Consider the following 56,565-nt stretch of genomic DNA (forward strand, 5'->3'; position numbering starts at 1 on the left):
TCGTCGCGGTGGCGCCGTCCCTGGCGAAGGCGCGCCAAGCGGCCTACGACGCCGTCGCGGTCATCGAGCTCGAGGGGTCGCACCACCGCTCCGACATCGCGCTCCGCGCCGAACGAGGCGAGATCACGGTCGGCTGAGGCGAACCCTTCCGGCCGATCCGGACTCTCCTAGGCATGAGCACCACGACCGCGAGCCGAGGCGAGACGAGGGCCGTGCCGCCCTGGCGGCGGACGACCGCGTGCTGTGGTCGCGGCTGGCGGGGGCCGACGATGCGGCGCTGACAGAGCTGTACCGACGGCACTGCGACGCCGTCTACAACTTCGCGTTTCGGCGCACGGCGTCCTGGGCGGCCGCGGAGGACGTGGTGCAGGCGACGTTCACCGCGGTCTGGCGGCGGGCTCGCGCCGGCACCGTGGATGAGCTGCGGTCCGAGACGGCGCGGGCCGTGCTGCTCGTCATGGCGGGGCAGGAGTGCGCCAACGTCGCGCGTACGGCGCGGCGGCAGCGGCTGCTCCACGGGCGCATCGAGGCCGACTCCGGTGGCGCCGTCTCGCCCGACCACGCCGGATCGACGGCGGCGCGGGTCGACGACGAGCTGCAGATGAGCGAGGTGCACCGAGCCCTGGGGCTCATCCCGCAGGTCCAGCGCGAGGCGATCGAGCTCGTCGTCTGGTCGCACTGCTCCATCGCCGAGGCGGCCGTCGCGCTCGGTGTCTCGGAGGGGACCGTGAAGTCCCGTCTCCACCGGGCTCGTCAGAGCCTGTCCACCGTGATCGAGATCGATGCCCTCAAGGAGGCACTGTCGTGAACCTGCCCGTTCCCCCTGAGCGCACCCTGCCCGATCAGCTGGGCAGGTGGCAGGCTGTGCGCGTGACCGACCTACCGATCGACCTGCCCGGCTACGAGCACATCTACTCCGGCAAGGTGCGTGACCTCTATGCACCGGTCGGTGACGACGGCCAGGTGGTCGAGGACCAGCTGCTCCTCGTCGCCTCGAACCGGCTCTCGGCCTACGACTGGATGATGTCGCCCGAGATCCCGGACAAGGGCGCCGTGCTGACCCGGCTGTCGCTGTGGTGGTTCGACCAGCTCGCCGACCTCGTGCCCAACCACGTCATCTCGACCGACGTCCCGGACGCCGTCGCAGGACGCGCGGTGCTCGTGCGCCGGCTCGACATGCTCAAGGTCGAGGCCATCGCGCGGGCCTACCTGACGGGTGGGGGGCTCGAGGAGTACCGCGAGAAGGGATCCGTCTCCGGAGTCGTGCTGCCCGACGGGCTCGTCGACGGCTCGCAGCTGCCCGAGCCGGTCTTCACGCCGACGACCAAGGCGCCCGTCGGAGAGCACGACCTGCCGATGTCGCCCGACGAGGTCGAGGCCGAGCTCGGTGCCGAGGTCGCGGCCGAGGTGTCGCGCCTGACGCGCGCGATCCTGGCCCGGGGCAACGAGATCGCCGCCGAGCGCGGCATCCTCATCGCCGACACGAAGGTCGAGTTCGGGCTGTCGTCCGACGGCACGGGCGGGCTCGTGCTCGCCGACGAGGTGCTGACCCCGGACTCGTCGCGCTTCTGGCCGGCTGAGCGGTGGGAGCCCGGACACCCGCAGCCGTCCTACGACAAGCAGTTCGTCCGCGACTGGCTGACGTCGCCCGAGTCGGGCTGGGACCGCAAGGCGGGCGGCCCTCCGCCCGAGCTGCCCCAGCACGTCGTCGACCAGACGAGGGCGAAGTACGTCGAGGCCTACGAGCGGCTCACGGGAGAGACCTTCTGAGCAGCGAGGCCGGCACCGGTGCGTCGGTCGGACGACTGCGCGCTGCGACGGTGTCCGATCTCGACCGCCTGCTCTCGTTGTGGGCGATCGTCTACGACGGGGGCGAGGGCGGCGAGGGCGGCGAGGGCGAGGGTGCCGCCTGGCGGCGCCACGCGCAGGACTGGTTCGTACGCGTCGTCGACGAGGGCGCCGTCGCTCGCTTCCCGGTGGTCGAGATGGACGGCGCCATCGTCGCGACGGCGATCGGCACGCTGGAGCTCGGCGTCCCCAACCCACACTGCGCTCGCGGCCGCACGGTGCGGCTCGCCAACGTCGTCACCGTGCCGGAGCAGCGCGGGCACGGGTTCGGCACCCTCCTCGTCGGCGACGTGCTCGAGTGGGCGCGGTCGATCGGCGCCGACCGCGTGGATCTCAGCGCGACGCCCGCCGGGCGGCGGCTCTACGAACGGCTCGGCTTCGCCCTGACGAGTGCGCCGAGGATGAAGCTCGTGCTCTGACGGTGTCAGCCCGTGCTCGACCTCCAGGCCGGGGCGCCGGTAGAGCTCGAGCCGGACGACCTCGGCCCGTCCGTCAGCCCGTCCGTCAGCCCGTCCGTCAGCCCGTCCGTCAGCCCGTCCGTCAGGCGGCCGTCGGCCTGCTCGGGGCCACGCAGCTGCTGGTGGCGGCATCGGGAGCATCGGGGGAGCGGTCGAGCCGTAGCGGTGCCCGGTCGGCGTCGTGGTGCGCACGGTGTGCGGGCGAGCGACGGTGACGCCGAGTCCGTCGTGCAGGACCTCCGAGCACCAGCCCGGCTCCTCCTTGACGAGGTTGCAGCGGACGCAGAGACCCTGGCCGTTGGCCGCGCTCGTCTGGCCACCGTCGGCATGCGGCTCGACGTGGTCGGCGTGCGCGATCGGTGCGTCGCACCAGGGCGTCCGGCACGTGCCGTCGCGCGCGACGACGAAGCGGCGCAGGCCTGCCGGGAAGAGCCGACGGGCACTGTCCATCGCCACGAGCGTGCCCGTCGCAGGTTGCGTGAAGAGCCGCCGGATCCACGCCGTCGCACTCCCGCTACCAGGGCGGTCCTCCGGTCGGTCACCCGGAGCGCCGCCTGCTGCGGGGTCCGGAGTCCCGGCCTGACGGTCCGGGTCGAGCATCCGGCGGACCCAGCGGGCAGGGACGGGCCCGTAGCCGGGCACGTGGGCGGGAGTGTCGTCTCCCGCGAGCATCGCCCGGTCGGTGATGACGACCTGAACCTCGACCGGGACCTCGTCGGCCACGGACTGTCCGGTGACGAGCTCGACGAGCCGGTCGGCCATCTGCTGGCCCTTGCCGCGCTCGTCGCCGGCCGCCTTGCCGGACAGGGCCGCTCGCGTCAGGGCGGCATGCACCGCAACGGCCTGGGCGACGGGGAGCAGGGCAGTGACGAGGGCCATGGCGTCGGGGACCGGTCGGATCGTGACCCGACGCTCGCTCTCGGCGGTGCGGCACCGCTCGACCGCGGCTGCCGCGTCGAGGCGGTCGGCGCACGCGCGGAGGCGACGCTCGAGCTCGCGGTCTCCCCATGAACCGACGTCCCCCGGGGCCGTGGGGTCGGTGAGGTCGAGGTGCGCCCCGACGACCTCGCAGTCGACCTGCGTCCTGAGGTGTGGGTCGAGGTGGCTCGTGCAGCGCACGACGATCTCGGCGCGACGCTCGTTGAGGACGCCGGCGCTGAGCGCTTCCAGCGTGTGGGGCAGGTGCTGCACCAGGGCGACCGACGCGTTCGCGAGTCGAGCACCCCGGGACGGTGACTCCCGTCGGGCGAGGCCGACCTGCGCCGACACCCCGGTGCGCGACAGCGTCATCCGGCGTTCGGACCGCGACGGACCGCCGCGGCGGCCCGTCGTCCCGGACGGCAGTGGCTCGAGCTCCAGGGCGCACGCCCGGTCGCGGGCCGCCACCCAGTCGTCGAAGTCGCCGGCGTCGGAGCACGCCTGCGCCTCTGCCCGGAGACGTGTGGCGGCTCGAGCCTGCGACTCGACGAACTGTGCGGTCAGACGTGCCTGAGCCGCGGCGCACGCCGCCTTGGCCCGCTCGAGCCCGTCGATGGCCGAGATGAGGTCGGCGTCGTCGAGGTCTCCGCCGTCGATGCCCGCCACCCCGCGCAGCAGTGCGGACGTCCCGACGGCGGACGTGTCGACAGAGTCGCCGAGCGGGTGGGCTCTCCTCACGTCCGTGACGGCATCCGATTCGAACATGTGTTCCATTCTAGGTGGATGTCACGTGCCCCACAATGCTTGTCCACAGCGAATTCCTCTGTCTGCCAGCGAATCTCCGGCGTCGACCGCCCTGTCGGTGCTGACTGCGAGGATGGGCTCATGTCGTCGCTTCCCGTGGCCGTCCCGGCCGGAGCTGTCAGTGGCCGGCCCCAGCCGGTCATCGATGCAGGCACGGGGCTGAGCCTGCGCCCGTTCGTCGAGGCGGACGCCGACGTGCTCGTCCGGGCGTATGCCGACCCGGCCATCGAGCGGTGGCACCGTCGCACCCTGACGCGTGAGGAGGCCCTCGAGTGGGTCCGCGGGCGGGCGTGGCACCGCTGGCAGGCCGAGACAGGGGCCGAGTGGGCCGTCGTCGCAGCGGGTGTCGTCGTCGGGAGGGTCGGTCTCCCGGCCCTGCACCTGGACGAAGGGGTCGCCGAGGTCGGCTACTGGGTGCTGCCCGAGGGCCGCGGCCGCGGCGTGGCCGGGCGGGCGCTCACCGCCATGACCGACTGGCTCTTCGACCTCGGGCTCCATCGCGTCGAGCTCATGCACTCGGTCCTCAACGAGCCGTCGTGTCGGGTGGCCCTGAAGAACGGCTTCGACCTCGAGGGCACTCGCCGGTCAGCCCTGCTGCACCCCGACGGATGGCACGACATGCACCTCCACGCCCGGCTCGCTCCGGACTGACCACCCGGGCTGACGCCACGGGGTCACTGCTCGTCAGAGGCCGTGGACCCGAGGATGGCGCGGCTGGTGCGGGTGACGAAGGCGCTGACCTGCGCGAACCGGCCCTCCGCGCCGTCCGAGCCGCCCTCGTACCACCAGTCCCGCGCCCACTCGACGAGGTCGGCGTCCGAGGGTCGCTCCGCCATGAAGCGGTCGGCCGCGGCGCGTTTCGACAGCTGCTCGCCCTCGACGACCGCACACCAGGCCCGACAGATGGAGAGCACGGAGTACGCCTGTGCGCCAATGGTCTTCATGCTCTCGACCCACGTCGGCCAGTCGCGGACGTGGTCGAGCAGAGCATCGCGGACGGCATGGGCCGACACGGCGGGGAGCACCTCGGAGGCCTCCGGCCCCACGAGTCGGCGACCCGTCCGGCGTACCGCCGACCACGTGACGACCCGGTGCGACGTCGCCGGCAGCAGGTGCAGCTCCTCGCCGGGGCTGATCCGCATGATGGCGTCGGGGGGGCCGGCCTCGGACGTCTCCGGCGCCCCGGATGCGTACGACTCCACCGTGGAGCGCGCGACCGTCTCGACCTCGATCCGACCACGCCAGCCCGGGTGCCGCCCCTCCAGCGCGGCGAGCACCGGCGCGACGGCAGCCAGCATCGCGTCATCGGGCGGCCGCGCGACGACGGCGAGCACATCGAGGTCGCTGCGCGCGGGTGAGAAGTCGCCCACCACGAGCGAACCGTGGGCGTAGAGCCCCAGCAGGTCCCCGCCGAGGGTGGAGGCCAGGCCCACCGCGAGGTCGCCGAGCACGGCGGACGTCCCGACTCCGCGCACCATGACGATCCGTCGCCCGAGCCCGTCCAGACCCAGGTGTCGCTCCGTCTCGCGCAGCGCGCCCAGCCCCGGACCGAGGTCGGTGAGCTCGACGAACCCGCGACCCGCGTAGAACGGCGCGTTCCACGGCACGTCGGCGAACGTGCACAGCGTCATCACCTCGGAGCCGTCTCGCGCCGCCCAGACCGCGGCGGACTCGACCAACGCCGTCCCCAGCCCTTGGCGCATCTCCGCCGGTTGCACGGCCAGCTGCTCGAGGTGGGCCTGGCCGTCGACGTGCTCGATCCGGGCGAAGCCGACCGCGGGGTCGCCCACCACGAGCACGGCGGCAGCCCGGGCCAGCTCGTCCACGGTCGTGGCCGCCGGGGGCAGCGGCCCGATGCGCTGGGTCGCGAAGAGGGAGTCCGCCTCCGCCTCGAGCCCGGGCAGCCGGTCGAGGTCGCTGGAGAGGGCGGGGCGCACGACGTGGGACACGCAGCCACCCTGCCAGCCGGGAGAGTGGCTGTCGTATGCGTTTCGCGGACTCGGCGAGCGTCAGCATCTTCCCGAGCCGGACGGCATACGCACGCTGTCGCGCGGTGCCGCTGTGGGACGCTTGGCGCATGACCGAGCCCGTCGCCGACGCCACCTCCGACGCCCCCGCCGAGCGCTACCTGCTTCGCCAGAAGCTGACGATGATGGTCAACCGTTATGAGATCGTCCGTCAGGACGAGTTCGGCAAGGAGCTCGGGCTGCTGTGCTTCGCCGAGCAGAAGCGGATGGCCGCCAAGGAGCAGGTGACCTTCTACACCGACTCGGCCAAGACCCACCCGCTCTTCGGTTTCAAGGCCCGCAAGCGCATCGACCTCGGCTCCGGCTACGACGTCACCGACAGCCAGGGCCAGCCGATCGGCTGGTTCAAGAAGCAGTTCAAGGCCTCGCTCGTGAACTCGACCTGGACGCTCGGAGTCCCCGACGGACGCGAGTTCGTCGGCAGGGAGCGCAACGCCAAGATCGCCGTCGTGCGCCGCCTCTGGGACATCGTTCCCGTCGTCGGCGACATCCCCGTGCCGTTCCTCTTCCACTTCGACTTCGTCGCCGAGGACGGGTCGGTCGCGCTCACCTCGACGAAGAAGGCCGGCGTCAAGGACGTCTACCACGTGACCCTCCCGGCGCTCGCCGACGGCAAGCCCATCGACTGGCGCGTCGGCATGGCGATGGCCGTCGCGCTCGACGCCCTGCAGTCGCGCTGAGACGCTGTCGGGGGGCCCGCACGGCGCCCGATAGACTCTGGCCGTCCCTCGGGACGCCTCCATCCCCCATCCAGCGCAGGGAGAAGCACCACTGATGGGAAGCATCGTCGTCGACGTCATGCTCAAGCCCGAGATCCTCGACCCCCAGGGGCAGGCCGTCGGTGGCGCACTGCCGCGACTCGGGTTCAACGGTTTCACCGACGTCCGTCAGGGCAAGCGCTTCGTGCTCACCGTCGACGGTGACGTCACGGACGAGCACCTCGCCGCGGCCCGGGAGGCCGCCGAGACCCTGCTCTCCAACCCCGTCATCGAGGACGTCGTCTCGGTGCACGTGCTCGACGAGAGCGCTGCAGACGAGACCCCGGCGGACGAGGCCGACGCTCCTGCAGAGGACGCCGACGGCGAGCCCGACGACGCGGAGGACGGCGAGCAGTGAGGATCGGCGTCGTCACGTTCCCCGGCTCGCTCGACGACCGTGACGCGGCGCGCGCCGTCCGTGAGTGCGGTGGCGAGGCCGTCCCGCTCTGGCACGGCGACGCGGACCTCAAGGGCGTCGACGCGGTCATCCTGCCCGGCGGCTTCTCCTACGGCGACTACCTCCGGTGCGGCGCCATCGCCCGCTTCGCGCCGGTCATGGACGCCCTCGTGCCCGCGGCCCGGGGCGGTCTGCCCGTCCTCGGCATCTGCAACGGCTTCCAGGTGCTCACCGAGAGCCACCTGCTCCCCGGCGCGCTGATCCGCAACGACCACCGCAAGTTCAACTGCGTCGACCAGCGGCTCGTCGTCGAGAACACCTCCACCGACTGGACCTCAGACTTCGAGGCCGGCCAGGAGATCACGATCGTCCTCAAGAACGGCGAGGGCGGCTTCGTCGCCGACGAGAAGACGCTCGACACGCTCGAGGGCGAGGGCCGCGTCGTCTTCCGCTACGTCCCCGACGCCCAGGGCCGCAACCCCAACGGCTCGTACCGCCACATCGCCGGCATCACGAACGAGCGCGGCAACGTCGTCGGGCTCATGCCGCACCCGGAGCACGCGGTGGAGGAGGGCTACGGCCCGAGCCTCGACGGCCGCGGCTTCTTCACCTCGATCATCAAGCAGACCCTCGAGAGCGCAGCCACCGCATGAGCGACACCCAGACCGCGCCCCTCCTCGACACCGTCGAGCACGCCGCCGCCACGCCCGACGTCGAGCAGCCGTGGGCCGAGCTCGGCCTCAAGGTCGACGAGTACGCCAACATCCGCGAGATCATCGGGCGCCGTCCGACCATCGCCGAGCTCGCGATGTACTCCGTCATGTGGAGCGAGCACTGCTCCTACAAGTCGAGCAAGATCCACTTCTCCCTCTGGGGCGAGAACACCACCGACGAGATGCGCGAGAAGCTCCTCGTCGGCATCGGCGAGAACGCCGGCGTCGTCGACATCGGCGACGGCTGGGCGGTCACCTTCAAGGTCGAGTCGCACAACCACCCGTCCTACGTCGAGCCCTACCAGGGCGCCGCGACCGGCGTCGGCGGCATCATCCGCGACATCATGTCGATGGGTGCCCGCCCGATCGCCGTCATGGACCCGCTCCGCTTCGGCAACCTGCACCACCCCGACACCCAGCGCGTCCTGCCGGGCGTGGTCGCGGGCGTCGGCGGCTACGGCAACTGCATCGGCCTGCCCAACATCGGCGGCGAGGTCGTCTTCGACGACTGCTACCAGGGCAACCCGCTCGTCAACGCCCTCTGCGTCGGCGCCATGCGCATCGAGGACATCCACCTCGCCAAGGCGTCCGGTCCCGGCAACAAGGTCATCCTCTTCGGTGCCAAGACCGGCGGCGACGGCATCGGCGGCGTCTCGGTGCTCGCGTCCGAGACGTTCGACGAGGGCGGCCCGGCCAAGCGCCCCGCCGTCCAGGTCGGCGACCCCTTCGCCGAGAAGGTGCTCATCGAGTGCTGCCTCGACCTCTACGCGGCCGGCGTCGTCGACGGCATCCAGGACCTCGGCGGTGCCGGGCTCTCCTGTGCCACCAGCGAGCTCGCCTCCAACGGTGACGGCGGCATGCAGGTCGAGCTCTCGCTCGTCCCGCTGCGCGACGCGAGCCTGCAGCCGCAGGAGATCCTCATGTCGGAGTCGCAGGAGCGCATGATGGCGGTCGTCGAGCCGAAGCACCTCGACGAGTTCATGGCCATCACCGACAAGTGGGACGTCGAGGCCACCGTCATCGGCGAGGTCACCGACGGCGACCACCTCGTCATCACCTGGCACGGCGAGGTCATCGTCGACGTGCCGCCGCGCTCGGTCGCCCACGAGGGCCCGACGTACAACCGCCCGCTGGCCCGGCCGGCATACCTCGACGGACTCAACGCCGCGGGCACGGCCGAGCTGGCCAAGCCGCAGACGGGCGAGGAGATCCGGGCACAGCTGCTGACGCTGGTCGGCTCGCCCAACCTCTGCGACAAGTCGTGGATCACCGACCAGTACGACCGCTACGTGCTCGGCAACACCGCCCTCGCGCAGCCCGATGACTCGGGCGTCGTGCGCGTCGACGAGGCAACCGGCCGCGGCGTCGCCGTGTCGACCGACTGCAACGGCCGCTTCGCCAAGCTCGACCCGTACGCCGGTGCGCAGCTCGCGCTCGCCGAGGCCTACCGCAACGTCGCCACCGCCGGTGCCGCCCCGCTCGCCGTCACCGACTGCCTCAACTTCGGCTCGCCGGAGGACCCGGGCGTCATGTGGCAGTTCCGTGAGGCCATCCGTGGCATCGCCGAGGGGTGCCGCTTCCTCGGCATCCCCGTCACCGGCGGCAACGTGTCGTTCTACAACCAGACCGGCGACGTCGCGATCCACCCGACGCCCGTCATCGGCGTGCTCGGGGTCATGGACGACGTCTCCAAGCGCTCCGGCTCGGGTTTCCGCAGCGACGACGCGCACGTCTACCTCCTCGGCACGACGCGCGACGAGCTCGACGGGTCCGAGTGGGCGCACGTCATCCACAAGCACCTCGGCGGGCTCCCGCCGAAGGTCGACCTCGCGGCCGAGCAGGCCCTCGGTCGGGTCCTCGTCGAGGCGGCGCGCGCCGGCATCGTCGAAGCGGCCCACGACCTGTCGGAGGGTGGCCTCGCCATCGCCCTCGCCGAGGCGTGCATGCGCCACGGCGTCGGGGTCACCGTCGACGGACTCGACGCGATCGGTGCCGACGCCGAGGGCAACTCCCTCGACGCCTTCACGGCGCTCTTCTCCGAGTCGAGCGCCCGCGCGCTCGTTGCGGTGCCGGCCGGTCACGCGGCCGAGTTCGAGGCGATGCTCGGCGACGTGCCGCACGCGCGCATCGGCGCGACGGGTGGGCGCGACCTCGACGTCGTCGGCCACTTCTCCGTGTCGGTCGCCGAGCTCAAGTCGGCGCACGAGTTCACGCTCCCGGCGGTCTTCGGCTCCTGAGCCCCGGCCTCAGCTCGTCAACGCGCCCGCCATCTCCCGGCCTCGGGAGGTGGCGGGCTCTGCATTCCCTTGTCGTCAAAAGGTTTTGCGCCGGCGAGGAGCCGCGTCAGCGCTGCACCCTCACGCAACCCGGTCGGCAGGTTGGCTCGGGCCACCTCACGTCTCAGCGCCTCTGCCGGCAAGGGTGAGGCGCCGGCGACGAGCACCGAGTTGCCGAACCGCCGACCCTTGAGCACCTCGTGCGTCGCGATCACCGCGACGTGCGGCAGCGACGTGGCCACCGTCGCGACGACCCTGGCGACCCACCGCATCCCGGGCTCGTCGGCGAGGTTCCACAGGGCGATCCCCGTCGGTGACAGCACCCGCGCCACCTCGTGGGCGTATGCCGTCCCGACGAGCTCCGCAGGCACGCGCCCTCCCGCGTAGGCGTCCGTCACGACGACGTCGGCGGAGCCGTCCCTCAGGGCGCGCACGCCCGTCAGGCCGTCGACCGGGCGGACGCGGATGCGGTGGCGTCTGGGGAGGGGGACCTCGCGCCGGACCAGCTCGGTCAGGGACTCGTCCGGCTCGAGGACGATCTGGGGCGAGCCCGGGCGGGTGGCCTCGACCCAGCGCGGCAACGTCAGCCCGGCGCCCCCGACGTGCGTGACGCCGAGCGGGCCGGGCGGCATCGCGTCGATGGTGAGGGCGAGGTGCTGGACGTACTCGAAGACGAGCAGGGTCGGGTCGTCGGGCTGGACGTGCGACTGCGGTGAACCGTCCATGTGGACCGTGACGCCGCCCCGCTCGTCCCATTGGAGCGAGACGTGCTGTGCCGCAGGCGATCCCGCGCTCACGCGAGGTCCGCGGCGAGAGGTCGAGCAGCAGTCGGTCGCGCGGCGCACGACAGGGCCGCGGCGTCGGTTCCTCGGTCTGGTGTCACGCGACCAGCGTAGGTGGCCGCGGCGTCAGGACCCCATCGCGGTGGTGCCGTCGGACAGGACCGGCGAGATGAGGCCGAAGACGTTGCCGTCGGGGTCGTGGAGGTAGGCGAGGCGCCCGACGCCGGGCATGTCGGCCGGTGCCAGGGCCTCGGAGCCGCCCAGCTCGAGGCCCTGGGCGAAGAGGCCGTCGACGTCGTCGACGGCGATGACGAGGTTGGCGCCGTTGACGGCCCCGCCGATCTCGGGTCTCGGGCCCTGGCGCTGCGTCAGGCCGCCGTTGATGCCGTGGCCGACGCCTCCCTGGCTCGCCGCCTCCTCGCCGGTGTCGATGGCCCAGTAGGGCATCTCGCCGAACTGCTGGAAGGACCAGCCGAGCAGCCGGCCGTAGAAGTCGACGAGGCGCGCGGGGTCCGAGCCGTGGATCTCGAAGTGGACGACGAGATTGGACATGGCTGCTCCTTCGGCGGGTGCGTGTGGTCCTCTCCGACGCTACGACCCGGCACCGTCGGCGACAACGGTTTCTGGACTACCGTCGGGGGATGCGATTCGGTCTGGCGATCCTGCCCGAGCACCCGTGGTCCGAGGCCGAGGCGATGTGGCGCGCGGCCGAGCAGATGGGCTTCGACCACGCCTGGACCTTCGACCACGTGACCTGGGGAGGCCTGCCCGAGTCGCCGTGGTTCGCTGCGGTGCCCACCCTCGCCGCGGCCGCCGCCGTCACGGAGCGCATCGGTCTCGGCACGTTCGTGTCGTCGCCCAACAACCACCACCCGGTGCAGTTCATGCGCGAGGTGCTGGCCCTCGACGACATCTCCGGCGGCCGCTTCCTCCTCGGCATCGGGACGGGCGGCGACCTCGACTCGCGGATCATGGGTGAGGACCTCGCGCTGCGTGACCGGGTCGTCCGTTTCACCGAGTTCACCGGCCTGCTCGACCGCCTCCTGAGCGACGACCACGTCACCGTCGACGGCCGCTTCTACGCCGCCCGCGACGTGCGCACCCTCCCCGGGCCCGTCCGCGGCGGCGACACCGGCAACCGGGTGCCGCTCGTCATCGCGGCCAACGGCCCCAGGTCGATCGGCCTGGCGGTCGAGCGCGGTGACGGCTGGATGACCTACGGCGGCACCGCCGACACCGACGACGAGTGGTGGGGGCTCGTGGCCGGTCACAGCCGCCGGGTCGACGCCGCCCTCGAGGTCTCCGGCCGCGATGCCGGGGGCTTGCGCCGCTACCTCAACCTCGACTCGGCTCCGACCTTCTCGCTGTCGAGCGCCGCCGCGTTCGAGGACGCCGTCGGCCGCGCCGCGGCCCTCGGCTTCACCGACGTCATCACCCACTGGCCGCGCACGACGGAGCCCTTCCACACCACCCGCGAGGTCCTGGACGAGGTCGTCGCCGACGTCATCCCCCGCCTGCGCTGAGGGCGTGGGTCCGCCGTCGGCGGACGCCGCTAGCCTGCGAGGTATGCCGCCACGCCGTCGTACGCCCGTCGCCGAGGGACACGCCGCCCTCGTCGCCTGCCGTGAGGCCGGCTGGGAGGCCGACCGCCGCACCACGGCGACGGCGGTCCGCTACACGCTCGAGGAGCTCGCGACCGTCGCGCCCGGCCGCACCGTCGAGGTGCGCGTCCCCCCGCACGGTGCGGTGCAGTGCATCGAGGGCCCGGTCCACACCCGCGGCACACCGCCCAACGTCATCGAGACCGACGCGGCGACGTGGTTGCGCCTCGCCGTCGGCGACCTGGCCTGGGAGGCGGCCCTCGACGGGGCACGGGTCCGGGCCAGCGGTCAGCGGGCCCACCTCGACGGCCTGCTGCCGCTCACCTCGCTTAGGCTGGACTCGTGACCCAGCCCTCGCCGACCACCCGTCCTGAGCGTCCCCGCATCCCCAACTTCAAGCGCTTCCTCATCACGGGCGCCGTGCTGGGTTTCGTCGTGGGTGCTGTCATCTCGATCGTGGGTGACGAGGTGCAGGGCTACACCACGACCACCGGCGCGCTCTACATCGGCGCCCTCGGCGCCTTCATCGGCACCGGCCTGGCCGGCGTCCTCGGCATCCTCCTCGACCGGTCGGGTCGCGACCAGTCGTGACCGCGCCGGTCGGCGACGCCGAGGGCGATCCGGACGCGCAGGGCGCCACGCGCGCGCAGGGCGCCACGAGCGCGCGCCACGGGCCGCTCGCCGGTGTGCGGGTCGTCGAGCTCGCCGGCATCGGCCCCGCGCCCTTCGCGGCGATGCTGCTCGCCGACCTCGGTGCCGACGTCATCCGCGTCGACCGGCCCGGTGAGGGCTCCCTGCCCGTCCCGCTACCGCCCGAGTCCGACCTCCTGCGCCGCGGTCGCCCCTCGGTCGCCCTCGACCTCAAGCACCCCGACGGTCTCGCGACGACCCTCGCGCTCGTCGAGCAGGCCGACGTGCTCCTCGAGGGCTACCGGCCCGGCGTCGCCGAACGTCTCGGGCTCGGGCCCACCGAGTGCCTCGGTCGCAACCCCGGCCTCGTCTACGGTCGGATGACCGGGTGGGGGCAGGACGGCCCCCTCGCCCACGCTGCCGGGCACGACATCGGCTACGTCGCCGTCACCGGGGCGCTGCACGCCATCGGCCGCGCCGACGGGCCTCCGCAGGTCCCCGTCAACCTCGTCGGCGACTTCGGGGGAGGAGCCCTCTACCTCGTCGTCGGCGTGCTCGCCGCCCTGCTCGAGGCCCGCACGAGCGGCCGCGGACAGGTCGTCGACGCCGCGATCGTCGATGGCACCGCCCACCTGTCCTCGCTCGTCATGAGCCTCGTCGGGGCCGGCCTGTGGTCCGACCGCCGCGGCACCAACCTCCTCGACACCGGCGCCCCCTTCTACGACGTCTACGAGACGAGCGACGGCGGCTGGCTCGCGGTCGGCCCGCTCGAGCCCGCGTTCTACGCCGAGCTGCTGCGCCTGACCGGCCTCACCGACACCGCGCCGGACCGCCTCGACCCCCGCACGTGGCCCGCCCTCCGAGCCCTGCTCGCCGACACCTTCCGCAGCCGCACCCGCGACGACTGGACGGTCGTCTTCGAGGGCACCGACGCGTGCGTCGAGCCGGTCCTCAGCTACGCCGAGGCACCCGGCCACCCGCACCTCGCTGCGCGCGGCACCTACGTCGAGCACCACGGCCTCGTCCAGCCGGCCCCGGCGCCCCGCTTCTCCCGCACCCCGGCCGCGCTCGGCACGCCGCCGTCCACGCCCGGCGCCGACACCCGCGCCGCCCTCGCCGCGTGGGGCATCGACGACGTCGACGCGCTCATCGCCTCGGGCGCCGCGACCGCGCCATGAGGCTCTTCGTCGCCGTCGTCCCACCCGACGACGTGCTCGACGACCTCGAGGAGCACGTCGAACCGCGGCGCGAGGCGGGGCCGGAGATCCGCTGGACCGACCGCCACCAGTGGCACGTCACCCTCGCCTTCCTCGGCGCCGTCCCGGAGGCGCGCCTCGACGACCTCACCGAGGCTCTCGCCCGGTCCGCGGCGCGGCGCGATCCCCTCGTCCTGCAGCTCGCCGGGGCGGGCGCCTTCCCGAACCCCTATGCCGCGCGCGTGCTCTGGACGGGGGTCGACGTGGTGCGCGGTGACCTCGGGGCGGTGGCGGGCGGCATACGGCGCGCGTCGACGTCGGCGGGGGCGACGCCCGACGGGACGCGCTTCCACCCCCACCTGACACTCGGCCGCTTCCACCACCCCACCGAGGCGACCCGCTGGATCCGCTCGCTCGACGCCTGGGAGGGGCCGGCCTGGCGGGTCGACCACCTCGTGCTCGTCGAGTCCCACCTCGGCGAGGGGCGGGGGCGGCGGCCGCGCTACGAGGTGCTCGCCGAGCTGCCGCTGCGGGCCTGAACCGCGGACGAGTCGCCCGCCGGCGTGTGCGACACTGGCGCTGTGGCACGTGGCGACGGTCGTTTGAACCATGACCTCATCCCCGGCGAGAAAGGCCCGCAGGACGCCTGCGGGGTCTTCGGCGTCTGGGCTCCCGGAGAGGACGTCGCGAAGCTGACGTACTTCGGGCTCTATGCGTTGCAGCACCGCGGGCAGGAGTCGGCCGGCATCGCGACCGGTGACGGCGAGAAGATCCTCGTCTACAAGGACATGGGCCTCGTGTCCCAGGTCTTCGACGAGACCGCGCTCAGCTCGCTCCGCGGCCACATCGCCATCGGCCACACGCGCTACTCCACGACCGGCGGCTCGACGTGGGAGAACGCCCAGCCGACCCTCGGCGGCACCGGCCACAGCACGCTGGCCCTGGCCCACAACGGCAACCTCATCAACACGGTCGAGCTCAAGGCCCTCGTCGACGAGCACTTCGGCGGCGCCCGCATCACCGGCGAGCTCGCCCGCGGCAACACGTCCGACACCGCGCTCGTCACGACGCTGCTCGCGGCCGACGAGGACCGCACCCCCGAGCAGGCCGCCCTCGAGCTGCTGCCGAAGCTCAAGGGCGCGTTCTCCTTCGTCTTCATGGACGAGACGACGTTGTATGCCGCCCGCGACCCGTGGGGGGTGCGTCCCCTCGCGCTCGGCCGCCTCGAGCGCGGCTGGGTCGTCGCGTCCGAGACCGCGGCCCTGCAGACGATCGGCGCCGCCGTCATCCGTGAGGTCGAGCCCGGCGAGCTCATCGTCATCGACGAGGACGGCCTGCGCTCGCACCGGTTCGCCGAGCCGCAGCCCAAGGGCTGCGTCTTCGAGTACGTCTACCTCGCCCGTCCCGACGCCGTCATCCGCGGCCGCGTCGTGCACGAGGCCCGCGTCGAGATGGGGCGCGTCCTCGCGCGAGAGCACCCCGTAGACGCCGACCTCGTCATCGGTGTCCCGGAGTCGGGCGTGCCTGCGGCTGTGGGCTACTCGCAGGAGTCGGGGATCCCGTTCGGCCAGGGTTTCGTCAAGAACGCCTATGTCGGTCGCACCTTCATCCAGCCGTCGCAGACCCTGCGCCAGCTCGGCATCCGGCTCAAGCTCAACCCGCTCGAGCACACGATCCGCGGCAAGCGCCTCGTCGTCGTCGACGACTCGATCGTGCGCGGCAACACCCAGCGCGCCCAGATCCGCATGCTCCGCGAGGCGGGGGCGGCCGAGGTGCACGTGCGCATCAGCTCGCCGCCCGTGCAGTGGCCGTGCTTCTACGGCATCGACTTCGCGACGCGGGCCGAGCTCATCGCGACCGGCCTCAAGGTCGAGGAGATCCGCGCCTCGATCGGGGCCGACTCGCTCGGCTACATCTCCGAGGAGGGCATGATCGGCGCGACGAACCAGCCCGCCGACGAGCTGTGCTCCGCGTGCTTCACCGGGAAGTACCCCATCGAGCTGCCCGAGGACGGCCGCATCGGCAAGCACGTCCTCGAGACGCTGCCGCTGACGGTGCGCACCGGCCACGACCGCTCGGTCGACGTCGACGGCGTGACCCTCGGGGTCGGTCTCGGCGGCGAGAACGCGCTCCAGCACCCCTGACCGCGCACGTGCTGGCGGCGTCGACTGCTCCCGCCTGCATCGACTGCGCGCGGACCTCACGAGGGCTGTGGCATGCCCCGGCACTCGTGCGATGACCGGGCAGTCGGCGATCGAGCGGGCAGCCGTCCGGACGGCGGCGAGGGCGTCCCTCGCGCGCCGGTAGGCTGGGGTCCGTGAGCGACGCCCCCATCACCTATGCCTCGGCCGGAGTCGACGTCGAGGCGGGTGACAAGGCCGTCGAGCTGATGAAGGCATCGGTGCGGCGCGCCACCAGGCCGGAGGTCGTCGGTGGCCTCGGCGGCTTCGCCGGCATGTTCGACGCGAGCGCGATCGCCCGGATGACCCGCCCGATCCTCGCCACGAGCACCGACGGCGTCGGCACCAAGGTCGCCATCGCCCAGGCCCTCGACGTGCACGACACGATCGGCTTCGACCTCGTCGGCATGGTCGTCGACGACATCGTCGTGTGCGGGGCCGAGCCGCTCTTCATGACCGACTACATCGCGACCGGCAAGGTCGTGCCCGAGCGCATCGCCGCCATCGTCGGCGGCATCGCCCGCGCGTGCGAGGAGGCGGGGGTCGCCCTCGTCGGCGGCGAGACCGCCGAGCACCCGGGCCTGCTCGAGCCCGACGAGTACGACGTCGCCGGAGCCGCCACCGGCGTCGTGGAGTATGCAGCCGTGCTGGGTCCCCAGCGCGTCGCCGACGGAGACGTCGTGGTCGCGCTCGCGAGCAGTGGCCTGCACAGCAACGGCTACAGCCTCGTGCGCCGCGTCATCGCGAGTGCCGGCTGGCAGCTCGACCGGCACGTCGACGACTTCGGCCGCACCCTCGGCGAGGAGCTCCTCGAGCCGACCCGCATCTACACCAGGCCGCTGCTCGAGCTCATCGCCGCCGACGGCGTCGACGTGCACGCCCTGAGCCACGTCACCGGCGGCGGGCTCGCGGCGAACCTCGCCCGGGTGCTCCCGACCGGCACCTTCGCCCGCGTCGACCGCTCGACGTGGACGCCCCCGGCCGTCTTCCGCACGGTGCAGGACCTCGGCCACGTGCCGCAGGCCGACATCGAGCGCACGCTCAACCAGGGCATCGGCTTCGTCGCCGTGCTCCCCGAGGCCCACGCGGAGCGCGCCATCGAGCTGAGCGAGGCGCGTGGCATCCGCGCGTGGCGCCTCGGCGAGGTCGCCACCGAGGAGCGCGCGCACGCCGATGGCCTCGTCGCCGACGGTGCCGAGATCGTGCGCGGCGCCAAGGGCGTCGACGGCGGTGCCGTGCAGGTCGTCGGTCAGCACCCGACCGCCTGAGACCCCTCCGTCACCGGGACGTGCGCCGGTTCGCCGGCAGCGTGGGAGACCGGGCCACGGTGGAGACCGGGCCCTCGTCGCGAACCGATCGGTCCGCCGGCCCCGACCGTCCGGACGCGGCACGTGGCCGACTGGACGCGCGCATGACGAAGCCCGCAGCACCCCGGAGGGTGTGCGGGCATCGACACGTCACCTCGACGCTCTCGCCACGTGGACGCGAGCCTCAGGGGCCTCGAGGGCAGCACCGATCGCGCGCCGGGTGCGAACACCCGACGCACGAGGTGCAGACGGAAGAGGAAGGCAGGCTCAGCGCCCGCCCGAGGCCCACTTCCCGTATTCGTCGTACTCGTCGTCGTCGACGGATCGTGGCTGGTTGGACACGTCGCGTTGCGACGGCCCGTGCAGCTCACGCTCCAGCGCGCTCAAGTCCGTGTCAGGTGTGTAGTACTTGAGCTGCCGTGCGACCTTGGTCTGCTTGGCTTTGGCTCGGCCGCGCCCCATGGCGTGACCCCCTCGTGCGTCGTGCCGGGACGGCATCGCTCCTCGGAGAACCGGGTGGTTCTTCGATGTCCGCGTAGCGGCCCCGGGAATGTGTGTGTTCTCGTGGTGCTAACGCTACATGAGTGAGGCAAATCCTGCGCCCGCCCCACCCCCTGATCGGCGGCGCGTCGCGCCGCGTCGAACGGGGCGGACCGGCCCGAGGCCGCGCAGCGGTCGCCCGGGGGTCGATCGAGGCTCCTTCGGGGGTCGTTCGGGGGTCCGTTCGGGGGTCGTCCAGGGACCGTCGGGGCTCGACGGTACGCTTCCCGACGGCCGGCAGGGCGTATACACCTTGTGTCTCGGAAGCGGGACGATTTGACTCTTTTCAGTGTTTAACCGCCATAAGAGAGGCCGAGACTTTACCCTTGCTTTACTGAGCCCCGATTGGGGCGCATGCGTGTCGCTGCACCTAGCGACAGGGTGGTGGGGATATGACAATGACGACTCAGGATCGACACGAGACCGAGAAGCTACTGACTCCTGCCGAGGTTGCGGCCCTGTTCCGAGTGGACCCGAAGACGGTCACCCGGTGGGCCAAGGCAGGAAAGCTGACGTCCATCCGGACCCTTGGTGGGCACCGGAGGTATCGCGAGTCAGAGGTGCGCGACCTTCTGGGTGGCGGGCACTGATCTCGACGGCAAGTTGGGGGTAGACCGGTCAGATCGTCGGGGGAGGCACACCACGCGGTGTCCTCCCCCGACTGCTACCGGGGGAGCGTGCGCTCAGGCCCGACCGTGGGGGACGGGGTTGACGGTGCACACGAAGTACTTCACGACGCCGCCGTCGACGAGGGCTCCGGCGCCGATGGCGGCCTGCACCTCGTCCGCGGCGTCGAGCACGCCGTTGCCGTCGAGGTCGCCGGCCGTCAGCGCCGCTGCGTACGTGCCGGTCGGGGAGACGGCGTGCACCTGCCATCGTCCGCCGTTGTAACCGGGGTCGCCGGGGGCGGCGGTGGCGACGCTGCGCTGCACGGCGCCGAAGCTGTAGATCGTGTCCCACGACTGCGCGGGGGCGCCCGTGCCGCTCAGGTCGGTCGGGGTCGCGACCGTCCGGTAGAGCTGGTGGTCGACGTAGAACGCCGGCCCCGACACCCCGCCCGCCTGGGCGGAGGTGCCCGCCGCGAGGGCCGGGAGGGCGACCGTGGCGATGCAGAGAATCCGGATGGTCCTGCGAGTCAGCTTGTGAGACATGGCTTTTCACCTTTCGTCCGGTCACCCTGACCGGCTCGCCACCGAGTCAATCCCGTCCCGGTCGTGCGCTCCATGACGAGGTGGTTATCCGGTCCTTACGGCTCGGCGACGTCGGCGCTCCGTCCTATCGTGGCGGGATGACCAACCCACCCGAGATCACCGCCATCACCCTCGGCGTCCGCGACGTCGAGCGCTCCCGCGCGTTCTACGTCGACGGGCTCGGCTTCCGCTCCGTCCTGCACCTGCCGGAGATCACCTTCGTCCAGGGCGCCCCGGGCGTGCTCCTCGCCCTGTGGGACGTCGAGCAGATGCCGAGCGAATACGGCGACGTCGCGCACGGCTCGTCGGCGCCGCCCGTGTCGCTCGGCCACAACGTCACCGAGGTCGGACAGGTCGAGACGTTGTATGCCGCCGCGCTGGCGGCCGGAGCGACCTCCGTCTCCGCTCCGACCGAGCGCGAGTGGGGCGGCGTCAGTGCGTGCGTGGCCGACCCGGACGGCTTCCGGTGGGACCTCGTGCACAACCCGAACTTCCGGGTCGACACCGACGGCACGGTCCACCTGGGCGAGGCGCCTGCCTAGTTGATGCCCCGAACCGCGTCCAGGCGGGCCCGCCATGGATGGCCGGCCGGTTGGGCGTCGACGACGCGCCGGAGCACCGCCACCTGGGCGGGACCGAGCAGGGGGAGCGCTGCCTCGAGGTCGGCGTCGTCCTTGGGCCGGGGCGAGGCGGCCTTGTGGGCGAGGACGAGCTCGGGGCGCAGGTAGCGCACTCCGTCGCGCTCCCAGGTGGCGTCGTCCAGTGCCACCACGAGTGAGGGGTCCCGCTTGAACTGCCACCGTCCGTCGACGTCCGGGTTGAGCAGGATCTCCCCGCGCCACGGGGCCAGTGCGTGCTCGCGGACCCAGATCTGGCCGGAGTCCTCGGGTACCTCCCGTCCCGGCCGCAGGTGCAGCAGGCCCGACTCGCTGGCGGACCACAGGTGCCAGTGCGGCTCGAGATGGGCCCGGATCGCGCCGACGTCGCGACGGAGCACCGAGACGTCGATGTCCTCGTGGTCGCGGGCGATGCCGGTGAACGCCTCGACGGCCCATCCGCCGGCCACCCACCACGGCACGTCGAGCCCGGTGAGCAGGTCCCGGACCTCGACCGGGGTCCACGAGCGCTGCGGACCGTAGATGCGCTGGAACTCCTCCGGTCCGAGCCATTGCTGCTCGACGGTGGTCACCGCGTCGTCCTCGTCCACGACGCCACGCTAGCGCCGGTGGGCCGCCTCAGTGGCCGAGCGCGCGCAGCTGGAGTCGCAGGGCCAGGCGCGTCTCGGGGTCGTGCAGGTCGAGCTCGGCGACACCGGACAGGCGCTGCATCCGGTAGCGGAGCGTGTTGGGGTGCACGTGGACGCGCGCCGCGGCCGCCCGCGGGTCGCCGGGGTGGTCGAGCCACGCCGCGACCGTCTCGAGGTATGCCGTGTGGTGGGCCTCGTCGTGCTCGCGCAGGGCGGCGACCGGACCGAGCAGCTCCTCGGTCCAGATGCCGCCGAGGGCGCGGGCGTTGGTGACGGCCGCCCAGGCGTCCTCGACCGTCGCCGTCGTGCCCGCGACACGACCGACGTCGCGCAGGCGCTGCACCTCGGTGGCCTCGCGTCGCGAGCGGTCGAGGTCGACGGTGCGCGAGACCCGACCTCCGGCGCTCGCCGTGGCCGTGGGCGTGACACCCGCGACCTCCTCGACGACGCCGAGCAGCCACTCCCACGTGCCGGGGGACGCGTCGCCGGGCACGTCGCGCACGAGGGTCAGGGCGACGCCGTCGAAGATCGCGAGGAGCGGCTGGCGCCACGAGCGGCGCCGCGCGGCCGACTCCCACACGTCGAGCTCGTGCTCGGTGTCGCGGGGAGCGCCCTCACCGGTCGGGTCGGTGCGTGGCCGGTGTGCACCTGCGAGCACGACGACCCGCCACGGCGCCTCGGGCAGCCAGCCCTCGGCCTCGAGCGTGTCGCCGCTCAGCACGGCCCGGAGCCGGTCGGCCGAGACCCGTCGGGCGAGATCGGCCTGCGACCGCAGGCGCAGCAGGTGCAGGGCCACGACCGATGCCGTCTGGGCGAGCGAGCCCATGACCTGCTCGGGTGGCTCCTCGTCGACGACGGCCCAGATCGAGCCGAGCCACTCGGTGCCGGCTCGCACCGGCACGACGACGCGGGCCCGCAGGCCGCGCCCGGCCGGGACGAAGAAGGGCTCGTCGGAGCGCGCGAGCCGGCGGAAGACACCGCGCCCGCGGAGGTTGGCGATGACCTCGTCGGGCACCCGCCGGCCGACGATGGTCGAGACGCGTGCCGGGTCGGCGACGTCCTGGGTCGAGGAGTAGGCGAGCACCCGCGACTGGGTGTCCTCGATGGTGATGGGTGCCGCGACGAGGGCCGCGCACGCGTCGGCGAGCGCGAAGAGCTCGTCGAGCACCGGGCCCTCCGCGCGCACGGCCGGTCCGCTCGCGGCGCGGTCGAGGACACCGCGCAGCAGCCACACGACGTGCGCCCACGACGCGTGATCGGCGAGCTCGACGAGGCTGACGCGGAAGCGGGTGGCCGCGGCGCGGACCTGGTGGTTGCGGGCAGCCGCCCGCCGCAGCACGACGGCGCCGCAGTCGACCGCGGCCGCGCCCTCGAGCAGGGCTGCCGCCTCGGCCGGTCGCTCCACCCCGACGCCGAGGAGCAGGTCGCCCGCCTGGCCGAAGACGCCCGAGCCGGGCTCGGCGAGCGTGACGTCGTCGACCGTCGGACCGCCGACGTCGACGACCACCGTGAGCAGGCCCCCACCGAGCGTGCCGACGAGCTGCGCGATGGGCAGGCCCACCGGGGTCGTCGACGAGGTGCGGGTCGCGGACCGCCGGGAGGCGCGGGACGGGGCTGACGGCATACGACCATTGTGGCCCGCCATGGTGCGCGCGGCACAACGTACCAGGCAAACACTGGTGTTGCAGCACCACGAGACCGCTCGCGCATGGCCCCACCATGGAGGCAAGGCACCACCCCGAGCACCAGACCCAGGAGTCGATCGCATGGCCGCTGTGACCCCCGCCGGTACCCCCGTCCCCGAGCGCGTCGCCGTCGTCGGCGCCGGCATGGTCGGTCTCGCCACCGCCTGGTTCCTCCAGGAGCGTGGCGTCGAGGTCACCGTCATCGACCGCGACGGCGTGGCCGCCGGCGCCTCCTGGGGCAACGCGGGCTGGCTGACGCCCGGCATCGCGACGCCGCTGCCCGAGCCCGCCGTGCTCAAGTACGGCCTGCGCGCCGTCCTCAGCCCGAGCTCGCCCGTCTACGTGCCGCCGAGCGCGCGCCCGGACTTCCTCCGCTTCGTCACCGGGTTCACCCGGCACAGCACGATGACGGCCTGGAAGAAGGCCATGGGCGCCCTCGTGCCCGTCAACGACCTGTCGCTCCAGAGCTTCGACCTGCTCAAGGCCGGCGGCGTCGACGCCGACACCTATGAGGCCAAGTCGTTCACCGCCGCCTACCGCACCGCCGAGGAGCGCCAGACCCTGCTCGAGGAGATCGAGCACATCCACGCCTCGGGCGGCGACATCACCTTCGACGTCCTGAGCGGCGACGAGGCGCGCGCCATCGAGCCGGCCCTGTCCGACGAGATCGGCGCCGCGATCGTCCTGCACGGCCAGCGCTTCATCAACCCCGGCGCCTACGTCGCCGCGCTCGCCGACTCGGTCACCGCCCGCGGCGGCAAGATCGTCACCGGCAGCGCCGTCTCGCGCATCACCGACACGCCGACCGGCGTGCTCGTCACGAACGACTTCGGGCAGGCCGAGCACTACGACGCCGTCGTCGTCGCGACCGGCGCGTGGCTCGGCAAGCTCGCGCGGGACTTCGGCGTCAAGCGCGTCGTCCAGGCCGGCCGTGGCTACTCCTTCAGCGTCGCCGTCGACGACCTGCCCAACGGCCCCGTCTACTTCCCGGCCGCGCGCGTCGCCTGCACGCCCGTCGGCGACCGCCTCCGCGTCGCCGGCATGATGGAGTTCCGCCAGCCCGAGGCCGCGCTCGACCCGCGCCGCATCAAGGCCATCGTCGAGTCGGCCCGTCCGCTGCTCCAGGGCGCCGACCTCGACCACCGCCAGGACGAGTGGGTGGGCTCGCGTCCCTGCACCATCGACGGTCTCCCGCTCATCGGCGCCTCGAAGAACCCCAAGGTCTTCGTCGCCGGCGGCCACGGCATGTGGGGCATCACCCTCGGCCCCGTCACCGGGCGCCTGCTCGCCGAGCAGATGGTCACCGGCCGCGCGCCCGAGCAGCTCGCGCCCTTCAACCCGCTGCGCTGAGCGCTCACCGGCGCCGCCGGGAGCACACGGACAAGGCCCACCTGACGAACATCGTCAGGTGGGCCTCCGTGCGCGTCCCCCCGCGCATCGGCGGCGCGTCAGCGCCGCTCGAGACGGCTGCCGCCGGACCCCTCAGTGCGGCGGCAGCCGTCAACCGTGCTTCGGAGACGTCAGGCAGACCGGATTGGTGCCGACCCGAAGGCGACGTCGAAACGGTCGCACCAGATGACGACCGAGGTCAGGCCCGACAGGTCCGTGCCCGCCGGGACGGCGTAGTTCTGGTTGCCGTCGGTGCCCTTGAGGTGGCCGAGCGGCACGAACCGGCCGTCGTCGTAGCGGTGCCAGTCGTCGCCACCCGCCGGCTGGTCGGTCAGCCACACGACGACGTCCGGCCCGTCGCTCGTCGAGAAGCCCTCGAGCCGCAGGACCGTCGCGCCGTCGGCCAGCTCGAGCACCCGTGCCGTGCCGGAGGTGGCGTGCTCACCGTCGACGAAGCGGCCCTCACCGATGACGCGCGGAGCCGCTGACGCGACCGAGGGCGTGGGCCGTGTCGGGGCCGCGCCCTCGTCGGGCGTCGGGCCCGTGACGGTCGCGGCCGCGGCCGGGAGCGGCTCGTCGACGACGCTGCGGGTGAGCAGGCGCCACGGCTGGAAGAGCGCGAGGCCGACGACGAGCACGACGGAGGCAGTCACGACGGCGGCGGCGATCCAGCGGAGTCGGTTCATGGACCCAGTGGACCGGCCCCGCCGTCGCGGCGCCATGACGAGACCCTTACGACGTCGTGACGAGCCGTCCGGGACTCACGCGGGCGTGAGGACGACGAGGGTGTAGGCGCCCACCGAGACGGTGCCGGTCGCGGGCTGGTCGTCGAGCGGCTCGTCCACCGCGTCCACGTCGTGGGTCTCGTGACCCGCGAAGAGGGCGCTGTAGGTCGCTGCGTCGGAGTTGAAGCGGACCGCCCACGGGCCCGCGGACGGCATACCCGTCGTGATGTCGCGTGCCTCGGCGCTCGCGTTGACGACGACCACGGCGACGTCGTCGCCGGAGCGACGGGCCCAGGCGAGCGCCTTGGCCTCGTCGTCGAGGTGCAGCACCTCGAAGCCCTCGCCGCGCAGGCCGCGGGAGACGCCGTCGACGTCGCGGCGCAGGTGGATCAGGTCACGGCCGAGGCGCACGATGTCGCGGAACTGCTCGGCCCGCTCCCAGTCGAGCGGCACGTCGTCGCGGAACCACTCGTCCTCGAGGAACTCCTGGCCCTGGAAGAGCATCGGGATCCCGGGCGCCGTCAGGGCGATCGCGTAGCCGAGCGTCGCGCGCTTCTGCGCCGCCCAGCCGCTCGGGTCGCCGCCGTCGACCTCGTGGGGGACCCGGAGCTTGCCGTTGGCCACCTCGTCGTGGCTCTCGGTGTAGACGATCCGCCGGAACGGCTCGTCGTTGCCCCGCAGGGCGTCCGCGAGCCCGGTCATCGAGCGCTCCGCGTCGTCGACGGCCGTCAGCATCGCCCTCACCGGGTGGACGAAGCTCGTGTCCCACTGCGCGTGGAAACCGGCGCCGCCCTCGTCGGGGGAGGTGATCGCCGGGTCGGACTGGAGGTCCTCGGCGATGATGATCTTGTCGGGGTGCCGATCGCGGATCGTCGTCGTGATCGAGCGCATGAGGTCCCAGCCCTCGGGCAGGTCGCCGCTGCCGAGACCGTCGATGGTGCGCACGTAGAGGGTCGCGTCGAACCGGAGCCCGTCGAGGTGGAACTCCTCGAGCCACATCAGGGCGTTGTCGTGGAGGTAGGCGCGGACCTCCTCGCGGCCGTAGTCGGGCCGGGTGTCACCCCACGGGGTCGACGAGCGCTCGTCGTTGTAGAAGTAGATGCCGCCCTTGCCGTCCTCGCTCCAGCCGTCGAACTGCCAGAGGGAGAGATCGCTCGGGCCGTAGTGGTTGATGACGACGTCGAGGATGACGGCGATGCCGTGCCGGTGCGACTCCTTGACGAACGCCTTGAGAGCGTCGGCTCCGCCGTAGTTGCTCTCGACGGCGAACGGGTTCGACGGGTTGTAGCCCCACGAGTAGTCGCCGGCGAACTCGGCGACGGGCATGAGCTCGATGGCGTTGATGCCCAGCTCGGCGAGGTAGCCGAGCTTGCCGGCCAGGCCGCCGAGGTCACCGGCGTCGCCCTCGGTGGCGACGAACGAGCCGATGTGGGTCTCGTAGATGACGAGCTCGTCGTGCGGCGGGCAGCCGAACGTGTCGCCGCCCCAGTCGAAGGCGTCGCGGTCGTAGACCACGGCGTTGCCCGACGAGTTCGTGACGACGCGGGCGCGGGGGTCGATCCGCATGAGGCGCTGGTCGCCGTTCGTGATGACGAACTGGTACTCGTCACCCGGGTGGGCATCGCGGACATCGGCGTACCAGTGCCCGTTCCCCTCGGCGACCATCGCCTGGCCGTCGCCCGACCAGTCGGTGAAGCTGCCGGTCACCGCGACGGCGTCGGCGTGGGGCGCCCAGACGCGGAAGGCGGTCCCGTCGTCGTGTGGCATCGACCCGAGGCCGGGGCGGTGGGCGTCGTGCTCGGACATGCGGGCTCCAGTCGGCTCGTGAGGGGGCAGCCCGAGCGTAGACCTGGCGGCTCGGACCGACGGGTGACGTACCCGCTCTCCCCGTGTCAGCCGACGAGCAGGTATGCCGGGTGCTCGGGGACGCTGCCGGTGTCGCGCAGGTGCCGGGCCAGGTGCAGTGCACCGTCGAGCGCCCCTCCGAGGGCTGGTGAACGCCGGGCGCCGCCTCCGGCCGCGGCCAGACGGTCGTCCAGGGCGTCGGTGACCGGTCGGGCGCCGAGGAGGCCACCGGTCGCGGTGAGGATCGGGTCGGTCAGGCCCTCTGCTGCGCGAAGCAGCGAGTCGGCGAGGTCGACGCCGGAGCGGACGCAGAGGGCGCGGGCGACCTCGTCGTCGGCGGCGGCTGTCGTGACGAGCGGGGCGACGGCGGCGAGGCGCTCGGGGGCGTCGGGGCTCGTCATGACGAGTCGTGGCCAGCCCTCGGGAGGGCCGAGCAGGTCGGTGGCCGCGGCCAGCAGGGCGGACGACCCGTCGGGCAGCCCGTCGTGCGCGCGCAGGGCTGCGCGGAGTCCTGCCATGCCGAGGGTCGCCGCCGACCCCGCGTCGCCGAGCACGTGCCCCCACCCGTCGACCCGGCGCCACTGCTGCTCGAAGTCGGTGCCGAACGCGACCGCCCCGGTGCCCGCCGCGACGACCGCGCCCGGACCGATGCGGCCCGTCGCGCCGACGAGGTTGGCGACGGCGTCGCTGACGACGACGGTGCGCTCGGCGCCGAGGCCCTGCGCCACGGTGCGCAGCACCTCCGCCCGGTCGGCGAGGAAGAGCAGGCCGCGCATCGACCAGACGACGACCGCGGGAGCCGCGGTGCCACGGCCGCGCTCGTCGTCCGGACTCGCTCCCAGCAGGGCGCGGGCGTCAGATACGAGGGCTGCGACGTCGATGCCGCCCGCACCGACCCGCACGCCCGGTGCCGTGAGCACGGGACCGGGCGACGCGGCACACAACTGCAGTCGCAGGCCCGACCCGCCGACGTCGACGGCCACGACCCGCTGCTCGCTCACGCGAGCGAGCCGATCACTTCGCCATGCCGGCGGTCAAGCCCGCGACGATCTGCTTCGTGGCCACGAGGAAGAGCACGATGAGCGGGACCGTCGTGATGACGAGCCCGGCGAAGACGGCCGAGTAGTTCGTCGCGTTCTCGCCGAAGAAGCTCGTCAGGCCGACCGGGAGGGTGTACTTGTCCTCGCTACGCAGCAGCACGAGCGGGAAGAGGAAGTCGTTCCAGATCGGCACGAACCGGAAGACGGCCACGGTCGCGAGGGCCGGGCGCACGAGCGGGACCATGATCCGCCAGAAGGTCTGCCAGCTGCTCGCGCCGTCGAGCGCCGCCGCCTCCTCGAGCTCCTCCGGCAGCTGCCGGAAGAACGTCGTGAGGACGAAGATCGAGAACGGGATGCCGGACGCGGCGTACATGAGCATGAGGCCGAGCCGTGAGTCGATGAGCCCGAGCCCGTCGAAGAGGTAGAAGATCGGCAGGATCGCGAGGTGGATCGGCAGCATCAGGCCGGAGAGGAAGAGCGCCTCGAGCCACCGGAAGATCCGCGACCGGCCGCGGGCCAGCGCGTAGGCGGCCATCGTCGCGACGGCGGTCGAGATCGCGACCGCGCCCACGGTGACGAGGAGCGAGTTGCCGAAGTACGTCGCGAAGTTGCCGGTGGTCCACGCCTCGACGTAGCTCGCCGTCGTCGGGGGAGCGGGGAGGCCGAGCGGGTCGGTGATGAGGTCGGCGTTGGTGCGGAAGCTGTTGCTCACCATGAGCAGCAGCGGCACGAGCGCCAGGGCGGCATACCCCCAGAGGAGCACGCTGGCCCCCGCGCCGCCCACGGGACGGTTGACCCGCGGTGGGCGGCGGCTGCCCTGCGCAGGACGGGCGGCCACCTGCTCCTGAGGCGCCTCGGTGGTGACGACGGCCGTGGTCATGCGGTGATCCTCCGCTCGTGACGGCGCAGCACGGCCGTGGCGGCGTAGGCGCCACCGAAGATGATGAGAAAGAGCAGCGTGGCGAGCGCCGACGAGCTGCCGATGGCGTCGGTCGCTCCCGAGTCGAACGCCGTGCGGTAGAAGAGCAGTGACACGAAGTCCGTTGCGCCCGCGGGGTTTCCGGTGGAACCACCGAATGCGTAGGGCAGCGCGAAGGCCTCCATGGCGAAGATGAACGTCAGCACCGACACCGTGCCGATGGCGGGCACGAGCAGCGGCAAGGTGATCTTGAAGAACGCCTGCCGGTTGCTCGCGCCGTCGACGCGCGCCGCCTCGGTCAGCTCCTCCGGGACGCCACCCAGTGCGGCGCCGTAGAGCAGCACGGGAAAGCCGATCCACTGCCACACGCTGACGAGGATGACGACCCAGATCGCCGTCTTGGGGTCGCCAAGCCACGGGAGGGCCCAGGACTCGAGGCCGACCTTCGTCAGCAGCGTGTTGACCGGGCCGAACGTCGGCGACAGCAGCAGCGTCCAGAGGTAGCCGATGACGATCGGGCTCACGAGGTAGGGCATCGCGTAGAGCGTCTGCAGCATCCGGCGGCTGCGCGGGCGCGTGTAGAGCAGGTAGGCGATCGTCAGCCCGAAGGTGTTCTGGATGAGCATCGTGCCGACGAAGAAGAGCACGTTGTGCAGCAGCGCTCGCGGCAGGTCGGTCGTGAACGGGGCCCTGGTGAAGAGCGTCACGAAGTTCTCGACCCCCGCGAACGCTCCGCGGGTCGTGCCCTGCCACTGGAAGAAGGCGTAGGAGAACGCCGTCACCATCGGGTAGAGCACGAACACCGCGAAGAGCGCGAGCGCCGGAGCGACGAAGACCAGGCCGGTGCGGCGCTTCATGCAGGAACCGTCACGCGCTCGGCTTGAACCAGGTCTTGACGCCGGTCTCGAGGTCCTCGCTCACCGCGGCGGCGTCCTTGGAGCCGAGCAGCATCTCCTGCAGGCCCTTGCCGAGCAGGTCGGTGCCCGTGGGCGCGCCGTAGCGGAAGTCGGTGAGCAGCAGGTACGGCGAGCCGGACTTCGTGTAGTTCTCGCTCATCTGCTTGAGCAGCGGGTCGGTGGGCTCGACCCCCGGCACGGCCGAGAGCTGCTTGATGTCGTCGCTGACCATCTGGCCGAACTCCTTCGTGGTCATCCACTTCACGAGCTCCGTGGCCTCGGTCGGGTGCTTCGACTTGGCGGAGACGCCGAAGTTGCCATCGGCCCATCCTGCCGTCGTCGCCTCGGACCCGCTCGGCGAGCCGGGCGCCGGCGGCACCTGGAAGATGCCGATCTTCATGGCTGGGTTGGCCTTCTGGAAGACGGACAGGTCGAAGCTGCCGCCGGGGATCATCGCGGCCTTCTCGGCCGAGAAGAGCGTCTGGGCGTCGGTCTGGGCCACTCCGGTGGCGTTCTTGGGCATGTACTTCTCGAGGTCGCCGACGACCTTGACGGAGCCGACCCAGTCGGGGTCGGTGAACGTCTTCTGGCCCGAGAGCACCTGGGACTGGAACGCCTTGCCGCCGAAGCGCGCGCCGGCGAGGACCTCGTGGACGATCGGGAGCGTCCAGTCGTCCTTGGCGCCGATGGCGATCGGGGTCACGCCGGCGGCCATGAGCTTGTCGTTCGCGGCGATGAACTCGGCCCACGTCGTCGGGGCCGCGATGCCGTTCTTCTCGAAGAGGCCCTGGTTGTAGAACATCTGCACCGTCTGGCGGGCGAGCGGCACGGAGTAGGTCTTGCCGTCCTCCTTGCCCTTGGCGCTCGCGACGACGTTCTCGTCCCAGCCCGCGAGGTCGACCTTGCCGTCGAGCGGCAGCAGCGACTTGCTCGCGACGGTGCCCTGGAGCTGGCCGTAGGAGCGCACCTGGGGCACGTCGGGACCGCTCGAGCCGGCGAGGCCGGTCGCGAGGATCTTGTTGTACTCCGTCGCCTTGAACGCCTTGAAGTCGACGTTGACGTTCGGGTGCGCCTTCTCGTAGGCGTCGAAGATCTTGTTGTATGCGGCCTCGTCCTCCACGCGCCACGACCACACCGTCAGGGTGACCTTGCCGTCGTCGCCCGTGCTCGAGGAGCCGGAGGAGGACGGCGAGCAGGCGGTCACGACGAGCGCTCCGGAGAGCGCGGCGATCGTCAGGACCGTGCGGCGTGCGCGCCGCGACGAGCCGGGGAGGCGTGAGGCGAACGTCATGGTGGTGCTCCTGTCGGGTTCTGCTGGGTGCCTGGGGGTCGGCACGTGGGGTGGGAGGGTGGGTTCAGCGTTCGGGCACGGAAGCGGTCGGGGTGGCTGCGTGGCCGCCGAGGGACGTCAGCGCGTGGGCCACGGATCCGTCGTGGGCGGCGATGGCGTCGCGGGCCGTGGCCGCGTCGACGCCCGCGAGCATCGAGAGCAACGCGGGCTTGAGCTCGCCGTCTGCGTCGTCGAGAGCCTGGCGGGCCTGCTCGGCGTCGGCGCCGGTGGCCTCCTGGAGGATCCGGACGACGCGGCCGCGGAGCTTGGCGTTCGTCGCGACGACGTCGACCATGAGGTTGCTCCACGTGCGGCCGAGGCGGATCATCACGGCGGTCGAGAACGAGTTGAGGACGAGCTTCTGGGCGGTGCCGGCCTTGAGGCGCGTCGAGCCGGTCAACGCCTCGGGCCCGGTGCGCACGGCGAGCAGCAGGTCGGCGTGGACGGCGACCTCGGCGTCCGGGTTGGCGGTGACGAGGGCCGTGACGGCGCCGAGCTCGCGAGCCCGCGCGAGAGCGCCGGCCACGAACGGCGTACGCCCGGAGGCCGTGAGGCCGATGGCGATGTCGCCGGGACGCAGGGCCCCGGCCTCCTCGCGACCGAGGTCGACGTCGTCCTCGACGTTCTCGACGGCCTCGAGCAGCGCGCCGGGCCCGCCCGCGTGGTGGGCCACGACGAGGCCGGCCGGGGCGTTGAAGGTGGGGCGCAGCTCGGCGGCGTCGAGCACGGCGAGGCGTCCGGACGTGCCGGCGCCGAAGTAGTGGACGGCCCCGCCGGCGCGGAGCGACTCGACCGCGCGGTCGACGAGGAGGGCCAGCTCGGGGAGGACCTCGCCCACGGCACCGGCCACCGTCGCGTCCTCGGCGTTGAGTGCCCGGAGGATGTCGAGAGAGGTGTGCGTGTCGATGGACGTCGTCCCCGGATGGCGCTCCTCGGTGGGGGCGTCCACGGTCACCTCGCTGCTCACCCGTGCGAGGTTAGTTTCCTACGTCGTCAGCGTCAATGCCGTAAATGAGTAACATTCCCGTCACGGTCCCCCGACCCTCGAGTGAACGCTCCGTCCCACTCGAGTGAGCGCTCCGTCCCACGCGTTGCGTCCGGGGACCCTGCGCCTGGGGCTGGGCGCTCACTCGAGTGTGGTCGGGCGCTCACTCGAGGGTGGTCAGGCGCTCACTCGACTGTGGTCAGGCGCTCACTCGAGGGTGGCGGCTCGACGGGTCAGTCGGTGACGTGGTGGCCGGCGACGGCCTCACGGGTGTCGGCGACGGCCTTGCGGGCCTTGCGGAGGTTGCGCTGGGCGACGGCGATGTACAGGCAGTCGACGACGGTGAGGGCGGCGATGCGGCTCGCGGTGGCGCCGGAACGCAGGCTCGTCTCGCGGGCCGCCGTCGTCAGCAGGATGTCGACGCCGGAGGCGAGCCGGGACAGCGGGAAGTTCGTGATCGCGAGCGTCCGCGCACCCGTCGAGCGCGCCGCGGCCAGCGCCTCGATGGTCTCGGTCGTCGTGCCGGAGTGCGAGATGCCCACCGCGATGTCGCCGGGGCCGAGCAGCGTCGCGCTCGTCAGGGCGATGTGGGGGTCGTTCCACGCGAAGGCGACGATGCCGATGCGGTGCAGCTTCTGCTGGAGGTCGGTGCCGACGATCGAGCTCGCGCCGATGCCGTAGATGTCGACGCGACCGGCCCGGGCGATGGCCGCCGCCGCCGAGGCGAGGGCGTCGCGGTCGAGCTGCTGGGCCGTCTCCTCGACGGCGCTCGCGTCGCTGAAGGCCACCTTGGCGATGATGTCGTCGATGGTGTCGCTCGCGCTGATGTCGGTGCCGCCGCGGTTCATCGTGCGCGGGTGCGCCGACTCCTCGGCGAGCGCGAGACGCAGCTGCGGGTAGCCGGGCAGCCCGAGCCGTCGGCAGAAGCGCAGCACCGTCGTCTCGGACGTGCGTGCGGCCGTGGCCAGCTCGCTGATGGTCAGGCCGGCGGCTCGGCGCGCGTCGGCGAGGACGATGTCGGCGACACGGTCCTCGGCGGGCGACAGGGAGGGCTTGATCCCCCGCAGGCGGATGAGCAGCGACGCGCTCGCGGCACCTGCGGGGGACGAAGCCCCGTCCTCGGTCCTGGGCATGGGCCTACGCTACGGCGTCGCGGCCGGCGAGCCGCCAACCGTCCGCCGTGAAGGCGTCGGGTGTCTTCTCCCCGTCGAGCAGCACGCCACCGGGCCCCCGCACGACCACGTCGTCGACGGCGACGCCGCGACCGAGGTAGCCCCCGTCGGTCGTGTGCCGCCAGCGCAGCAGCTGCGACCCGGCCGGCAGGTCGGCCCGCACCTGCACCCAGCGCCTCGTGCCGGCGCCGGAGATGACGCCGTCGGCCGTCTCGGTCTGCCCACGGTCGACGACGTCGAACGGCAGAGCCGTCCACGTCGCACCACCGTCGGTGGAGCGCTCGAGGTGGAGCAGGTCGGTCTCCTCGGTGTCGAGGAAGAGGTCGAAGCCGAGGCGTGCGCCCCCCGGACCCACGGGGAGGGCGGGCGTCGTCAGGGTGGTGGTCGTCGCGTTGTCGGACCCCGTGAACCAGGCGGTGTCGCCATGGCGCGGGCGGATGCCCATCGACGCCGCGAGTCCGTGGGCCCACTCGCGACGGGCGAGGTTGATCGATCCCCAGTTGCGGGAGGGGTGCACGCGGTTGGTGAGCAGGATCGCGAACGACCGCGACGTGAAGTCGATGACGATCGATGTGCCCGTGTAGCCGGTGTGGCCCGCGGTGCGCGGCCCGGACAGCGCGTCCATGTACCACCGCTGGTCGAGCTCGAAGCCGAGACCGTGCGAGTCGCCGGGGAAGGCGCCGTTGAAGTTCGTGATGAGGGCCTCGACGCTCTTGCGGCTGAGGATGCGCTCGCCGCGGTAGGAGCCGCCGTTGAGCAGCGCCTGGGACAGGATCGCGAGGTCGTCGACGGTGGAGAAGACGCCGGCATGCCCGGCGACCCCGCCCAGCGACCAGGCGTTCTCGTCGTGGACCTCGCCTCGGACCATGCCGCGCGGCGGCGCCGTCTGGTACTCGGTCGCCGCCGTCCGGGCCTTTTCCGTGGGGTTGTAGCCGGTGTCCTTCATGCCGAGCGGCGCGGTGATCCGGTCGTGGACGACGGCGTCGAGCGGCTCGCCCCGCAGCTTCTCGACCATGACGCCGAGGGTGATGAGGTTGAGATCGCTGTAGAGGTAGGTCGTGCCCGGCGCGTTGGTCAGCGGCTGGTCCATGACGGCCTTGATGCGCGAGGCCTTGTCGGGCCACTTGCTCCAGAGCGGGAGCCAGGACGTGAAGCCGGACGTGTGCGTCAGCAGCTGGCGCACCGTGACGGCCCCTTTGCCGTTGGCGGCGAACTCCGGGAGGTAGGCCGCCACCGGGCTCTCGAGGGAGACGCGCCCCTCCTCGATGAGCTGGACGACGGCGATCGAGGTGAAGAGCTTGGAGACCGAGGCGAGGTCGAAGATCGTGTCGGTGCGCATCGGCTCCCACTGGTCGCGGGGGAGCTCGGTGCTCGCGTCGGCGTAGCGCAGCGCCCAGCCGCTCGCGTCGCGTTCGACGATGCGTCCCTCGTGTCCCATGATCCCGACGGCACCGGCGAAGAGCGGGTGGCCGCTCGCGTCGACCTGCTCGTGGGCGTGGATGCGGTCGACGGCCTCGGCGATCGGGGCCGGGTCGAGCCCGACCGACGCGGGGCTCGCGTCGGACAGCACGGTGTTGGGCGGCGCGAAACCGCGGTCGGGCTTGCTGAAGTCGTCGGCCGTCGCGGAGCCGACGGGTCCCGCGGTCACGAGACTGCCCGCGAGGGCGAGGCTGCCGAGGGCAGCGGGGACGAGGGTGCGCAGGCGCATGTCACTCCTAGATCGTGCAACAGGTCGTGCAGCGGGTGGTGAGCCGGTGGACAGGTCAGTTCGAGGGGCCGCGGTAGAGGAGGTACTGCTGGCGCCGCGCGTCGAAGGCTGCGAGCTCGTCGCGCCACGCGCCGACGACCTCGTCGGCGGAGGCACCGGCCGAGATCTGGGTGCGCAGCCGCTGCGAGCCGGTCAGCTTGTCGATCCAGTAGGGCCGAGCCGGGTCGTAGGAGTCGTAGCGCCAGGCGAAGTCGCTGTAGAGCGCCTTGGCAGCCACGAGCATCTCGACGGTCGAGCGGATCGGGTCGAAGGCCGACGGGTCGGTGACGTGCAGCTGGATGCCGCCGCACACGAGACCGGTGTGCTTGCTGAACGTGGGGGAGAAGTAGGCCTCGCGGAAGCCGACGCCCGGAAGGTCCAGCGCCGCAAGGCGTTCGGCCCACCTGTAGTCCACGTAGGGCGCGCCGATGAGCTCGAACGGCCGGGTCGTGCCGCGGCCCTCGGACAGGTTGGTCCCCTCGAACATCCCCGTGCCGGGATACACGAGCGCGGTGTCGGGGGTCGGCATGTTGGGACTCGGCATGACCCAGGGGAGCCCGGTGACGGCATACGGCACGTCCCTGCGCCAGCCCTTGACCTCGATGACGGACAGCTCGGCGAGCCGGCCACCGGCGTCGGCCGTGAGGAACTCGCCGTCGAAGTAGCGGGCGAGCTCGCCGACCGTCATGCCGTGGGCCTGGACGATCTCCTTGGCGCCGACACCGGAGGTCCACGGCGTCGTCATCATCGGACCGATCGCCTTGCCGCCGATGGGGTTCGGTCGGTCGAGCACGACGAAGCGGGCGCCGACGGCGACGGCCGCGCGCATGGCCGTGTACATCGTCCAGATGTAGGTGTAGAAGCGCGAGCCGACGTCCTGGATGTCGAAGACGACGGTCTCGACCCCGGCCGTGCGGAAGAGCGTCGTCATCTTGGCCGCGTTGGCGCCGTAGGCGTCGTAGACCATGAGCCCGGTGCGCGGGTCGGTGTGGTTGCCCTCGGAGTCGCCGGCCTGCGCCGTGCCGCGGAAGCCGTGCTCGGGCCCGAAGACGCCGACGATGTCGACGGCTCCGGACTCGTGCATCTCGTCGACGATCGTGCGCAGGTTGGTGAGGATGCCGGTCGGGTTGGTGATGACCCCGACCTTCTGGCCCGAGAGCGCCGACCAGCCGGCCGCGGCTGCGCTCTGCGCGCCCGTCGTGACGGGGTTGTTGGGGTAGTTGCCGGCGTATGCCGTCGGGCCGGCCTGTGCAGCAACGGATCCGGCCGCGGTGGCGGGGATGGCGACGGCGCCGAGTGCGCCGGCGGTGAGCAGCTGCCTGCGGTTGAGGTTGGTCATCTGGAGCTCTCCGATCCTTGGTCGAGCAGGACGGTCGCGGCGACGGCACGGTGGTCGCTCGCGCCGACGTGGGCGGGGTCGTTGGCGGTGCTGGCGTGCACGACGTCGATGCCGGGGGAGACGGCGACGAGGTCGATGCGCTTGGTGGGGTCGAGGGCCGGGTAGCTGAGGCCGGGCTCGCCGTCGCGATCCGGGGCCACGGCCCAGGCGTCGCGCAGCCGGGTCCAGAGGCCGGCCAGCTCGGGCGCCCTCGCGTCGGCGTTGAGGTCCCCGAGCAGCACCTGGTCGGCGCCGGGCGGGTCCTCGTCGAGGATCGCGAGCGTGTCGGCGACCTGGAGACGTCGGACGGTCGGGTCGCCGCGGTAGTCGAGATGGGTGACGTAGACGTGGGTGCGGGCCCCTCCGATCTGCACCGTGGCCTCGAGGAAGCCCGGTGCCGGGGCGGGCGACGGGTTCGGGTCCTGGGTCGAGAGTCGGGTCAGGTCGTGGTTCTCCACGGCGACGATCGGATGGCGCGAGAGCAGGGCGACGCCGAACTCGCGGCGCGGTGCGCCGGGTGCCGGAGGTTCGAGGCTGTAGATCGGGGCGAACGCGGTGCGCATCCCGAGCCGGCGCCCGAGCTCGGTGACGGTGTCGTCGAAGCGGCTGCGCTCGCCCCAGTGGACGTCGGCCTCCTCGAGGCCCACGACGTCGGCGTCGAGGGCCCGGATCGCCGCCGCGGTGCGGTCGAGGTCGTAGACGTCGTCGCTGCCTGCGCCCGCGTGGATGTTGTACGTCGCGACGACGGCCCGGACCGGCGGGACGGACGAGGTGACTGCCGGCACGCCGTGGGCGCTCGCAGGCACGAGCGCGGTGGCCGTGGCCGCGGCGGCGACGAGAGCCGCCGCGGCCACCCGGTGCAGGGCGCTCATGTCAGTAGGTCAGCCCGTGCCCGAACGGGTAGAGCACCGTGGCCGGGTCGCCGGCGACGGGGATGTCGACGGGCAGCGAGGCCGTCGGCGCGACGTCCCCGACGATGACGCGAGCGGCCGCCTCGATCGCAACCGGGCTGTAGGAGTACGTCGCGACGTAGGTCGGGGCGCTCGTGAAGTAGGCGATGTCGTAGGGGTCGCGCACGGCGACGACGACGACGGTCTTCCCGGTCGCGAGCAGCGCCTTGACGAGCTTCTGCTGACCGCCACGGGTGTCGGTGACGCTCGTGTCCCAGGCCTTCATCGTCGTGACGACGACGACGTCCTTGTCGGCGGCCGCGGCGACGGCGGAGGCCACTGCCGCGTCGGTGGGCGACGTGCCCGTCTGGACGGTCTGCACCGTCGCACCCTTGGCCGTCATCGCCGCCGCGAGCGTGGCCGTCGTCGAGACGCCGTAGCCGGTGACGAGGACCTTCTTGCCGGCCGGGGCGATCGGGAGGGCCTTGGCGTCGTTCTTGACGAGCGTCGTCGTGCGGTCGGTGACGGAGCTCGCCGACGCGAGGTGCGCGGGGGTGCCGACGACCGCCGAGAGGGCGGCAGGGTCGGCGTACGGGCGGGCCACGATGCCGCGGCGGTACTTCAGGCCCAGCACGCGGCGCACCTTCGCGTCGAGCTCGCTGCGCGGGATGCGACCGCTGCGGACCGCGGCGATGACGGCGGCGTAGGCGTCGTCCATCGCCGGGGTCATGAGCAGCTGGTCGACGCCGGCGAGCAGCGCCCGGACGGCCACCTCGGCATCGCCGTAGAGGTCGCGGACGCCCTGCATGGCGAGGGAGTCGGTGACGATGACGCCCTCGTAGCCGAGCTCCCCGCGCAGCACGCCGGTCATGATCGGCTTGCTCAGCGTGGCCGGGTTGCCCGAGTCGTCGAGCGCCGGGAACGACAGGTGCGCCGTCATGATCATGTCGATCTGCTCGTTGATGGCGGCCTTGAAGGGCGGGGCGTCGATCGACTCCCACTGCTCGCGCGTGTGGGTGATGATCGGGAACGCGACGTGGCTGTCGGTCGCGGTGTCACCGTGGCCGGGGAAGTGCTTGGCCGACGACGCCACGCCACCGTCGCGCTGGTAGCCGGCCACCTGCGCGGCCGCCAGCTCGGCGGCGAGGGCGGCCCGCGACGAGAAGGACCGGGTGCCGATCACGGGGTTGAGCGGGTTGACGTTGACGTCGCAGTCGGGCGCGAAGTTCGTGTTGACGCCCATCGCGAGCAGCTCACGGCCGGTGATCGCCGCGGCGGTGCGGGCGTCGGCGGCGCTCCGGCCGGCCCCGAGGGCCATCGAGCCGGGGAACTGCGTGGCGGGCGGCCCGATGCGTGTCACGACGCCCTGCTCCTGGTCGGTCGCGATCTGGAGCGGGACCCGGACCTTGCTCGCCTGCGTCAGGGCCGCCTTCTGCAGCCCGTTGGAGAGGCCGACGATCTGGTCGGGGTTCTGCACGCTGTCGGTCCAGGCGAAGTAGATGACACCGCCGAGGTGGTACTTCTGCACGACCTCGGCCGGGCTCGCGACGCCGTAGAGCGGGAGGTTGCGGCTGTCGGGCGTCGTGGCGTCCTTGCCGTAGACGTTCTGGATGAAGAGCTGACCGACCTTCTCCTCCAAGGACATCCGGGCGATCGTGGCGGTCACCCAGCCCGTCTCGCCGGCAGTGGCTGCAGGGGCGGGGCCCGACGCGGCACGCGCGCTGCCGGCCGCGGCACCGGCTGCCGCAGCGGCGAGGCCGCCCGCGATCACGGAGCGACGTGAGAGTTCGGACATGGACATGGTGCCTCCAGGAATGTGAAGAATTCACGCAATCTGTCGTCGCGCCGGAACTTACCTACGTACCGTGGCGTAGGCAACAGATAGCGGCGTGCCATCTCACGACGCGCCGGACGGCGGCCCCCGGCGGGGCCCCGCTCACCAGCCGGCGAGCGACCTCACGGTCTGCACGGTGTCGATCTCGGAGACCGGCTTGTCGTCGCGGTAGCGCAGCACCCGGGCGAAGCGCAGGGCCATGCCGCCGGGGTAGCGCGACGACTTCTGCACGCCGTCGAAGGCGATCTCGACGACCTGCTCGGGGCGGAGGGGGACGACGCCCCACTGCTGGCCCGAACGTCCCGCCTCGACGTCCGCCGGGTCGAGCGCCAGACCGCTGAACCGTTCGGTCTGCCACGTGAGCATCTCGTCGGTCATCCCCTTGAACGTCTTGCCGAGCATGACGAGCTCGCCCGACTCGGCGTCGCGGGCGCCGAGGTGGATGTTGGACAGCCATCCCTGACGGCGGCCACTGCCCCACTCGACCGCCAGCACGACGAGGTCGAGGGTGTGCCGCGGCTTGACCTTGACCCACCCCGGACCCCGGCGTCCGGCGGCATACGGCAGCGCGGGGTCCTTGACGACGACGCCCTCGTGGCCGGCAGCGACGAGGTCGGTGAAGAACCGCGCTGCGCGTTGGGGGTCGTCGGTGCGCTCCCGTGGCACCCGCCACGCCGGCGGCACCGTCGCGGCCAGGCGCTCCCAGCGCACGTGGGCAGGCTCGTCGAGGAGGTCCTCGCCGTCGAGGTGGAGCAGGTCGAAGAAGTACGGCGTGAGCGGCACCTCCTCGCGCAACCGGTCGACGTCGGCGCTGCTCGCCGTGCGGGCGCCCGTCACCTGGAAGGGCTGGGGGCGACCGCCGTCGCCGAGGGCGATGACCTCGCCGTCGAGGACGAGGGTCTCGACGTCGAGGGCTGCGAGGGCCTCGGTGATCTCGGGCATCCGGTCGGTGACCTCGTCGAGCGTCCGCGTGAAGAGGCGCACGGTGCCCGGGCTCGTGCGGTTGTCGACGTGCGCCTGCAGGCGTATGCCGTCGAGCTTGGTCTCGACGACGACCTCGCCTCCCAGCGTGGCGAGCGCCGTGGCGACGTCGGGGGCCGAGCCGGCGAGCATCGGTCGCAGCGGGCGGCCGACCTCGAGGGTCAGCGACTCGAGGGCGTCCGTGCCCCCGGCGAGGGCGGCGCGGGCGACCGGGCCCGCGAAGCCGGCGACCATGACGGCTCGTCGCACCGCGGCGTCGGGGACGTCGGCGGCCTTGGCGATCGCCTGGAGCATGACGCCGTCGCCCGCGCCCTGACGGGTCTCGCCCGTGATGAGTCCGCGCAGCCACGCCTGCTCGTCGGCGGTGGCGCGCGCGAAGAGCTCGCGCACGGCGGAGGAGCGCGCCGCGCCCGACCCGGACCCGCCGATGGCGGCGATCGCGGTGGCCGCGGCGTCGACCTCCTCGACGGTCAGGGTCGAGGTCTCCGCCGGGTCGGGCAGACCCTGCAGCCCGCGCCAGCTGACGCCGATGCGCCGCTGGGGGAGCGCCCCCGACAGGTGGGCCGTCACGACCTCGACGACGTCGGGACCGTCCTGCGCCGCCCGCCGCAGGCAGGCCGCCAGCGACTCGACCTTCGCCGTGCGCGACGACGTGGCGGCGACGGTGTGCGAGGTGGTGACGACGTCGGAGAGCTGCATGCCCCGATCCTCCCCCGCCCCGCCGACACCCACCACCTCCGCGGTCGAGAGGCCCCGTGGGTCGCCCTCCGCGGTCGCGCGCTCACCTCCTGCCGGCCGTCCGGACTAGATTCGCCGCATGGGTGGCATCGTCGACCGGACTCGCGGTCTCGCGCGCAGGGCCGCGCTGGGCACGGCAACCGCGGCCGGCGCGCTGCTCGTGACCGCCCGGACGACGCCGTGGCCGTCGGCCCTGCTCATCCGGGCCGTCTTCGACCGTGGGGCCGCGCGCGCGAGCGCCGCCCTGGAGAAGCACGTCCCTGGCGACCTCGTCGAGGTCGTCGACGAGGCGTACGACATCGCCTCCCCCGACGGGCGGCTCGACGTCTTCCGGCCGCCTCGGACCGAGCCGCTGCCCACGGTCGTCTGGGTGCACGGGGGTGCGTTCGTGTCCGGGTCGAAGCGCGACGTCGCCAACTACCTCCGGGTGCTCGCCGGCCGCGGTTTCACGACGGTCGGCGTGGACTACTCGATCGCCCCCGGCTCGCGTTACCCCACGCCGGTCCGACAGGTGGCGGCGGCACTCGCCCACCTCGTCGACCACGCCGACCGGCTCGGCGTCGACCCCGGGCGCATCGTCCTCGCCGGCGACTCGGCGGGCGCCCAGATCGCCGCCCAGGTCGCGTTGCTCGCCAGCGACGCTGCCTACGCGAGCGACGTCGGCATCGAGGTCGACGTGCCACCGGCGTCCCTCAAGGGTGTCGTGCTCTTCTGCGGTGCCTACGACTTCACCCTCGCGCAGGGGTCGACCCGGCTGGGCAGCTGGCTCGTCGACACGGCCATCTGGTCCTACCTCGGCTCGAGCCGACGCCACGACGAGCGGACGACCCGCCAGGGCTCGGTGCCGGAGCACGTCACCTCGTCGTTCCCCCCGGCCTTCGTCTCGGCCGGGAACGGCGACCCGCTCCTCCCGCACACGGTCGCGCTCGTCGGGGCGCTGGACCGGCACGGCGTCGACCACGACGCCCTGCTCTTCGACGACGGCCACGAGCCGCGGCTCGGGCACGAGTTCCAGTTCGACCTCGACACCGCCGACGGGCGTGAGGCGCTGGACCGGGCCGTCGCCTTCATCGAGCGCGTCGCCGGCTGACGACCGCGCGAGCCGTCGCCCCTCGATGGTCGAGGGGTGGGGTCACTTGACGTGGGGGGCTCCTTGTCGTCAAGGTAAGCAAGCGCTTAGTCCATCGCGAGGAGCAGCATGCCCGACACCGCCGTCGTCACCGGAGCAGCCCGGGGGATCGGCCGCGCCATCGCCACCCGCCTGGCCCGCGAGGGCTGGCAGGTCGTCGTCGCCGACCTCGACGCGGCCGAGCTCGCGACGACCGCCGAGCTGATCGGTGCCGTCGCGGTGCCGGGCGACACGTCGACCGACGCCGGCGTGCGGCACCTCGTCGACACGGCATACGACCGCCTCGGGCACGTCGACGTCTTCTTCGCCAACGCCGGGATCGGCACCCTCAAGGGGCTCGACGCCTCGGACGACGAGTGGACCCGCACCCTCGAGACCAACGTCCTGGCCCACGTGCGCGCCGCCCGGCACCTCGTGCCGCGCTGGCTCGACACCGGCGGCGGACGCCTCGTCGTCACCGCGTCGGCGGCCGGGCTGCTGACGATGCTCGGCGACGCGCCCTACTCCGTGAGCAAGCACGGTGCCGTCGCCTTCGCCGAGTGGCTGAGCGCGACGTACCGCCACCGCGGGATCGTCGTGCAGGCGATCTGTCCCCAGGGGGTGCAGACCCGGATGCTCGACGGCTCCGGCCCGCTCAAGGACCTGCTGACCCTCGATGCGACGCTCACCGCCGACGAGGTCGCCGACGCCGCGTTCCGTGCGCTCGCGGGCGACGAGTTCTACGTCCTCCCGCACCCCGAGGTGGGCGGCTACTACGCGCAGCGGGCCGCCCACCCCGACGCCTGGCTCGCCGGCATGAACCGGCTCCAGCAGAAGCTCGACGACCAGACCCGGCAGACCACCACCTCCACCCCGACCCAGGAGCCCGCATGACCGACCAGCCCGCCACCACGACCGACGCCAAGCGCACCGCCATCGTCACCGGGGCCGCGCGCGGCATCGGTGCCGCCGTGGCCAAGCGCCTCGCCACCGACGGGTATGCCGTCGCCGTCCTCGACCTCGACGAGTCCGCCTGCGCCGCAGTGGTCTCCGAGATCGAGGCCGCGGGTGGCAAGGGTCTCGCCGTCGGTGTCGACGTCTCCGACGAGGCGGCCGTGCAGACGGCCGTCGACCGCGTCGCGTCCGAGCTCGGGTCCCCGACGGTGCTCGTCAACAACGCCGGCATCATCCGCGACAACATGCTCTTCAAGATGAGCGCCGACGACTGGGACGCCGTCATGAACGTCCACCTGCGCGGCTCCTTCCTCATGACGCGGGCGACGCAGAAGCACATGATCGACGCGAAGTTCGGTCGCATCGTCAACCTCAGCTCCACCTCGGCGCTCGGCAACCGCGGCCAGGCCAACTACTCCGCCGCCAAGGCCGGCCTGCAGGGCTTCACGAAGACCCTCGCCATCGAGCTCGGCAAGTTCGGCGTCACCGCCAACGCCATCGCGCCCGGTTTCATCGCGACGGACATGACGCGCCAGACGGCCGAGCGCATGGGCATAACCTTCGAGCAGTTCCTCGAGGGTGCCGCCAAGGAGATCCCCGTGGCCCGCGTCGGCCAGCCCGAGGACATCGCGGCGACGACCTCCTTCCTCGTGCGCGACGAGGCCGGCTTCGTCTCCGGCCAGGTCATCTACGTCGCCGGCGGACCGAAGGACTGACGTGACCGACGCCCGCGACGCCGCCCCAGACGGGGATCCGCCCGGCCTGCCGCTGGACCGGCTCCGGGGCTTCCTCGACGACACGGTGCCCGACCTGCTGTCGGGCCCGCTCAGCGGGCGGGTCGTCGCGGGCGGGAAGTCGAACCTCACCTACGAGGTCGGCGACGGCACCCGATCCGTCATCGTGCGCCGCCCGCCGCTCGGCCACGTGCTCGCCACCGCGCACGACATGGGGCGCGAGCACCGCGTCATCACCGCCCTGCGCGACACCGCCGTCCCCGTCCCCATGACGTATGCCGTCTGCGACGACCCCGACGTCATCGGGGCGCCGTTCTACGTCATGGAGCGCGTCGACGGCACGCCCTACCGCTTCGAGGCGCAGCTCCAGCCCCTCGGCGCCGCACGGGTGCGGGCGATCAGCGAGCGGATGGTGGACACCCTCGTCGCCCTGCACGCCGTCGACCCCGAGTCGGTCGGGCTCGGTGACTTCGGCCGCCCCGACGGCTTCCTCGAGCGCCAGGTGCGGCGCTGGAAGCAGCAGCTCGACGCCTCCCGCGGCCGGGACCTCCCGGGCATCGACGAGCTGCACGAGCGGCTCGCGGAATCCGTTCCGGCACAAGGCGACCCGACGATCGTGCACGGCGACTTCCGCCTCGACAACCTCCTCGTCACCGGCGACGACGAGGTCTCCGCGGTGCTCGACTGGGAGATGGCCACGCTGGGTGACCCCCTCACCGACGTCGCCCTGCTCGAGGCGTACCAGACCCTTCCGCTCATGATGGACAGCGTCGCCGTCTCCGACGTCTCGCGGACGCCGGGCTTCATCAGCGGCCCCGAGCTGCGTCAGCGATACGCCGCCGCGAGCGGTCGCGACCTCGGGCACCTGTCGTTCCACCTCGGGCTCGCCTACTTCAAGCTCGCGGTCATCCTCGAGGGCATCCACTACCGCTACACCCGGGGCCAGACGGTGGGGAGCGGCTTCGCCCGCATCGGTGAGGCCACCGTCCCCCTCGTCACCGCCGGCCTCGCCGCCGTCAAGGAGAAGAGCTGACCATGGACTTCGGATTCGACTCCCGCACCGAGGAGCTGCGTCAGGAGCTGCTCGGCTTCATGGGTGAGCGCATCGTGCCGTCGCTGCCCGTCTTCGACGAGCAGGTCTCGGCGCTCCCCGACCGGTGGGCCTGGAGCACCGCGCCCGTGCTCCAGGACCTCCGGCAGGAGGCGCGTGACCTCGGGCTGTGGAACGTCTTCCTCCCCGGCGAGCACGGCGCAGGCCTGACGAACCTCCAGTACGCCCCGCTCGCCGAGATCACCGGCCGCTCCATCCGCCTCGCGCCGGCGGTCCTCAACTGCGCCGCCCCCGACACCGGCAACATGGAGGTGCTCGCGCAGTTCGGCACGCCCGAGCAGCAGGAGCGGTGGCTGAAACCCTTGCTGCGCGGTGAGATCCGCTCGGCTTTCGCGATGACCGAGCCCGACGTCGCGAGCAGCGACGCGACCAACATCGCCACGAGCATCCGGCGCGATGGCGACGACTACGTCATCAACGGCCGCAAGTGGTGGATCACCGGCGCGATGAACCCCGAGTGCGAGGTCCTCATCGTCATGGGCAAGACCGATCCCGACGCCGACCGGCACCGCCAGCAGTCGATGGTCCTCGTCCCACGCGACACCCCCGGTGTCGAGGTCGTCCGCGGCATGGAGGTCTTCGGCTACGACGACCACGACCACGGCGGCCACGCCGAGCTGCGCTTCACCGACGTCCGCGTGCCCGCGAGCAACCTCATCGGCGACGAGGGCACCGGCTTCGCCATCGCCCAGGCCCGCCTCGGCCCCGGCCGGATCCACCACTGCATGCGCTCGATCGGCCTCGCCGAGGTCGCCATCGAGGCCATGTGCCGGCGCGCCTCCGAGCGCGTCGCCTTCGGGCGGCCCATCGCCGAGCAGGGCGTCGTGCGCGACTGGATCGCCGAGTCCCGCGTGCGCATCGAGCAGCTGCGCCTGCTCGTGCTCAAGACCGCCTGGCTCATGGACACCGTCGGCAACAAGGGCGCCCACACCGAGATCCAGGCGATCAAGATCGCGACGCCCAAGACCGTCGAGTGGATCCTCGACAAGGCCATCCAGACCCACGGCGCCGCCGGGCTGAGCCAGGACACCGAGCTCGCGGCCGCCTTCGCCGGCATCCGCACGCTGCGCTTCGCCGACGGCCCCGACGAGGTGCACAAGAACGCGCTCGCCAAGGCCGAGCTGCGGAGGTATGCCGCCCGCTGACCACCGCCGTACGGCACCCGCCCGGCGGGCGCCCGACGGCACGACCCATCCGACCGCACGACGAAGGGACCGACGATGGACTTCGACCTCAGCACCGAGGAGCGCGAGATCCGCGACTGGGTGCGCACCTTCGTGCGCAAGGAGATCATGCCGCTCGAGCCTCAGGTGCTCGAGCGCGAGCGGCGGGGCGAGCGCGGCCTGACGGCCGAGGAGCTGAAAGCCCTTCAGGACAAGGCCCGCTCGTCGGGCTTCTTCGGCATCCAGACGCCAGAGAGCCACGGCGGCATGGGGCAGGGCGCCGTCGTCGCCGCACTCATCGAGATCGAGCTCGGCCGGTCGTTCGTGCCGTTCCGGTTCGCCGGCGAGGCCGACAACATCCTCTTCTCGGCCACCGAGGAGCAGCAGGACACCTACCTCCGCCCGACGATCGAGGGCACGCGCAGGTCGTGCTTCGCGATCACCGAGCCGGGGGCCGGGTCCGACGCCCGCGCCATCCGCACGAGCGCCCGACGTGAGGGCGACGAGTGGGTCATCAACGGCGAGAAGACCTTCATCACCGGCGGCAACGAGGCCGACTTCGTCATGGTCTTCGCGGTGACGGACAAGGAGAAGGGCGCCGACGGCGGCGTCACGTGCTTCCTCGTCGACCGCGACCGCGGGTGGACGAGCACCCCCATCGACACGATGGGCGAGTGGGGTCCGGCCGCGCTCGTCTTCGACGACGTCCGCGTGCCGCACTCCGCGATCCTCGGCGAGGAGGGCAAGGGCTTCGACCTCGCGATGCGGTGGATCGGCAAGGGCCGCTACATGCTGCCCGCGCGTGCGCTCGGCTCGTGCGAGCGGCTCGTCGAGATGGGGATGGAGTGGGCCCGCAACCGGGTCACCTTCGGCCAGCCCATCGCCGAGCGCCAGGCCATCCAGTGGATGGTCGCCGACTCCGCCGTCGAGATCGAGGCGTTGCGCTGGCTCGTGCTGACGGCCGCCTGGCAGGTCGACCGCGGCCTGGACTCGCGCCAGTCGCAGTCGATGGCCAAGCTCTACGGCGGCGTCAAGGCCAACGAGATCGTCGACCGCGTGCTCCAGATGCACGGCGGCATGGGCTACACCCGCGAGCTCCCCGTCGAGCGGTGGTACCGCGAGCTCCGCCTGCTGCGCATCTACGAGGGCACCGACGAGATCCAGCGCCGCACCATCGCGCGCAACCTGCTCAAGGGGCACGTGTCGGTGCGCGGGCACCTGGGCTGACGCGCGGTCGCACCCGGCCCGACGGCATACGCCCTCGCTCAAAGGAGCCCCGTCGAGGCCGGTGGGGAGGATGCTGTGGGGATGGCAGGTCCACCCGCAAGCGCCAAGCAGTTCAACAAGGTCGCCGTCCGGCTCGCCGGGCACCGTGTCTTCCCGCTCTGGGCGGTGCTGCGCCACCAGGGACGCACGAGCGGCAAGGACTACGCGACCCCCGTCGCCGTCATCCCCACGCCGTCGACGTTCATCATCGCCCTCCCGTGGGGACGAGGCACCGACTGGGTCCGCAACGTCCGCGCCGCCGACGGCTGCACCATCCGCTGGAAGGGGCGCGAGTTCATCTGCACCGAGCCGACCTTCGTCGACAAGGCCGTCGCCCTCGCCGCGGCGAAGGGGATGACCCGGCGGGCGATCGACCGCCGCGACATGCCCGGCGGCTTCCTCCAGCTGACCCGGGCGCCGGCCCCCGAGCACTCGGCGATGCAGTCCGGCTGGTGACGACCGGTCGCACCGACCGACGACACGAGGTGTGAAAAGTCCCTTTTGCCGGATTGCCGGTCTCTCTGCGACATCATGAGTCAATGAGGTCAGCGGAGAAGGCTGCACGTGACGCCCCGCGTCGACCGACGAGCTCCGGGACGCTGGCCCCGAACGGGGCGCCCGCGTGATCCGCCCGCCCCTCGGCCGCGCGCGCTGGTGGGTGGCGGCGGTCCTGGCGCTCGTGGGCGTCTTCGTCCTCGGGGCGACCGCGGTGCGTTTCGCCCCGCCCGGGTCGACCGTCGCCGTCTGGTGGCCCGCGGCCGGTCTCGCGGTGTCGTTCCTGCTCGCCACCTCACGGGGTGCCCGGGCCTGGCTCTTCGTCGTGGGCGTCCTCGTCTCCAGCGCGGCCGCCAACGCCTACGGTGGGCGCCCGCCCCTCGTGGCCCTGTGCTTCGGCGTGGCCAACGCCGCCGAGGTGGCGGTCGTCTACGGGTTGCTGACCCGCGGCGGACGGCGTCCCGCGCTCGCGTCGATGGAGGATCTCTGGAACCTCCTCGCGGCGACGCTCGCCGGAGCTGTCGTCTTCGGCCTGCTCGCCGGGCTCACGGTCAGCATCGGTCTCGGGGGGCCGTTCCTCGCCACGGCGTCCGCCGTCATCGCCTCGCACGCCGCCGCCGTGCTCGTCTTCGCGCCCCTCGGCATCGCCGTGGGCACGCGGCGCACCCGCCGCCCGGGCTTCGAGGACCTCGTCCAGTGGGTCGTCGTCGTCGGGCTCACGGCCTGGGTCTTCAACACCGGGCAGGCCCTGCCGCTCGCGTTCCTGCCGATCCCCGTCCTCGTCTGGGGCGCCCTGCGTCTCGGGCTGCGCACCGTCGCGATCCAGCTGCTCGTCGTCGGTGTCCTGGCGGTCACGCTGACGAGCATCGGCGGAGGACCCTTCGCCGCGGCGGCGCAGGTCGGCGGACTCCGGCCCGAGACGGTCGGGGCGCTCACCCAGGCCTTCCTCGTCACGGCCGCCGTCACCGCGCTCTCGCTCGCCGTCGCCTCGACGCAGCGTCGCGCGGCCCTGCTCGACCTGCGCAGCGAGGTCGAGCTCAGCAGCGTCGTGCTCGACACCGCCGCCAGCGCCATCATCGTCGTCGACCGCGCCGGGGGCATCGCGCGCCTCAACGCGACAGCGGCGCGGCTGCTCGGTGCGCCCGAGGCCGAGCTCGTCGGACGTCCTGCCGCAGAGGTCTTCCCCGTCGAGGACCACGACCGGGTCACGGCACAGATGGCCGGCATCGGCGAGGGCGCCGTGCCGCTCCACGAGGAGCAGGACTGGCGCGTCCCGGGACTCGGCGTGCGTCACATCGTGTGGACCAACGCCTACCTCACCGACGACACCGGGCACCGCACCCACCTCGTCAAGACCGGCGTCGACGTCACCGACGAGCGGGCGGCCCGGACCTTCGTCGAGGCCGTGCTCGAGGCCGCTACGGCCACCGCGATCATCGGCACCGACCTCGACGGCGTCATCACGCTCTTCAACCGCGGCGCCGAGACCGTGCTCGGCTGGCGCGCGTCCGAGGTCGTGAGCCGCAAGGACTGGTCGCTGCTGCACGACCCCGCCGAGATCGACCGCCGTGCCGAGGAGCTCGGCGTCGAGCCCGGATTCGACGTGCTCGTGAACCGGGTCCGGGGCGGCGCCGCGACCGAGACCCGTGACTGGACCTACGTCCGCAAGGACGGCACCCGTCGCACGGTGTCCCTGACGATGAGCGGCATCCGCGACGAGGGCGGGCAGCTCACGGGCTATCTCGGCGTCGCCGAGGACGTCACGAGACGCCGTCAGGTCGAGGTCACGCTGCAGGTCGCGCTCGAGCGGGAGCGCGAGGCGGTCGAGGAGCTGACCCAGCTCGACCGGACGAAGTCCGACTTCGTGTCGTCGATCAGCCACGAGCTGCGCACCCCGCTCGCCAGCGTGCTCGGCTACACCGAGATGCTCGAGGACGGCGCAGCCGGCGCTCTCACCGACCGCCAGCTCGAGCTCGTGGCCCGCGTCGACCGCAACGGCCGTCGCCTGCTCTCGCTCATCGAGGACCTCCTGCTCAACTCCCGCATCGAGGCCGGACGTCTCGAGCTCACCCCGCGCCGGTGCGACCTGTCCGACGTCGTCGCCAGCGCGTGGACGTCGGTCGAGACGGTGACGGCGCAGCGCGACCTCGTGCGAGAGGTCGAGGTGTCGCCGCGACCGCTGTGGATCGAGGGCGACCCCGCCGCGCTCGAGCGGATGGTCACCAATTTGCTGTCCAACGCCGTGAAGTTCACCCCCGACGGCGGCCGGGTCGCGCTCGCGGCGCACCCCGACGACCGCCGTCCGGACACGGTCCGCCTCGTCGTCTCCGACTCGGGGATGGGCATCCCGGAGTCCGACCACGAACGCGTCTTCGCGCGGTTCTTCCGCTCGAGCGCGGCCAACGAGCGCGCCATCCAGGGCTCCGGTCTGGGACTGTCGATCGTGCGGGCCATCGCCGAGGGGCACGGCGGGTCGGTGTCGGTCGCCTCGGCCCCCGAGCAGGGATCGACGTTCACGGTGTGCCTTCCTGTCGCGGGTTCTGCCGGTCCACCCACGCAAGGGGCCTCTCGGACATATCGTGACCATCGGGACGATTCCTAGTGGCGGCGGCCGCGATCCAGGGGTATAAGGCAGACAAGGGGACAGGGTGCGCGACGGCGTGGTGTGGGAGGTGCTGGCGCTCAGTCGGCTCACCGAGCTGATGAACCGGGTCAGCGCGCAGGACGACCTGTCGATCCTCTTCGACATGGTCGTCGACGGCGCCGCCGACGTGGTCGGCTTCAAGGTGGCGGCGATCAGTCTCGTCGTGCCCTCGGGCGACATCGAGGTCGTGGCCGTGGCCGGCGACGACGACGCGCGCACCGAGCTGCTCGGCAGGCGGACGCCGCGTCCGGTCCTCGAGGCCGAGTTCGCCGTGGCCGAGCGGTGGGGGAGCCTGCGCTTCGTTCCCGCCGGCGAGCTGCCCGACGGGTCGGCCGAGGGCTGGGTGTCGGCCGACTGGACCGCGCCGACCCCTGCCGGAGACCCCGACGCGTGGAACCCCGAGGACACCCTCATCGCACCGTTCTTCGACGCCGTCGGGGAGCTGCTCGGCATCCTCTCGGTCGACCTGCCGCTCAGCGGACGGCGCCCCGACGTGACGCAACGGGCCGTGCTCGAGCTCTTCGCCAACCAGACGGGCATCGCCATCTCGGCCGCTCGCCAGCGCCACGCCCTGTCCGAGCGGGTCCGCCTCGGTGAGGCCGTGCAGACCGTGGCGCGCATCGCCCAGGAGGACCTCGACCCAGCCCGCGTCGTCGACGTGGCGGCGATGCCGATCTCGGCCGGCCTCGCGTCGGCAGGCCTGTGGCTGCGGGCGTTCGCCGGCGAGGACGACGACGAGCGTGAGAGCGTCTCGGCACGCAGCGGGGAGCGCGTGCACACGCCGGTCTCGCTCGTCGCCATCGCCCGACGGATGGCTGCCCGCTGCTGGCGTGCCGGTGTCGTCGCGGTCGTCGGCGCCGACGGCCACGTGACGCCGGCGCGCCTCTGGAGCGACGACGACATCGCCCAGGTGCGCGTCTTCCTGTCCGACGCCGCCGCGCGCTCGCTCCTCATCGCGCCGATGGGGTCGGGGTCGAGCTGCTTCGGCTACATCGCCTGCACGCGCGGGCCCGGTGACCCGGACTGGACCGACGCCGAGGCGCAGGCCGCGCTCGAGATGGGCCGTGACCTCGGGCGGGCCATCCGCAACGCCCGGTTGTATGCCGTCGAGCGGCGGGTCGCGGCCGAGCTGCGTGAGGCCGACCGCAGCAAGACCCAGCTCTTCTCGACCGTGTCGCACGAGCTGAAGAACCCGCTCGCCTCGATCGTCGGTCACGTGGAGCTGCTCCGGCAGGAGCCGGACGCCGACGGCGACTGGTCGCTCGGGGTCATCGAGCGCAACACCGAGCGGCTGCAGAGCCTCGTCGACGACCTGCTGACGCTGTCGAGGGTCAGCGACCCCGACCGGGCCATGCCCGAGGCCGACGTCGACCTCGGCGAGGTGTCCCGTGACGTCGTCGACATGTTCCGTCCGCGCGCGGACACCCAGCAGGTCAGTCTCACCTTCGACCTCGAGGAGCGGCTGCCGCTCGTCCGGGGCAGCGCGGGGGACCTCGAGCGGGTGGTGCAGAACCTCGTCAGCAACGCGGTGAAGTTCACCCCGGCCGGCGGGAAGGTGGCGGTCTCCGTCGCGAGCCGCCGCGACCGGGTCGTGCTCGAGTGCACCGACGACGGGCTCGGCATCTCACCGGAGGACCAGGAGGGCCTCTTCACGGAGTTCTTCCGAGGCACGAACCCGGAGACCCTGCAGGTGCCGGGCACGGGGCTCGGCCTCAGCATCGCGCAGCGCGTCGTGACGAGGCACGGCGGGCGCATCGACGTCGACTCCGAGCTCGGCCGCGGAACGAGCGTCACGCTCCTGCTGCCGGCTCTCTGACCTCCGAGGCGGGGGTCCGGCCGGCGAGCAGGGCGACGACGAGCGCGAGCGTGGCCACGGCGGCGAGCAGGATCGTCCAGCCGGTTCCGAGGTCGCCGGCGAAGACGACGACGAGCACGCAGACGACGGCGACCCCGATGGAGACCGGGATCGCGAGCGGCGTGCCGGCGGCGCGGTCCATCCCGCCGCGGGCGCCGTTCCACCCGGCGACCGCCAGGGACCGCACCCGGCGGGCCCCGCGCGACGGGCCGACGACGAGGGCGACGACCACCACCGCGAGGGCGACCACGACGACGACGCGCACGAGCTGGCGCAGTCCCTCGGTGACCGTGTCGATGACGGAGACCGCGGCCGCGGAGGCGCCGGGCGGCAGGCTGCTCGCCACGTGCGACCGGGCCAGCGACAGCCCCAGCACGAGCACGACGCAGGCGACGGCGGCACCGAGCCCCACGCGTACCAGGGCTCTCCGGCGGTCGCGCGCCAGGGCGACCCCGCCGGCGATGAACGCGAGCGCCAGCAACGGCAGCGCCACGCCGAGGCGCAGGGCGTTGTACGCAGTGCGTGCCGTGTCGAGGTCGCTGCTGGGGAGCAGGGGCACCGACACGGTGATCGGCGGCAGCTTGTCGACGAGCGGGACCCCCGCGGCGACGAGACGCTGCTCGATGGGCTCGACGAGGTTGCCGATGTCGATGCTGACGTCGGTCCCGTTGTCGACGATGGCGCCGTCGGGTGACCGCGAGAGCACGGCGACGAGCTGGGCGTGCGAGACCTGGTTGGCGGCGACCCAGACCGTGGCGAACTGGTCGCTCCCGACGACGGCGGTGACGACACGGCGCACGACCTGCTCGACCTGGGCCGCGAGGGGGGCTTTGAGCAGCCCGAGTGCTCGTGCCGCGACCGGTCGGCCTCCGGCCTCGAGCGCCTCGAGGGCTCGGTCGACGAGGTGCTGGTCGCTGATGGCGACCAGGACGCGTGCCGTCGCACGGTCCTCGATGAACGCGGTCACGGCCGGGTCGGTGGCGAGCGGTGTCACGGTCTCGACCCAGTTGTCGGTGTCGGTCACCGTCGTGCGCAGCCACGTCGCGGTCGCCCCGACCGGCACGAGCACGACGCCGATGACGAGGAGCACGGCGGCCAGCACCGAGCGCAGTCGTGCGGGCATCTCGACCTCCGGGTGTCACGGGGACAGGCCTGCGACCTGTCCTCCGAGCCTCCCGCCGCGCGGGGGCCGCACGCATCCCCCGATGCGGGTGAGCCTCAGGCGTGCCGCTTGGCCGGCTGCGCCAGCTGGGGGGCCACCGACCGCCCACGCAGCAGCAGGAGCCCGCCGACGACGATGCAGACCACCTCGGCGATCGCGGCCGTCCAGACCGAGAGGCCTGACCAGACGGTGTGCACGCCGAGCAGTCCGACGGTGGACGCGATGATGAACGCCCCGAGCGTCGCGGCCCCGAAGCCGGCGGTCAGGAACGCGGGGACCCAGTGCTCCCAACGAAGCAGCATGATCGCGATGACCACGCCGGCCACGACGTTGATGAGGAACATCGGCCCCACGCTCTGGTTGCGCACCCCGTCGAACCACAGGTAGAGGTGCACGCCGGCGGAGACGAGCAACGCCACCGCTCCCACGCCTCGGAGTCTCATGATGCGCTCCTGTCGTCCGGGTCGCGCCGCGGCGTCCCGTTGGCGTCGCGGTGTTGGACTTCCTTTCCCCTGAAGACGCCTCGTCGTGGGCCCCGGTTCAGCCGCTGGCCGCGGGCCCGTAGGCGGTGAGGAAGCGGTCGCGGAAGCGGTCCATCGGCCAGACCGGGGCGGAGGGGCCGGGCCGCAGGCCGTCCTGCCAGCCCCACGAGGAGATGCGCGCGAGCACCGCCGGGTCGCGGGTGACGATGCTGACGGGGACGTCGTGCCCGGCGTGCTCGCCCGAGACGATGCTGACCGGCTGGTGGTCGCCGAGCACGAGGACGACGAGGTCGTCGTCATGGGTCGCCCGGAGGAACGACACGACGCTGTCGAGGGAGTACGCGACCGTCTGGCCGTATGCCGCCCGCACCCTCTCGGGGCTGCTCCAGACCACGTCGCGTGGCGTCGCGAGCCCCGCCTGGGCGAGGTAGGGGGAGCCGTCGCCGATCGTCGCCCAGTCGAGCAGTCGCGGCAGCGGCGCCCAGGGGACGTGGCTCGTCACGAGGTCGATCTCGGCCATGACGGGCGGCCGTCGACCGGGTGGGTGGCGCTGCAGCTCGAGCCGGTCGAAGGCCGACAGGGTGTACTGGTCCGGCATCGGGGCGTAGCCGAAGCCGGGGCCGGCATAGCCCAGGGTGCGTGCGTCGTAGACGGTGTCGTAGCCGTAGAAGGCCTTGCCCTCGGGCCAGTCGTGGCGGTTGGCCGGGATGACGTCGACGGTGCGCCACCCGGCGCGGGCGAAGGCCCCGGCGAGGGTGAGGCGGTGGTTGGCGCCCGTCGCGGTGTCGAGGAGCTGGTCGTAGCGCTGCTGGCTGCTCACCCAGAGTCCGGACTGGAGGGTGGAGTGGGCCAGCCAGCTGATCCCACCGAAGGTCGGGGACGTGAGCCAGGCGCTGCGCGTCAGGTAGCCGGAGGCCTGCAGCCCGTTCGTCCCGGCCGTGAGTGCCCGTGCCACGTCGGGGCTCTCGTCGACGGCGACCATGCCGTAGCTCTCGACGAAGACGACGACGACGTCCTTGCCCCGCAACGCGGTCAGCAGGCCGCCCGGCGCGGTGTCGCGGTACGGGTCGACGGCGATCTGCGCGGCGAAGACGTCCTCGTCGTGAAGGCCGTCGCGCACCGACGTGAACTCCCGGCCGGCGAGGGCCGCCGTGCTCGACGAGGCGGCGGGCAGGCCGCCCGTGACGCTGAGTCCGAGCGAGGCGCAGACGCCCCAGGCGACCGCCCCGGCCACGAGGGCGCGCACCGCTCCGGTCCGGTGGCGTTCGACGACCCGGCCGACCCGTTGCACGGCCAGGGGGGTCAGCACGACGATGCCGAGGAGGAACAGCCCCGCCGCGACGACGGCCAGCACGGCCGTCGCCGGACCGGTCGAGTCGCCGAGGAGGTCGGTGGCCGACCCGGCGTAGCGCCAGTCGGTGAGCGGGTTGAACGTCCGGTAGAGCGTGGCGAGGAAGGCCGCGTCGAGGACCCGGACGACGAGGAGGACGCCGAGGCCGAGGCCGACCGCGATCGTGAAGGACCGCGCGGCCACGCCGCGCAGGAGCAGGAGCCCGGCCACGAGGACGAGCGCCTCGAGGGGGATCCGGAGCAGCGCCAGCGGTGTCGGCGACCAGCCGACCGCGGGGTTGGGGGCGACGAGCGCGACCCAGACGAGCAGGACGGCGAGAGTGGTGAGGACGTGGCCGGCGACGCGGCGGCCGGTCCTGGCCCGGGTCTGCGTCGTCACGGCAGCACGCGCGCGTCGACGGCCGTCGGCTCGAGCACCGGCCAGGGAGCGAGGGCCTCGACCTCGTGGCGGCGGGACGCCGACATCCGGCGCAGCGTGAGCACCTCGGTGCCGAACGAGAGGACGAGCAGCGCGAGCCCGGCCGCCACGGCGACCGACGCCGCCACGACGGGCAGGACGCCGGCGGCGGCCACCGTGAGGACGATGCCCTGGTAGGCCGCGATCACCTTGCGCCACATGCGGGCCGGGACCTGTCCGCGGAGCCACGGCGCCCATCGGGCAGCGAGCGCGACGAGCAGCAGCAGGTAGCGGGCGACCCCCACGCCGAGCACCCACCACCCGAGGTCACGGGTGACGGCCACGCTGAGGACGAGGATGAGGAAGGCGTCGGTCTCCATGTCGAAGCGCGCGCCGAGCGGGTGGACGGTCCCGGTGCGGCGCGCGACCCGGCCGTCCACTGCATCGAGGACGAGAGCCACGGAGGCGAGGGCCACGAGGACGCCGGTCGGCTCGTCGGTGCCCGCCACGGTGTCGGCGACGAGGGCCGCGACGCCGCACACGAGCACCGCCCTCGACAAGGTGACTCGGTCGGCGGGCAGGAGGCGCCGGCGCGAGGCCCGGACGAGCCCGAGCGTGAGCAGGGCGCAGAGGGCGACCCCCGAGGCCAGGCCGACGATCCAGCCGGCAGCGCCGAGGCCGGTCACCCGACCCAGGACGGCGAGCAGGGTCAGCACGCCGACGAGCCCGACGACCGGGCCGTGAGGGGTCACGTGACGCACTGGCGCCTCCACCGGGCTTGAGAGGTTTCACCCAAGGACGCCGTCGTCACCGCCGGAGTTCACGGGCAGCCCTAGTCTGGACCCGTGTCCTCCGAAGCGCGGGCGTTCTGGGTGGTCGAGCCCGGCAGGGGCGAGATCCGGCCGGTCACCGTGCCCGCTCCCCGGTCGGGCGAGGTGCTCGTCCGGGCCCTGCACTCGGGCGTGAGCCGCGGCACCGAGACGCTCGTCTTCCGGGGGCAGGTCCCCGAGGACCAGTACGCCGTCATGCGCGCCCCGCACCAGGAGGGGGACTTCCCCGGTCCGGTGAAGTACGGCTACCTCGGGGTCGGGGTCGTCGAGGAGGGCCCGACGGGGCTCGTCGGGAGGACGGTCTTCTGCCTGCACCCGCACCAGACGGCGTACGTCGTCCCCGTCGGGTCGGTCGTCGTCGTCCCCGACGACGTGCCTGCGCGGCGGGCCGTGCTCGCCGGCACGGTCGAGACCGCCGTCAACGCGCTGTGGGACGCGGCCCCGCGGCTCGGTGACCGGGTCGCTGTCGTCGGTGCGGGCATGGTCGGGTGCTGCGTCGCGCGCCTGCTCGCCGGCATCCCGGGGTGCCGGGTGACCCTCGTCGACGTGGACCCGTCACGGGAGGCGTTCGCGGGACCGCTCGGGGTCG

Annotated in this window: 52 protein-coding genes and 2 pseudogenes (2 of these 54 only partly in view); 29 read left to right on the forward strand and 25 right to left on the reverse strand. The window is 72.6% G+C overall.

The genetic code is table 11. The features are described from left to right. The 4 genes from purD to H283_RS28660 form a co-directional block, all read left to right on the forward strand. On the forward strand, positions 1-137 hold the 3' portion of the coding sequence (purD, locus tag H283_RS0105080; RefSeq protein ID WP_028785327.1) for a phosphoribosylamine--glycine ligase. Its footprint begins 1,141 nt before the window's first position; only the last 137 of its 1,278 coding nucleotides appear in the window; its start codon lies off the left edge, out of view; it ends in the stop codon at positions 135-137. Positions 138-238: 101 nt separating this feature from the next. Continuing rightward, positions 239-808: an RNA polymerase sigma factor gene (locus tag H283_RS0105085; RefSeq protein WP_020142438.1), complete on the forward strand. Its 570-nt coding sequence runs from the start codon at positions 239-241 to the stop codon at positions 806-808. A 56-nt stretch (positions 809-864) separates the two neighbouring features. Then, the gene (locus H283_RS0105090) at positions 865-1,770 is read left to right on the forward strand and encodes a phosphoribosylaminoimidazolesuccinocarboxamide synthase (protein WP_020142439.1); all 906 of its coding nucleotides are present in this window, start codon (positions 865-867) and stop codon (positions 1,768-1,770) included. Positions 1,771-1,985: 215 nt separating this feature from the next. Next, positions 1,986-2,267 carry a GNAT family N-acetyltransferase gene (locus tag H283_RS28660; RefSeq protein ID WP_196805928.1) on the forward strand — a complete coding sequence of 94 codons (282 nt, stop codon included), beginning with the start codon at positions 1,986-1,988 and terminating at the stop codon, positions 2,265-2,267. A 312-nt stretch (positions 2,268-2,579) separates the two neighbouring features. Here H283_RS28660 and H283_RS28665 read toward each other — a convergent pair. Continuing rightward, positions 2,580-3,998: pseudogene (locus H283_RS28665) on the reverse strand (DUF222 domain-containing protein); the annotation flags it as partial. 111 nt (positions 3,999-4,109) lie between these two features. Here H283_RS28665 and H283_RS0105100 point away from each other — a divergent pair. Next, positions 4,110-4,679: a GNAT family N-acetyltransferase gene (locus tag H283_RS0105100; protein WP_020142441.1), complete on the forward strand. Its 570-nt coding sequence runs from the start codon at positions 4,110-4,112 to the stop codon at positions 4,677-4,679. A 23-nt stretch (positions 4,680-4,702) separates the two neighbouring features. On the opposite strand, the gene H283_RS27105 is transcribed toward H283_RS0105100, so the two are convergent. Further along, entirely contained in the window at positions 4,703-5,977 is a 1,275-nt protein-coding gene (locus H283_RS27105) for a GNAT family N-acetyltransferase (protein WP_020142442.1), read from the reverse strand. 128 nt (positions 5,978-6,105) lie between these two features. Between H283_RS27105 and H283_RS0105115 the strand changes: the two genes are divergently transcribed. The 4 genes and pseudogenes from H283_RS0105115 (at position 6,106) to purL (ending at position 10,160) form a co-directional block, all read left to right on the forward strand. Then, the gene (locus tag H283_RS0105115) at positions 6,106-6,735 is read left to right on the forward strand and encodes a hypothetical protein (RefSeq protein WP_028785329.1); all 630 of its coding nucleotides are present in this window, start codon (positions 6,106-6,108) and stop codon (positions 6,733-6,735) included. A gap of 94 nt (positions 6,736-6,829) precedes the next feature. Continuing rightward, positions 6,830-7,078 (forward strand): annotated as a pseudogene (gene purS / locus H283_RS24100) (phosphoribosylformylglycinamidine synthase subunit PurS); the annotation flags it as partial. A gap of 89 nt (positions 7,079-7,167) precedes the next feature. Continuing rightward, positions 7,168-7,863: a phosphoribosylformylglycinamidine synthase subunit PurQ gene (purQ, locus tag H283_RS0105125; RefSeq protein ID WP_020142445.1), complete on the forward strand. Its 696-nt coding sequence runs from the start codon at positions 7,168-7,170 to the stop codon at positions 7,861-7,863. Further along, positions 7,860-10,160 carry a phosphoribosylformylglycinamidine synthase subunit PurL gene (gene purL / locus H283_RS24105; protein WP_020142446.1) on the forward strand — a complete coding sequence of 767 codons (2,301 nt, stop codon included), beginning with the start codon at positions 7,860-7,862 and terminating at the stop codon, positions 10,158-10,160. The genes purQ and purL overlap by 4 nt, the downstream gene beginning before the upstream one ends. Before the next feature lie 17 nt (positions 10,161-10,177). Here the strand turns inward: purL and H283_RS0105135 are convergent, their stop codons facing one another. Continuing rightward, positions 10,178-10,924, reverse strand: a complete 747-nt coding sequence (locus tag H283_RS0105135; protein WP_020142447.1) for a fused MFS/spermidine synthase — start codon at positions 10,922-10,924, stop codon at positions 10,178-10,180. A 183-nt stretch (positions 10,925-11,107) separates the two neighbouring features. Further along, on the reverse strand, positions 11,108-11,533 hold the full coding sequence (locus H283_RS0105140) for a VOC family protein (protein WP_020142448.1): 426 nt from the start codon (positions 11,531-11,533) through the stop codon (positions 11,108-11,110). Positions 11,534-11,622: 89 nt separating this feature from the next. On the opposite strand from H283_RS0105140, the gene H283_RS0105145 reads away from it, so the two are divergent. The 7 genes from H283_RS0105145 (at position 11,623) to purM (ending at position 17,856) form a co-directional block, all read left to right on the forward strand. Further along, positions 11,623-12,504, forward strand: a complete 882-nt coding sequence (locus H283_RS0105145) for an LLM class flavin-dependent oxidoreductase (protein ID WP_020142449.1) — start codon at positions 11,623-11,625, stop codon at positions 12,502-12,504. Between the two features lie 43 nt (positions 12,505-12,547). After that, positions 12,548-12,928 (forward strand): sterol carrier family protein, encoded by a 381-nt coding sequence (locus H283_RS0105150; protein ID WP_020142450.1) that lies wholly within the window; start codon positions 12,548-12,550, stop codon positions 12,926-12,928. Then, positions 12,925-13,173, forward strand: a complete 249-nt coding sequence (locus H283_RS0105155; RefSeq protein WP_020142451.1) for a hypothetical protein — start codon at positions 12,925-12,927, stop codon at positions 13,171-13,173. The genes H283_RS0105150 and H283_RS0105155 overlap by 4 nt, the downstream gene beginning before the upstream one ends. After that, positions 13,170-14,390 carry a CaiB/BaiF CoA-transferase family protein gene (locus tag H283_RS0105160; protein ID WP_020142452.1) on the forward strand — a complete coding sequence of 407 codons (1,221 nt, stop codon included), beginning with the start codon at positions 13,170-13,172 and terminating at the stop codon, positions 14,388-14,390. The genes H283_RS0105155 and H283_RS0105160 overlap by 4 nt, the downstream gene beginning before the upstream one ends. Beyond that, positions 14,387-14,947 carry an RNA 2',3'-cyclic phosphodiesterase gene (gene thpR, locus H283_RS0105165; RefSeq protein ID WP_020142453.1) on the forward strand — a complete coding sequence of 187 codons (561 nt, stop codon included), beginning with the start codon at positions 14,387-14,389 and terminating at the stop codon, positions 14,945-14,947. Before H283_RS0105160 ends, thpR begins: the two co-directional genes overlap by 4 nt. Positions 14,948-14,989: 42 nt before the next feature. Beyond that, the gene (gene purF, locus H283_RS0105170) at positions 14,990-16,552 is read left to right on the forward strand and encodes an amidophosphoribosyltransferase (protein ID WP_020142454.1); all 1,563 of its coding nucleotides are present in this window, start codon (positions 14,990-14,992) and stop codon (positions 16,550-16,552) included. 173 nt (positions 16,553-16,725) lie between these two features. After that, positions 16,726-17,856 (forward strand): phosphoribosylformylglycinamidine cyclo-ligase, encoded by a 1,131-nt coding sequence (gene purM, locus H283_RS0105175; protein ID WP_020142455.1) that lies wholly within the window; start codon positions 16,726-16,728, stop codon positions 17,854-17,856. A 306-nt stretch (positions 17,857-18,162) separates the two neighbouring features. Here the strand turns inward: purM and H283_RS0105180 are convergent, their stop codons facing one another. Next, positions 18,163-18,357, reverse strand: a complete 195-nt coding sequence (locus H283_RS0105180) for a DUF3073 domain-containing protein (protein ID WP_020142456.1) — start codon at positions 18,355-18,357, stop codon at positions 18,163-18,165. Positions 18,358-18,833: 476 nt separating this feature from the next. Between H283_RS0105180 and H283_RS27110 the strand changes: the two genes are divergently transcribed. Continuing rightward, positions 18,834-19,025 carry a BldC family transcriptional regulator gene (locus H283_RS27110; RefSeq protein WP_045191048.1) on the forward strand — a complete coding sequence of 64 codons (192 nt, stop codon included), beginning with the start codon at positions 18,834-18,836 and terminating at the stop codon, positions 19,023-19,025. Positions 19,026-19,118: 93 nt separating this feature from the next. On the opposite strand, the gene H283_RS0105185 is transcribed toward H283_RS27110, so the two are convergent. Continuing rightward, positions 19,119-19,586 (reverse strand): hypothetical protein, encoded by a 468-nt coding sequence (locus tag H283_RS0105185; protein WP_020142457.1) that lies wholly within the window; start codon positions 19,584-19,586, stop codon positions 19,119-19,121. A 137-nt stretch (positions 19,587-19,723) separates the two neighbouring features. Here H283_RS0105185 and H283_RS0105190 point away from each other — a divergent pair, with 137 nt between their 5' ends. Beyond that, positions 19,724-20,167 (forward strand): VOC family protein, encoded by a 444-nt coding sequence (locus tag H283_RS0105190; protein WP_020142458.1) that lies wholly within the window; start codon positions 19,724-19,726, stop codon positions 20,165-20,167. Here H283_RS0105190 and H283_RS24110 read toward each other — a convergent pair. Both H283_RS24110 and H283_RS0105200 read right to left on the reverse strand, forming a co-directional pair. Next, entirely contained in the window at positions 20,164-20,832 is a 669-nt protein-coding gene (locus H283_RS24110; protein WP_020142459.1) for a hypothetical protein, read from the reverse strand. The genes H283_RS0105190 and H283_RS24110 overlap by 4 nt on opposite strands. Positions 20,833-20,860: 28 nt before the next feature. Beyond that, positions 20,861-22,495: a CdaR family transcriptional regulator gene (locus tag H283_RS0105200; RefSeq protein WP_081633768.1), complete on the reverse strand. Its 1,635-nt coding sequence runs from the start codon at positions 22,493-22,495 to the stop codon at positions 20,861-20,863. Between the two features lie 142 nt (positions 22,496-22,637). Between H283_RS0105200 and H283_RS0105205 the strand changes: the two genes are divergently transcribed. Next, on the forward strand, positions 22,638-23,906 hold the full coding sequence (locus H283_RS0105205; RefSeq protein WP_020142461.1) for an FAD-binding oxidoreductase: 1,269 nt from the start codon (positions 22,638-22,640) through the stop codon (positions 23,904-23,906). 170 nt (positions 23,907-24,076) lie between these two features. On the opposite strand, the gene H283_RS0105210 is transcribed toward H283_RS0105205, so the two are convergent. The 13 genes from H283_RS0105210 to H283_RS0105270 form a co-directional block, all read right to left on the reverse strand. Then, positions 24,077-24,631, reverse strand: coding sequence for a DM13 domain-containing protein (locus H283_RS0105210; RefSeq protein WP_020142462.1), 555 nt, complete (start codon positions 24,629-24,631; stop codon positions 24,077-24,079). A 75-nt stretch (positions 24,632-24,706) separates the two neighbouring features. Then, complete coding sequence (locus H283_RS0105215; protein WP_020142463.1) at positions 24,707-26,476, reverse strand: alpha-amylase family glycosyl hydrolase; 1,770 nt, start codon at positions 26,474-26,476, stop codon at positions 24,707-24,709. 86 nt (positions 26,477-26,562) lie between these two features. Then, positions 26,563-27,516, reverse strand: coding sequence for an N-acetylglucosamine kinase (locus H283_RS0105220; protein ID WP_020142464.1), 954 nt, complete (start codon positions 27,514-27,516; stop codon positions 26,563-26,565). Positions 27,517-27,529: 13 nt separating this feature from the next. After that, entirely contained in the window at positions 27,530-28,435 is a 906-nt protein-coding gene (locus tag H283_RS0105225; protein WP_020142465.1) for a carbohydrate ABC transporter permease, read from the reverse strand. Beyond that, entirely contained in the window at positions 28,432-29,331 is a 900-nt protein-coding gene (locus tag H283_RS0105230) for a carbohydrate ABC transporter permease (RefSeq protein WP_020142466.1), read from the reverse strand. Before H283_RS0105230 ends, H283_RS0105225 begins: the two co-directional genes overlap by 4 nt. A gap of 10 nt (positions 29,332-29,341) precedes the next feature. After that, positions 29,342-30,661 (reverse strand): ABC transporter substrate-binding protein, encoded by a 1,320-nt coding sequence (locus tag H283_RS0105235; RefSeq protein WP_020142467.1) that lies wholly within the window; start codon positions 30,659-30,661, stop codon positions 29,342-29,344. 64 nt (positions 30,662-30,725) lie between these two features. Then, positions 30,726-31,667 carry an N-acetylmuramic acid 6-phosphate etherase gene (locus tag H283_RS0105240; RefSeq protein ID WP_020142468.1) on the reverse strand — a complete coding sequence of 314 codons (942 nt, stop codon included), beginning with the start codon at positions 31,665-31,667 and terminating at the stop codon, positions 30,726-30,728. Positions 31,668-31,918: 251 nt separating this feature from the next. Further along, complete coding sequence (locus H283_RS0105245; RefSeq protein ID WP_020142469.1) at positions 31,919-32,818, reverse strand: MurR/RpiR family transcriptional regulator; 900 nt, start codon at positions 32,816-32,818, stop codon at positions 31,919-31,921. 4 nt (positions 32,819-32,822) lie between these two features. Beyond that, a complete protein-coding gene (locus H283_RS0105250) occupies positions 32,823-34,565 on the reverse strand; it encodes a serine hydrolase (RefSeq protein ID WP_020142470.1) in 1,743 nt (580 codons plus the stop codon). A 55-nt stretch (positions 34,566-34,620) separates the two neighbouring features. After that, positions 34,621-35,943, reverse strand: coding sequence for an exo-beta-N-acetylmuramidase NamZ domain-containing protein (locus H283_RS0105255; protein WP_020142471.1), 1,323 nt, complete (start codon positions 35,941-35,943; stop codon positions 34,621-34,623). Then, positions 35,940-36,854, reverse strand: a complete 915-nt coding sequence (locus H283_RS0105260; protein ID WP_020142472.1) for an endonuclease/exonuclease/phosphatase family protein — start codon at positions 36,852-36,854, stop codon at positions 35,940-35,942. The genes H283_RS0105255 and H283_RS0105260 overlap by 4 nt, the downstream gene beginning before the upstream one ends. Position 36,855: 1 nt before the next feature. Beyond that, positions 36,856-38,667: a glycoside hydrolase family 3 protein gene (locus H283_RS0105265; RefSeq protein ID WP_156022976.1), complete on the reverse strand. Its 1,812-nt coding sequence runs from the start codon at positions 38,665-38,667 to the stop codon at positions 36,856-36,858. Between the two features lie 141 nt (positions 38,668-38,808). Next, a complete protein-coding gene (locus tag H283_RS0105270) occupies positions 38,809-40,386 on the reverse strand; it encodes an ATP-dependent DNA ligase (RefSeq protein WP_020142474.1) in 1,578 nt (525 codons plus the stop codon). A 118-nt stretch (positions 40,387-40,504) separates the two neighbouring features. Between H283_RS0105270 and H283_RS0105275 the strand changes: the two genes are divergently transcribed. From H283_RS0105275 to H283_RS0105315, 9 genes are all read left to right on the forward strand, one after another. Continuing rightward, positions 40,505-41,515, forward strand: a complete 1,011-nt coding sequence (locus tag H283_RS0105275; protein ID WP_020142475.1) for an alpha/beta hydrolase — start codon at positions 40,505-40,507, stop codon at positions 41,513-41,515. Between the two features lie 108 nt (positions 41,516-41,623). After that, a complete protein-coding gene (locus H283_RS0105280; RefSeq protein ID WP_020142476.1) occupies positions 41,624-42,427 on the forward strand; it encodes an SDR family oxidoreductase in 804 nt (267 codons plus the stop codon). Next, a complete protein-coding gene (gene fabG, locus H283_RS0105285; RefSeq protein ID WP_020142477.1) occupies positions 42,424-43,203 on the forward strand; it encodes a 3-oxoacyl-ACP reductase FabG in 780 nt (259 codons plus the stop codon). Before H283_RS0105280 ends, fabG begins: the two co-directional genes overlap by 4 nt. A 1-nt stretch (position 43,204) precedes the next feature. Continuing rightward, on the forward strand, positions 43,205-44,254 hold the full coding sequence (locus H283_RS0105290; protein WP_020142478.1) for a phosphotransferase family protein: 1,050 nt from the start codon (positions 43,205-43,207) through the stop codon (positions 44,252-44,254). Positions 44,255-44,256: 2 nt separating this feature from the next. After that, on the forward strand, positions 44,257-45,477 hold the full coding sequence (locus H283_RS0105295; RefSeq protein ID WP_020142479.1) for an acyl-CoA dehydrogenase family protein: 1,221 nt from the start codon (positions 44,257-44,259) through the stop codon (positions 45,475-45,477). A gap of 75 nt (positions 45,478-45,552) precedes the next feature. Then, positions 45,553-46,722 carry an acyl-CoA dehydrogenase family protein gene (locus tag H283_RS0105300; protein ID WP_020142480.1) on the forward strand — a complete coding sequence of 390 codons (1,170 nt, stop codon included), beginning with the start codon at positions 45,553-45,555 and terminating at the stop codon, positions 46,720-46,722. A gap of 81 nt (positions 46,723-46,803) precedes the next feature. Then, the gene (locus tag H283_RS24115) at positions 46,804-47,217 is read left to right on the forward strand and encodes a nitroreductase family deazaflavin-dependent oxidoreductase (RefSeq protein WP_020142481.1); all 414 of its coding nucleotides are present in this window, start codon (positions 46,804-46,806) and stop codon (positions 47,215-47,217) included. A gap of 166 nt (positions 47,218-47,383) precedes the next feature. Next, positions 47,384-49,858: an ATP-binding protein gene (locus H283_RS26515; RefSeq protein WP_020142482.1), complete on the forward strand. Its 2,475-nt coding sequence runs from the start codon at positions 47,384-47,386 to the stop codon at positions 49,856-49,858. Between the two features lie 46 nt (positions 49,859-49,904). After that, positions 49,905-51,716, forward strand: a complete 1,812-nt coding sequence (locus tag H283_RS0105315; protein ID WP_020142483.1) for a cell wall metabolism sensor histidine kinase WalK — start codon at positions 49,905-49,907, stop codon at positions 51,714-51,716. Here H283_RS0105315 and H283_RS0105320 read toward each other — a convergent pair. The 4 genes from H283_RS0105320 to H283_RS0105335 all read right to left on the reverse strand — a co-directional run bounded on the left by H283_RS0105320 (position 51,691) and on the right by H283_RS0105335 (position 55,898). Next, complete coding sequence (locus tag H283_RS0105320; RefSeq protein ID WP_020142484.1) at positions 51,691-52,878, reverse strand: hypothetical protein; 1,188 nt, start codon at positions 52,876-52,878, stop codon at positions 51,691-51,693. The genes H283_RS0105315 and H283_RS0105320 overlap by 26 nt on opposite strands. 95 nt (positions 52,879-52,973) lie before the next feature. Then, positions 52,974-53,360, reverse strand: a complete 387-nt coding sequence (locus H283_RS0105325) for a hypothetical protein (RefSeq protein ID WP_043647953.1) — start codon at positions 53,358-53,360, stop codon at positions 52,974-52,976. Positions 53,361-53,457: 97 nt separating this feature from the next. Continuing rightward, a complete protein-coding gene (locus tag H283_RS0105330; protein WP_020142486.1) occupies positions 53,458-55,128 on the reverse strand; it encodes a hypothetical protein in 1,671 nt (556 codons plus the stop codon). Then, positions 55,125-55,898, reverse strand: a complete 774-nt coding sequence (locus H283_RS0105335) for a CDP-alcohol phosphatidyltransferase family protein (RefSeq protein WP_196805907.1) — start codon at positions 55,896-55,898, stop codon at positions 55,125-55,127. The genes H283_RS0105330 and H283_RS0105335 overlap by 4 nt, the downstream gene beginning before the upstream one ends. 93 nt (positions 55,899-55,991) lie before the next feature. Here H283_RS0105335 and H283_RS0105340 point away from each other — a divergent pair, with 93 nt between their 5' ends. Further along, a protein-coding gene (locus tag H283_RS0105340) for a zinc-binding alcohol dehydrogenase (protein WP_028785333.1) crosses the window boundary here: on the forward strand, positions 55,992-56,565 show its 5' portion. The gene runs 419 nt beyond the window's last position; the window shows 574 of its 993 coding nt (coding positions 1-574); it begins with the start codon at positions 55,992-55,994; its stop codon lies beyond the right edge, outside the window.

The sequence above is a fragment of the Terracoccus sp. 273MFTsu3.1 genome, from assembly GCF_000383675.1.
Classification (GTDB): Bacteria; Actinomycetota; Actinomycetes; order Actinomycetales; family Dermatophilaceae; genus Terrabacter.

Bases quoted from the DNA above. Each gene is read 5' to 3' on its own strand.
- H283_RS0105275 (WP_020142475.1), top strand. From the start codon at position 40,505: ATGGGTGGCATCGTCGACCGGACTCGCGGTCTCGCGCGCAGGGCCGCG.
- H283_RS24115 (WP_020142481.1), top strand. From the start codon at position 46,804: ATGGCAGGTCCACCCGCAAGCGCCAAGCAGTTCAACAAGGTCGCCGTC.
- H283_RS0105190 (WP_020142458.1), top strand. From the start codon at position 19,724: ATGACCAACCCACCCGAGATCACCGCCATCACCCTCGGCGTCCGCGAC.
- H283_RS0105210 (WP_020142462.1), bottom strand. From the start codon at position 24,631: ATGAACCGACTCCGCTGGATCGCCGCCGCCGTCGTGACTGCCTCCGTC.
- H283_RS0105150 (WP_020142450.1), top strand. From the start codon at position 12,548: ATGCCGCCACGCCGTCGTACGCCCGTCGCCGAGGGACACGCCGCCCTC.
- H283_RS0105300 (WP_020142480.1), top strand. From the start codon at position 45,553: ATGGACTTCGACCTCAGCACCGAGGAGCGCGAGATCCGCGACTGGGTG.
- H283_RS28660 (WP_196805928.1), top strand. From the start codon at position 1,986: ATGGACGGCGCCATCGTCGCGACGGCGATCGGCACGCTGGAGCTCGGC.
- H283_RS0105255 (WP_020142471.1), bottom strand. From the start codon at position 35,943: ATGACCAACCTCAACCGCAGGCAGCTGCTCACCGCCGGCGCACTCGGC.
- H283_RS0105325 (WP_043647953.1), bottom strand. From the start codon at position 53,360: ATGAGACTCCGAGGCGTGGGAGCGGTGGCGTTGCTCGTCTCCGCCGGC.
- H283_RS0105225 (WP_020142465.1), bottom strand. From the start codon at position 28,435: ATGACCACGGCCGTCGTCACCACCGAGGCGCCTCAGGAGCAGGTGGCC.
- H283_RS0105200 (WP_081633768.1), bottom strand. From the start codon at position 22,495: ATGCCGTCAGCCCCGTCCCGCGCCTCCCGGCGGTCCGCGACCCGCACC.
- H283_RS0105320 (WP_020142484.1), bottom strand. From the start codon at position 52,878: ATGCCCGCACGACTGCGCTCGGTGCTGGCCGCCGTGCTCCTCGTCATC.
- H283_RS0105295 (WP_020142479.1), top strand. From the start codon at position 44,257: ATGGACTTCGGATTCGACTCCCGCACCGAGGAGCTGCGTCAGGAGCTG.
- H283_RS0105245 (WP_020142469.1), bottom strand. From the start codon at position 32,818: ATGCCCAGGACCGAGGACGGGGCTTCGTCCCCCGCAGGTGCCGCGAGC.
- H283_RS0105205 (WP_020142461.1), top strand. From the start codon at position 22,638: ATGGCCGCTGTGACCCCCGCCGGTACCCCCGTCCCCGAGCGCGTCGCC.
- fabG (WP_020142477.1), top strand. From the start codon at position 42,424: ATGACCGACCAGCCCGCCACCACGACCGACGCCAAGCGCACCGCCATC.
- H283_RS0105180 (WP_020142456.1), bottom strand. From the start codon at position 18,357: ATGGGGCGCGGCCGAGCCAAAGCCAAGCAGACCAAGGTCGCACGGCAG.
- H283_RS0105280 (WP_020142476.1), top strand. From the start codon at position 41,624: ATGCCCGACACCGCCGTCGTCACCGGAGCAGCCCGGGGGATCGGCCGC.
- H283_RS0105140 (WP_020142448.1), bottom strand. From the start codon at position 11,533: ATGTCCAATCTCGTCGTCCACTTCGAGATCCACGGCTCGGACCCCGCG.
- H283_RS0105215 (WP_020142463.1), bottom strand. From the start codon at position 26,476: ATGTCCGAGCACGACGCCCACCGCCCCGGCCTCGGGTCGATGCCACAC.
- thpR (WP_020142453.1), top strand. From the start codon at position 14,387: ATGAGGCTCTTCGTCGCCGTCGTCCCACCCGACGACGTGCTCGACGAC.
- H283_RS0105250 (WP_020142470.1), bottom strand. From the start codon at position 34,565: ATGCGCCTGCGCACCCTCGTCCCCGCTGCCCTCGGCAGCCTCGCCCTC.
- H283_RS0105235 (WP_020142467.1), bottom strand. From the start codon at position 30,661: ATGACGTTCGCCTCACGCCTCCCCGGCTCGTCGCGGCGCGCACGCCGC.
- H283_RS27110 (WP_045191048.1), top strand. From the start codon at position 18,834: ATGACGACTCAGGATCGACACGAGACCGAGAAGCTACTGACTCCTGCC.
- H283_RS0105260 (WP_020142472.1), bottom strand. From the start codon at position 36,854: ATGAGCGCCCTGCACCGGGTGGCCGCGGCGGCTCTCGTCGCCGCCGCG.
- H283_RS0105135 (WP_020142447.1), bottom strand. From the start codon at position 10,924: ATGGACGGTTCACCGCAGTCGCACGTCCAGCCCGACGACCCGACCCTG.
- H283_RS0105270 (WP_020142474.1), bottom strand. From the start codon at position 40,386: ATGCAGCTCTCCGACGTCGTCACCACCTCGCACACCGTCGCCGCCACG.
- H283_RS0105100 (WP_020142441.1), top strand. From the start codon at position 4,110: ATGTCGTCGCTTCCCGTGGCCGTCCCGGCCGGAGCTGTCAGTGGCCGG.
- H283_RS0105265 (WP_156022976.1), bottom strand. From the start codon at position 38,667: ATGTCCGAACTCTCACGTCGCTCCGTGATCGCGGGCGGCCTCGCCGCT.
- H283_RS0105115 (WP_028785329.1), top strand. From the start codon at position 6,106: ATGACCGAGCCCGTCGCCGACGCCACCTCCGACGCCCCCGCCGAGCGC.
- H283_RS0105230 (WP_020142466.1), bottom strand. From the start codon at position 29,331: ATGAAGCGCCGCACCGGCCTGGTCTTCGTCGCTCCGGCGCTCGCGCTC.
- H283_RS0105185 (WP_020142457.1), bottom strand. From the start codon at position 19,586: ATGTCTCACAAGCTGACTCGCAGGACCATCCGGATTCTCTGCATCGCC.
- H283_RS0105145 (WP_020142449.1), top strand. From the start codon at position 11,623: ATGCGATTCGGTCTGGCGATCCTGCCCGAGCACCCGTGGTCCGAGGCC.
- purL (WP_020142446.1), top strand. From the start codon at position 7,860: ATGAGCGACACCCAGACCGCGCCCCTCCTCGACACCGTCGAGCACGCC.